Annotated in this window: 46 protein-coding genes and 1 pseudogene (2 of these 47 running past the window's edge); 32 read left to right on the top strand and 15 right to left on the bottom strand. The window is 71.0% G+C overall.

The genetic code is table 11. The features are described 5' to 3' along the window. The 3 genes in view from P1V51_17925 to P1V51_17915 are tightly spaced (at most 22 nt apart) and all read left to right on the top strand, a layout consistent with a single transcriptional unit that may run on beyond the window. Window positions 1-1,015 carry the 3' portion of a type II secretion system F family protein gene (locus P1V51_17925; GenBank protein ID MDF1564926.1) on the top strand. The gene continues 215 nt to the left of window position 1, outside the view, so the window shows 1,015 of its 1,230 coding nt (coding positions 216-1,230); its start codon lies beyond the left edge, outside the window; the stop codon is at window positions 1,013-1,015. A gap of 20 nt (window positions 1,016-1,035) precedes the next feature. Continuing rightward, entirely contained in the window at window positions 1,036-2,652 is a 1,617-nt protein-coding gene (locus P1V51_17920) for an ATP-binding protein (protein MDF1564925.1), read from the top strand. Window positions 2,653-2,674: 22 nt separating this feature from the next. Then, window positions 2,675-4,051: a sigma-54 dependent transcriptional regulator gene (locus P1V51_17915; GenBank protein MDF1564924.1), complete on the top strand. Its 1,377-nt coding sequence runs from the start codon at window positions 2,675-2,677 to the stop codon at window positions 4,049-4,051. Window positions 4,052-4,141: 90 nt separating this feature from the next. On the opposite strand, the gene P1V51_17910 is transcribed toward P1V51_17915, so the two are convergent. The 8 genes from P1V51_17910 to P1V51_17875 all read right to left on the bottom strand — a co-directional run bounded on the left by P1V51_17910 (window position 4,142) and on the right by P1V51_17875 (window position 15,330). After that, complete coding sequence (locus tag P1V51_17910; protein ID MDF1564923.1) at window positions 4,142-4,918, bottom strand: ABC transporter permease subunit; 777 nt, start codon at window positions 4,916-4,918, stop codon at window positions 4,142-4,144. Then, window positions 4,915-5,889: an ABC transporter ATP-binding protein gene (locus P1V51_17905; GenBank protein MDF1564922.1), complete on the bottom strand. Its 975-nt coding sequence runs from the start codon at window positions 5,887-5,889 to the stop codon at window positions 4,915-4,917. Before P1V51_17905 ends, P1V51_17910 begins: the two co-directional genes overlap by 4 nt. A gap of 5 nt (window positions 5,890-5,894) precedes the next feature. Then, a complete protein-coding gene (locus P1V51_17900) occupies window positions 5,895-6,815 on the bottom strand; it encodes a hypothetical protein (GenBank protein ID MDF1564921.1) in 921 nt (306 codons plus the stop codon). Window positions 6,816-6,921: 106 nt separating this feature from the next. Further along, on the bottom strand, window positions 6,922-7,572 hold the full coding sequence (locus P1V51_17895) for a prepilin-type N-terminal cleavage/methylation domain-containing protein (protein MDF1564920.1): 651 nt from the start codon (window positions 7,570-7,572) through the stop codon (window positions 6,922-6,924). A 207-nt stretch (window positions 7,573-7,779) separates the two neighbouring features. Next, a complete protein-coding gene (locus P1V51_17890) occupies window positions 7,780-10,221 on the bottom strand; it encodes a YfhO family protein (GenBank protein ID MDF1564919.1) in 2,442 nt (813 codons plus the stop codon). 11 nt (window positions 10,222-10,232) lie between these two features. Beyond that, window positions 10,233-11,435, bottom strand: coding sequence for a hypothetical protein (locus P1V51_17885; protein ID MDF1564918.1), 1,203 nt, complete (start codon window positions 11,433-11,435; stop codon window positions 10,233-10,235). A 33-nt stretch (window positions 11,436-11,468) separates the two neighbouring features. After that, window positions 11,469-12,905: a glycosyltransferase gene (locus P1V51_17880; protein ID MDF1564917.1), complete on the bottom strand. Its 1,437-nt coding sequence runs from the start codon at window positions 12,903-12,905 to the stop codon at window positions 11,469-11,471. Window positions 12,906-12,912: 7 nt separating this feature from the next. After that, complete coding sequence (locus P1V51_17875) at window positions 12,913-15,330, bottom strand: hypothetical protein (protein MDF1564916.1); 2,418 nt, start codon at window positions 15,328-15,330, stop codon at window positions 12,913-12,915. A 102-nt stretch (window positions 15,331-15,432) separates the two neighbouring features. On the opposite strand from P1V51_17875, the gene P1V51_17870 reads away from it, so the two are divergent. The 19 genes and pseudogenes from P1V51_17870 (at window position 15,433) to P1V51_17780 (ending at window position 40,614) form a co-directional block, all read left to right on the top strand. Continuing rightward, entirely contained in the window at window positions 15,433-16,350 is a 918-nt protein-coding gene (locus P1V51_17870) for a prepilin peptidase (protein ID MDF1564915.1), read from the top strand. Window positions 16,351-16,559: 209 nt separating this feature from the next. Next, window positions 16,560-16,769, top strand: a pseudogene (locus tag P1V51_17865) (helix-turn-helix transcriptional regulator). A 378-nt stretch (window positions 16,770-17,147) separates the two neighbouring features. After that, on the top strand, window positions 17,148-18,215 hold the full coding sequence (pilM, locus tag P1V51_17860; protein ID MDF1564914.1) for a type IV pilus assembly protein PilM: 1,068 nt from the start codon (window positions 17,148-17,150) through the stop codon (window positions 18,213-18,215). Window positions 18,216-18,218: 3 nt separating this feature from the next. Further along, window positions 18,219-18,773 (top strand): PilN domain-containing protein, encoded by a 555-nt coding sequence (locus tag P1V51_17855; protein MDF1564913.1) that lies wholly within the window; start codon window positions 18,219-18,221, stop codon window positions 18,771-18,773. Between the two features lie 23 nt (window positions 18,774-18,796). Beyond that, window positions 18,797-19,402, top strand: a complete 606-nt coding sequence (pilO, locus tag P1V51_17850; GenBank protein ID MDF1564912.1) for a type 4a pilus biogenesis protein PilO — start codon at window positions 18,797-18,799, stop codon at window positions 19,400-19,402. Continuing rightward, a complete protein-coding gene (locus P1V51_17845; GenBank protein ID MDF1564911.1) occupies window positions 19,402-20,022 on the top strand; it encodes a pilus assembly protein PilP in 621 nt (206 codons plus the stop codon). The genes pilO and P1V51_17845 overlap by 1 nt, the downstream gene beginning before the upstream one ends. A 184-nt stretch (window positions 20,023-20,206) precedes the next feature. Next, window positions 20,207-22,999 carry a type IV pilus secretin PilQ gene (pilQ, locus tag P1V51_17840; protein MDF1564910.1) on the top strand — a complete coding sequence of 931 codons (2,793 nt, stop codon included), beginning with the start codon at window positions 20,207-20,209 and terminating at the stop codon, window positions 22,997-22,999. 64 nt (window positions 23,000-23,063) lie between these two features. Beyond that, window positions 23,064-24,647, top strand: coding sequence for a bifunctional shikimate kinase/3-dehydroquinate synthase (locus P1V51_17835; protein ID MDF1564909.1), 1,584 nt, complete (start codon window positions 23,064-23,066; stop codon window positions 24,645-24,647). Then, on the top strand, window positions 24,644-25,303 hold the full coding sequence (locus tag P1V51_17830) for a hypothetical protein (protein ID MDF1564908.1): 660 nt from the start codon (window positions 24,644-24,646) through the stop codon (window positions 25,301-25,303). The genes P1V51_17835 and P1V51_17830 overlap by 4 nt, the downstream gene beginning before the upstream one ends. A gap of 138 nt (window positions 25,304-25,441) precedes the next feature. Continuing rightward, a complete protein-coding gene (locus tag P1V51_17825) occupies window positions 25,442-25,813 on the top strand; it encodes a hypothetical protein (GenBank protein ID MDF1564907.1) in 372 nt (123 codons plus the stop codon). Window positions 25,814-25,849: 36 nt separating this feature from the next. Further along, window positions 25,850-26,320 (top strand): 3-dehydroquinate dehydratase, encoded by a 471-nt coding sequence (locus P1V51_17820; GenBank protein ID MDF1564906.1) that lies wholly within the window; start codon window positions 25,850-25,852, stop codon window positions 26,318-26,320. Between the two features lie 20 nt (window positions 26,321-26,340). Continuing rightward, the gene (gene efp / locus P1V51_17815) at window positions 26,341-26,901 is read left to right on the top strand and encodes an elongation factor P (protein ID MDF1564905.1); all 561 of its coding nucleotides are present in this window, start codon (window positions 26,341-26,343) and stop codon (window positions 26,899-26,901) included. 6 nt (window positions 26,902-26,907) lie between these two features. Continuing rightward, window positions 26,908-27,360: an acetyl-CoA carboxylase biotin carboxyl carrier protein gene (gene accB / locus P1V51_17810; GenBank protein MDF1564904.1), complete on the top strand. Its 453-nt coding sequence runs from the start codon at window positions 26,908-26,910 to the stop codon at window positions 27,358-27,360. Between the two features lie 13 nt (window positions 27,361-27,373). Further along, a complete protein-coding gene (gene accC / locus P1V51_17805) occupies window positions 27,374-28,714 on the top strand; it encodes an acetyl-CoA carboxylase biotin carboxylase subunit (protein ID MDF1564903.1) in 1,341 nt (446 codons plus the stop codon). A 399-nt stretch (window positions 28,715-29,113) separates the two neighbouring features. Beyond that, on the top strand, window positions 29,114-31,951 hold the full coding sequence (locus P1V51_17800; protein MDF1564902.1) for a tetratricopeptide repeat protein: 2,838 nt from the start codon (window positions 29,114-29,116) through the stop codon (window positions 31,949-31,951). Window positions 31,952-31,970: 19 nt separating this feature from the next. Then, a complete protein-coding gene (locus P1V51_17795) occupies window positions 31,971-32,930 on the top strand; it encodes an AAA family ATPase (protein MDF1564901.1) in 960 nt (319 codons plus the stop codon). Between the two features lie 8 nt (window positions 32,931-32,938). After that, the gene (locus P1V51_17790; protein MDF1564900.1) at window positions 32,939-36,871 is read left to right on the top strand and encodes a translocation/assembly module TamB domain-containing protein; all 3,933 of its coding nucleotides are present in this window, start codon (window positions 32,939-32,941) and stop codon (window positions 36,869-36,871) included. Further along, window positions 36,868-39,861 (top strand): POTRA domain-containing protein, encoded by a 2,994-nt coding sequence (locus tag P1V51_17785; protein ID MDF1564899.1) that lies wholly within the window; start codon window positions 36,868-36,870, stop codon window positions 39,859-39,861. Before P1V51_17790 ends, P1V51_17785 begins: the two co-directional genes overlap by 4 nt. A gap of 168 nt (window positions 39,862-40,029) precedes the next feature. Then, the gene (locus tag P1V51_17780) at window positions 40,030-40,614 is read left to right on the top strand and encodes a transposase (protein MDF1564898.1); all 585 of its coding nucleotides are present in this window, start codon (window positions 40,030-40,032) and stop codon (window positions 40,612-40,614) included. A 197-nt stretch (window positions 40,615-40,811) separates the two neighbouring features. On the opposite strand, the gene P1V51_17775 is transcribed toward P1V51_17780, so the two are convergent. Beyond that, window positions 40,812-42,260: a radical SAM protein gene (locus P1V51_17775; protein ID MDF1564897.1), complete on the bottom strand. Its 1,449-nt coding sequence runs from the start codon at window positions 42,258-42,260 to the stop codon at window positions 40,812-40,814. 211 nt (window positions 42,261-42,471) lie between these two features. On the opposite strand from P1V51_17775, the gene P1V51_17770 reads away from it, so the two are divergent. Both P1V51_17770 and P1V51_17765 read left to right on the top strand, forming a co-directional pair. Further along, a complete protein-coding gene (locus P1V51_17770) occupies window positions 42,472-42,810 on the top strand; it encodes a hypothetical protein (protein MDF1564896.1) in 339 nt (112 codons plus the stop codon). A gap of 2 nt (window positions 42,811-42,812) precedes the next feature. Next, window positions 42,813-43,025, top strand: a complete 213-nt coding sequence (locus P1V51_17765; GenBank protein MDF1564895.1) for a hypothetical protein — start codon at window positions 42,813-42,815, stop codon at window positions 43,023-43,025. Here the strand turns inward: P1V51_17765 and P1V51_17760 are convergent. The 3 genes from P1V51_17760 to P1V51_17750 all read right to left on the bottom strand — a co-directional run bounded on the left by P1V51_17760 (window position 43,019) and on the right by P1V51_17750 (window position 45,676). Then, window positions 43,019-44,071 (bottom strand): hypothetical protein, encoded by a 1,053-nt coding sequence (locus P1V51_17760; GenBank protein MDF1564894.1) that lies wholly within the window; start codon window positions 44,069-44,071, stop codon window positions 43,019-43,021. The two genes, P1V51_17765 and P1V51_17760, sit on opposite strands and share 7 nt — an antisense overlap. 73 nt (window positions 44,072-44,144) lie before the next feature. Further along, window positions 44,145-45,116 (bottom strand): nitronate monooxygenase family protein, encoded by a 972-nt coding sequence (locus tag P1V51_17755; protein ID MDF1564893.1) that lies wholly within the window; start codon window positions 45,114-45,116, stop codon window positions 44,145-44,147. Next, window positions 45,113-45,676 (bottom strand): hypothetical protein, encoded by a 564-nt coding sequence (locus P1V51_17750; GenBank protein ID MDF1564892.1) that lies wholly within the window; start codon window positions 45,674-45,676, stop codon window positions 45,113-45,115. The genes P1V51_17755 and P1V51_17750 overlap by 4 nt, the downstream gene beginning before the upstream one ends. Before the next feature lie 97 nt (window positions 45,677-45,773). Between P1V51_17750 and gatC the strand changes: the two genes are divergently transcribed. Genes gatC through P1V51_17725 form a run of 5 tightly spaced genes read left to right on the top strand, consistent with a single transcriptional unit; the run spans window position 45,774 to window position 51,095 of the window. Further along, window positions 45,774-46,052, top strand: a complete 279-nt coding sequence (gatC, locus tag P1V51_17745) for an Asp-tRNA(Asn)/Glu-tRNA(Gln) amidotransferase subunit GatC (GenBank protein MDF1564891.1) — start codon at window positions 45,774-45,776, stop codon at window positions 46,050-46,052. A gap of 4 nt (window positions 46,053-46,056) precedes the next feature. After that, the gene (gene gatA / locus P1V51_17740; protein ID MDF1564890.1) at window positions 46,057-47,532 is read left to right on the top strand and encodes an Asp-tRNA(Asn)/Glu-tRNA(Gln) amidotransferase subunit GatA; all 1,476 of its coding nucleotides are present in this window, start codon (window positions 46,057-46,059) and stop codon (window positions 47,530-47,532) included. Between the two features lie 14 nt (window positions 47,533-47,546). Further along, window positions 47,547-49,007 carry an Asp-tRNA(Asn)/Glu-tRNA(Gln) amidotransferase subunit GatB gene (gene gatB / locus P1V51_17735; protein MDF1564889.1) on the top strand — a complete coding sequence of 487 codons (1,461 nt, stop codon included), beginning with the start codon at window positions 47,547-47,549 and terminating at the stop codon, window positions 49,005-49,007. A 5-nt stretch (window positions 49,008-49,012) separates the two neighbouring features. Then, complete coding sequence (locus P1V51_17730; GenBank protein MDF1564888.1) at window positions 49,013-49,915, top strand: 5'-3' exonuclease H3TH domain-containing protein; 903 nt, start codon at window positions 49,013-49,015, stop codon at window positions 49,913-49,915. 7 nt (window positions 49,916-49,922) lie between these two features. Further along, the gene (locus tag P1V51_17725) at window positions 49,923-51,095 is read left to right on the top strand and encodes a pyridoxal phosphate-dependent aminotransferase (GenBank protein MDF1564887.1); all 1,173 of its coding nucleotides are present in this window, start codon (window positions 49,923-49,925) and stop codon (window positions 51,093-51,095) included. A 12-nt stretch (window positions 51,096-51,107) separates the two neighbouring features. Here P1V51_17725 and P1V51_17720 read toward each other — a convergent pair whose 3' ends face one another. Continuing rightward, window positions 51,108-51,539, bottom strand: a complete 432-nt coding sequence (locus P1V51_17720; GenBank protein MDF1564886.1) for a hypothetical protein — start codon at window positions 51,537-51,539, stop codon at window positions 51,108-51,110. Between the two features lie 58 nt (window positions 51,540-51,597). On the opposite strand from P1V51_17720, the gene P1V51_17715 reads away from it, so the two are divergent. Both P1V51_17715 and mtnA read left to right on the top strand, forming a co-directional pair. Further along, the gene (locus P1V51_17715) at window positions 51,598-51,957 is read left to right on the top strand and encodes a VOC family protein (GenBank protein ID MDF1564885.1); all 360 of its coding nucleotides are present in this window, start codon (window positions 51,598-51,600) and stop codon (window positions 51,955-51,957) included. A gap of 11 nt (window positions 51,958-51,968) precedes the next feature. Then, window positions 51,969-53,006 (top strand): S-methyl-5-thioribose-1-phosphate isomerase, encoded by a 1,038-nt coding sequence (gene mtnA / locus P1V51_17710; GenBank protein ID MDF1564884.1) that lies wholly within the window; start codon window positions 51,969-51,971, stop codon window positions 53,004-53,006. A 4-nt stretch (window positions 53,007-53,010) separates the two neighbouring features. On the opposite strand, the gene P1V51_17705 is transcribed toward mtnA, so the two are convergent. Beyond that, complete coding sequence (locus P1V51_17705) at window positions 53,011-53,706, bottom strand: hypothetical protein (protein ID MDF1564883.1); 696 nt, start codon at window positions 53,704-53,706, stop codon at window positions 53,011-53,013. Between the two features lie 104 nt (window positions 53,707-53,810). Continuing rightward, window positions 53,811-56,774 (bottom strand): DNA translocase FtsK 4TM domain-containing protein, encoded by a 2,964-nt coding sequence (locus tag P1V51_17700; GenBank protein MDF1564882.1) that lies wholly within the window; start codon window positions 56,772-56,774, stop codon window positions 53,811-53,813. Between the two features lie 176 nt (window positions 56,775-56,950). Between P1V51_17700 and P1V51_17695 the strand changes: the two genes are divergently transcribed. Then, window positions 56,951-57,366, top strand: partial view of an RDD family protein gene (locus P1V51_17695; GenBank protein MDF1564881.1) — the start only. It continues 1,093 nt past the right edge of the window; 416 of the gene's 1,509 nt are visible here — the first part of the coding sequence; the start codon lies at window positions 56,951-56,953; its stop codon lies beyond the right edge, outside the window.

The raw sequence follows: 57,366 nt of genomic DNA, 5'->3' as shown, positions 1-57,366 counted from the left end.
GGTGGTCTTCACCCGGCAGTTCGCCACGATGATCGACGCCGGTCTGCCCCTGGTGCAGTGCCTCGACATCCTCGGCAGCCAGTCGCCGAACATGCACTTCGCGAAGGTCATCAAGACGGTCAAGGAGAAGGTCGAGACCGGCGCCACCCTCGCGGACTCCCTGCAGGATCACCCCAAGGTCTTCGACGAGCTCTACAGCCAGCTGGTCCGGGCCGGTGAGATCGGCGGTATCCTCGACACCATCCTCAACCGCCTCGCGGCCTACATCGAGAAGAACGACAAGCTGGTCCGGCAGGTGAAGGGCGCCTTGACCTACCCGACCATCGTCTTGGTCGCCGGTATCGCGGTCACCGTCGTCCTGCTGATCTGGGTCGTCCCCGTCTTCGAGAAGATGTTCAAGGACTTCGGCTCGGCGCTCCCGGCGCCGACCCAGTTCTTCGTGGACGCCTCCCACTTCATGCAGGACTACGGGGTCTACGCTCTGATCGGCATCGCCTGCCTCGTGGTGGCCTTCAAGCTCTTCACCAACAACCCCCGCGGCCGGATCATCTGGGACGCCATCAAGCTGAAGATGCCCCTCTTCGGAGACCTCTTCCGGAAGATCGCCGTGGCCCGCTTCTCCCGGACCCTCGGCACCATGATCTCCTCCGGCGTGCCGGTGATGGACGCCCTGGAGGTCTGCGCCAAGTCCTCGGGCAACAAGATCGTCGAGTCCGGCCTCTACAAGGTGCGAGAGGGAATCTCCGAGGGCCGGACGATGGTCGCGCCCATGCAGGAGGTGAAGATCTTCCCGGCGATGGTCGTGCAGATGATGGGCGTCGGTGAGGCCACCGGCGCCATGGATCAGATGCTGGCGAAGATCGCCGACTTCTACGACGACGAGGTCGATCAGGCCGTGGCCGCGCTCACCTCGATGATCGAGCCGCTGCTGATGGTCTTCCTCGGCGGCGTGGTCGGCGGCTTCCTCATCGCGATGTACCTGCCGATCTTCGGGCTGGCCGGCGCGATCAAGTAGCCGCGGGAGGAGAGACCGTGGTGCCCGACTCCCGTGCGGCGGAGCTCCACCGTCGCCTGGTCTGGGTCACCGTCTTCCGGGCGGGCGTGGTCGCCGCCCTGCTCCTGGCCACCGCGGTCTACGCCTTCTCCAAGCAGGAGGTCGGCCTCGGCGACGTCCTGAAGTACCTCTTCGTGATCACGGGGGTCACCTTCGGGCAGACCCTGGCCTATGCGCTGATCATCCGGAACGGGAACCCGCGGCACTTCCTCGGGCTCGCCTACGCGCAGGTCGTCGGAGACATCACCCTCGCCGGCGCCTTGCTCTGGCTCACCGGGGGCTCGGACTCTCCCTTCGCCTTCCTCTTCACCTACGGCGTCTTCAACGCGGCGATCCTCCTCTACCGCCGGGGGGCGATGTTCGCCGCCGCGCTGGCGACCCTGGGCTACGCCTTCGTCACGCTCTCCATGCGCTGGGGCTGGGTGGCGCCGGCAGCGGACTACCTCACCCCCGACAACGTGCGCCTCGCGCGGCTGATCTTCTCGATGGGCGTGAACAGCGGCGCCTTCTTCCTGGTGGCGGTGCTCGGGGCCTACCTCGGGGAGCAGGTCCGGCAGGCCGGCGTCAGGGTGGTCGAGGCGGAGGCCGACCTGGCCGCCCTCTCCGAGCTCCACCAGCGGATCGTGCACTCGATCTCCTCCGGCATCCTCACCCTGGGGCCCGATCAGCGGATCACCTATCTCAACCGGGCGGGCGCGGAGATCCTGGAGATCGCGCCGGCGGCGGCCAGCGGCAAGCGGCTCTCGGAGCTGACGCCGGCCCTGGAGGTCGCCCTCCGGGACGTGCGGGTCGGTGGTATCCGCAGCGAGGTCGAGCTGGAGGGAGGCAAGGTGCTGGGCTTCGCCATCACCCCGATGGGCGAGAGCGGCGAGGAGGTGGTGGTCTTCCAGGACCTGACCTCCCTGCGGGTGATGGAGCGCAAGGTGCGGCGCAGCGAGCGCCTGGCGGCCCTCGGCTCCCTGGCCGCGGGGCTCGCCCACGAGCTGCGCAACCCGCTGGCCTCGATGAGCGGCTCGATCGAGCTGCTCCAGGCCGAGGCCCCCGCGGAGGGTGAGGAGGCCACCCTGATGGCCATCGTCCTGCGGGAGATCGAGCGCCTCGAGACCCTGGTGGCCGACTTCCTCTCCTTCGCCCGCCCCCGCCCGCCGGATCTGCGCGCGGTGGAGATCACCCCGCTGCTGGAGGAGGTCCTCCTGCTGATGCGCCACGACCCGCGGGTCGAGGAGGGGAAGCTGGAGCTCCAGGCCGAGGCGGGCCTCGGGGTGATGGCCGACCCGGAGCAGCTGCGGCAGGTGGTCGCAAACCTCGTCCTCAACGCCGTGCAGGCGAAGGTGGGCGGCGCCGTGGTGGTGCGCGCCCTGGCCAAGGAGGATCAGATCGTCCTGGAGGTCGTCGACGAGGGCCCCGGCATGGACGCCGAGACCCTGGATCACATCTTCGAGCCCTTCTTCACGACCAAGCAGGGAGGCACCGGCCTGGGGCTGGCCCTCGTGCACTCCATCGTCGAGGCCCACGGTGGTGAGATCGGGGTGGAGAGCAGCCCGGGAAAGGGTACGATCGTGCGGATGATCCTCCCGGGCGCCCGGAGAGAGGGCTGAGGCGAGGCGGCAGAGGGCAGACATGGCACGCATCCTGGTCGTAGATGACGAACGGTCGATGAGGGAGTTCCTCTCGATCCTGCTGCGCAAGTCGGGCCACGAGGTCGAGACCACCGGCGAGGGCAGCGAGGCGCTCCGCCGCGTCGCCGGTGAGGAGTTCGACCTGGTGGTGACGGACCTCCGCCTCGGGGACGTGACGGGGATCGAGGTCCTCGAGGCCACCAAGCGCTACCACCCCCAGACCGAGGTCATCCTGGTCACGGCCTTCGCGACGACCGAGAACGCCATCCAGGCGATGAAGGCCGGCGCCTACGACTACCTCACCAAGCCCTTCAAGGTGGACGAGGTCAGCCTGGTCGTCCAGAACGCCCTCGAGCGGCGGGCGCTGGTCCGGGAGAACACCGAGCTGAAGGCGAAGCTCGCCACCGCCGGCGGCGGGCGCGATCGCCTGGCGGAGCTCGTGGGCCACAGCCCGGCGATGCAGCCCATCTACTCCTTCATCGAGAAGGTCGCGCCGACGCGCTCGACCATCCTGATCACCGGCGAGAGCGGCACGGGCAAGGAGCTGGTGGCGCGGGCGATCCACGCGCGCAGCTCACGGGCGGGCGCCCCCTTCGTGGCCATCAACTGCGGCGCGATCCCCGAGGGGCTCATCGAGAGCGAGCTCTTCGGTCACGTGAAGGGGGCCTTCACGGGCGCCCACCAGGACAAGCAGGGGATCTTCGAGGCCGGCTCGGGGGGGACGCTCTTCCTCGACGAGATCGGTGACCTCGCGCTGGCGATGCAGGTGAAGCTGCTGCGCGTGCTGCAGGAGCACAAGATCAAGCGGGTGGGGGACGCCCGCGAGATCGAGGTCGACGTCCGGCTGGTGGCGGCCACCAACCGGGAGCTCTCCGAGGACGTCGAGGCCGGGACCTTCCGGGAGGACATCTACTACCGCCTCAACGTCCTGCACGTGGAGGTGCCCCCCCTGCGCGAGCGCCGCGAGGACATCCCGGTCCTGGCGGAGCTCTTCCTGGCCCGCCACACCGGCGCCGATCGCAAGCTCACCCTCTCCCGGCCCCTCCTCGCCCGCCTCCTCGACTACCGCTTCCCCGGCAACGTGCGCGAGCTCGAGAACCTGATGGAGCGCGCGGCGACCCTCGCCGACGGCGACGAGGTCACCCCCGACACCCTGCCGGCCCAGGTCCTCCAGGCCGCCGGGCGCGCCCTGGGCGCCGTCGACAAGCTCCCCGAGGAGGGCATGGACCTGCAGGCCCACCTCGACGCGATCGAGCTGCGCCTCCTCCAGGAGGCCCTCGAGCGCTGCGGCGGCAAGAAGAAGGCCGCGGCCGCCCTCCTCGGCCTCACCTTCCGCTCCTTCCGCTACCGCCTCAAGAAGCTCACCGGCGAAGACTGACCTCCGCGCTGAGCTTGGAGCTCCCATCGCTGCGCCTCGGGCCGAGGGAGGGTCCTTCCCCGGGGCCCGAAGGCGCCGCGATGGAAGTGATCAGCGCAGTTCGCGGCGGGCGAAGATCACGGAGGCGAGGATCAGCAGGGCCAGGGAGTAGGCGGCCGAGTAGAGCATCGCGGTGATGGCGGGGCCGGCCTCGACGGCGACGCCGTAGGCGACCTCGTAGGAGCGGCCGAAGCGGCTGAAGTTGGGCAGCAGGAGGTAGAAGGCCTCGGCGAACCACTGGGTGAGGGCGCTCTCGGCGAAGCGGGAGGTGCGGACGAACTCCTCGGAGAGGTGGCCGGCGACCAGGAGGGAGAGGGTGCCGAAGGCGGCGACCGCGGTGCCGGAGAAGGTCGAGAAGAGGACCGCGATGGCCACGACCAGGGAGAGGGCCGAGAGGCGCAGGGCGAAGTACCAGAAGAGCGTGCCGTAGGGGGGCGGGTCGTCGGACCAGAGGGCGGCGATCGCCAGGAAGAGCGCGAACATCGCGCCCAGCGCGACCAGCAGCACCGCCTGCAGGCCGATGAACTTGCCGACCACGAACTGCCAGCGGTGGATGGGCTTGGCCACCACCGAGTAGGCCGTCCGGCGGTCGATGTCCCGGCTCACCAGGCCCACGCCCAGGAAGACCGCGAGGAGGGCGCCGAAGAAGTCGATGGCGCCGGTGCCGGCGTCGCGCAGCACGCGGTCGAAGGTCGCGATGGTGAACTCGCTGGAGAAGGAGGAGGCGAAGATCATCACCAGGGCGAAGACCAGCGCCGAGTAGAAGATGCGGCTGCGCCGCGCCTCCCGGAAGGTGTTCACGGCGATGGCCACGGTGGAGTTGATCATGCTGCGGCCTCCTCGCTCGAGGGGCTCGTGACCCCCGCGTCGTTCACCTGCTCGAAGAAGACGTCCTCGAGCCCGGCGCGGACCGGCTGGACGCTCTCGATGCTGGCGCCGGCCTGGAGGAGCTTGCCGAGGAGCTCGTCCACCGCCTGGTCGGCGGGCACCGTGAGCACCACCCGCTCGGTGACGCTGCGGCGCTGGATCTCGGGGGAGAGGTCGGCGGGCAGCGAGGCCTCGTCGAGGCCACGCACGACCACCACGGTCTCCCGGAGGCGATCGCCGATCAGCTCGGGCACCGCGCCCTGGGCGACGATCTTTCCGTCGAGGATGATCCCGACGCGATCACAGACCAGCTCGACGTCCGGGATGATGTGGGTCGAGAAGAAGACGGTCTTGCCCTGGTCGCGCAGCTCGAACATCAGGTCGCGGATGTCCCGGCGGCCCACCGGGTCCAGGCCCGAGACCGGCTCGTCGAGGATGACGAGGTCGGGGTCGCCCATCAGGGACTGGGCCAGGCCGATGCGCTGGGTCATGCCCTTGGAGTAGCGGCGCAGCTGGAGGTTCCTCGCCTTCTCGGGCAGGCCGAGGCGGTCGAAGAGGGCGTCCGCGCGCTTCTGGGCCTCGTGCCGGTCGAGCCCCAGGAGGGCCCCGTAGTAGCGCAGGAGCTCGGGGCCGGTGAGGTAGTCGTAGAGGCTGGGGGACTCGGGCAGGTAGCCGAGGCGCTGGCGCGCCGTGCGGTGGGTGGGATCCTCCCCGAGGATCTTCACGGTGCCCGCGCTGGGGCGCAGCAGGGTGGTGAGGATCTTGATGGTGGTGCTCTTGCCAGCGCCGTTCGGGCCGAGGAAGCCGAAGACCTCGCCGGCGTTCACCGTGAGGTCGAGGCCGCGCAGCACCTCGACGCTGCGGCCCAGCTTCTTGGGCATCCGGAAGCTCTTGCGGAGCCCGGCGATCTCGATGACGGGGGAGTTGGACATGGAGCTCACTTCCAGGGTGCGGACCGCTGGTCCTGGTCGAAGATCTGTAGCTTGCCCTTGTGGAGGGAGGAGGCGACCGCCTGGCCCTTCTCGTCGATCTCGAAGGTGCCGCCCAGGGGATCGTGGGGGATGCCCGGCAGATCCCCCGCCTCGACCAGGGCCTCGATGGTCGCGGGCGCCCGCTGCTCGCGCTGGATGAAGCGGGAGATGGCCTCGTCGATCTCCCGGCGGATGCGCTCGGTCTCCAGCTCGACGAGCCGGCGCTCGAGGGCCTCTCGCTCCTGCTGGTTCTCGGTGTTCTCCAGCATCAGCCGGGCGAACTCGGTGGCCTTGTCCAGCTGGCCGGCGGTGGAGAAGAAGCGGGTGGTGAGGAGAGTCACCCAGTGCGGGGAGTCGGGGATCCGGGAGGCGATGGCGGCGGCCTCGGCGGCCTTCTCCGGCTCGTCCCCGATGATGCCGAGGATGAAGGTGTACTGGAGCCAGAGCCGCCAGTCGTCGGGGAAGCGCTCCACGCCCCGCTCGGCGATGGCCCGGGCCGCGTCGCGGTTGGCCCAGTACCAGTTGCCCCGGTGGTAGGGGACGGAGGTGGCGCCGAAGCGGTAGGCCTCCTGGAAGTCGGGATCGACCTCGTTGATGCGGTCGATGTAGCGGTGGAGATCCCGGTAGTCGAGCTTCCGGTTGCTCCAGCTGCCGTAGTACTGCAGCGCGCCGAGCCAGATGTAGTCGGCGGCGAGCTGGGGGTGACCGAAGGACCCGGCGCGCAGCGCCCAGGCCGGGGGGAGGTAGACGATGCGATCCGGCGGATCCTCGCCGTCCTCTTCGCCCTGCATCCGATCGGCGAGCCACGCCGAGGTGCCGACCAGGGCCGCGGCGCAGAGCAGCGGTAGCACGGTGGACGCGATCGTGCTGGTGGCAGGCGCCTTCAAGGGGATCCTCCGGGGGCCTCAAGCAGACATCGCCCCGGACTCACGAGGAGTCCGGAGCGATGGTGCTCCGTCCTGTGGGCGACGGAAGAGACGCTAGTGCCCGGTCTTAGGGGCAGTTCACGTCGTTGTAGGTGTTGAAGGGCTCGCCGCCGGGGGCAGCCGCGTCGTCACCGGCGAGGCCCGAGGGGCAGGTGCCGCCCGAGGTGCCGTCCTCGGTGGAGACGAACCAGGTGTCCAGGTTCGAGTCGTTGTCGATGTTGCCGGCCGCGGCGCCGAAGAAGCCACAGGTCGGGCAGTTCGCGCCGTCCTGCACACCGGGGACGGTGGTCATGGTGGCGACGGGGCTCTGCCAGGTCACGCCGGCCAGGCTGGCGTAGCCGGGGTTGGCGGTCGCGGTGGCGTACTTGAAGGTATCGACGGAGACGTACTCGGCGTTCGAGGCGGAGACCTCGGTGCCGCTCGGATCGCTGCGGTTCACGGAGTTGGCGGCCGCGCCACTGTAGTAGGCGTAACGGTTACCACGCTCGGGGGAGAAGCCGACGATGAGGAGCAGGTTCGTGTACTTGTCCTTCTCGTTGTAATAGGCCTTCTCGGCCGTATACATGGACTTCAGGTTGCTCTTCGCCTCGGACTGCTTGGACCGCGCCTGGAACTTGATGAAGTTCGGGATGGCGATGGCGGCGAGGATGCCGATGATCGCGACGACGATCATCAGCTCGATCAGGGTAAAGCCCTTGGACTTGATCAGACGCTTCATTGAATGGCCTTTCGGGGGTTGTTTGGCTTCTCGAGTCATCCCTGGCTTGAGTTCGCGGGATGCCCATCGACTCCGCGGAAGCACTGTGCAGGAACGATGCCGACCGGAGTGCCCCCGGCCGGATCGACCAACCGTTTGATATCAGTTGCGTTTCCCTCCCGCAACCAATTCAGTCCATCCCGAAATCGAGACGAGTGACGATCTTCGTCACCCGCCGGTGACGGGATGGGGCACCCCCTCCCGGCGCCCCCGGAGGGCCCCGAGGAGGGTCCAGAGCGCCAGGATCGCCAGCGCGAGGCCGCTCACCGAGGCCCCCAGGATCAGGCCGGGGGTGCGGTAGCGCAGCTCGACCCGGTGCTCACCGGCGGGGAGCCGCAGGACCCTCACGAGCTGGTTGGCGCGGTGGATCGGGACCTCCTCGCCGTCCACCGTGGCCGTCCAGCCCGGGTAGTGGGCGTCGTTGATCACCAGCCCGGCGGCCACCGGGGTCTCGACCTCCAGCCGGAGGTGCTCGGGCTGCCAGTCCACGATCCTCAGGTCGGCGCCGCCGACCGGGACCCCCTCCGGGGCGGGGGGGAGGCTGTCCCCGGGCGGGCACTCGGCGAAGACCACCTCGCCGCGCTCGGCCCGGCTCCAGCCCAGGGAGAGGGCCTTCTTCACCTCGTCGAGGGAGGGCAGGCAGAGCAGCGGCGCGAGGAAGGCCCGGGGCAGGGCCTTCTCGTTGTAGAGCACCACCTGGTCGAAGGCGGCGACGTCGTAGAGGACCCGATCCGTCCGGCCACCCTGGTCGGCGTACCAGCGGGCATCCACGATGGCGAAGCGAACCGAGAAGAGGCCCGAGTAGCGCAGGAAGTGGGCCCGGCCCTGCTTGAGGATGCTGCCGGCGGTGGTCGAGGCGCCCGGCAGGTAGCTCTCCGCCGACTCGATGCCCCAGAGGGCGTTGGTGCCCGAGGCCAGGCAGGAGGAGAGGGCGGTCATCACCCCGTTGGCGTCGTCGAGGTCGGAGCTGCGCCAGTGAAAGAGGTCGATCGGGCAGAAGACCCGGAAGCCCGCCATCCGGGGACCGTCCGGCCGGCGCCGGAGGAGCTGGACCGTCGCGGGCGCCTCGAGGAGATAGCGGGCCTCGACGGTGCGGTAGGCCTCCTGGCCGGAGTCCAGGAGCGCCAGGGCGAGGCTGGCGACCAGCAGCGCTCCGGCGAGGGTCTCGCGCCGGACCAGGAGGAGCGCCGCGCCGCCCACGGCGGTGAAGGCCGCGGCGGTGAGCAGGCCCTTGGCGAGGCGCGCGCTCACGAAGTGCAGCAGCGTCTCGTCGCCGGTCTGCAGCTGAGCCAGGGCCTGGAGGGTTGCGGTGCCGGCGTGGGCTGCGAGCTCCAGTCCTCCGAGGAGGGCGAGGAGCGCGCCACCCCCGGCGAGGATCCAGCCAGCCCGCCGGCGGGCACGCGCGTCGGCGAGGTGGTCGGCCAGCGCGAAGGCCACGCCGAAGGCCAGGAGGAAGCTCAGCGCGCCGCCGAGCTTCTCCGGGTAGCGGAAGGCGTTCCAGAAGGGGAGGTGGGCGTGGAGGAAGCCATAGAGGAGGGCGTGGCGCCCCAGCATGAGCGTGAAGAGGAGCAGGGAGATCAGGGCGAGCACCTGCACCCGCCGCTGCTGGCGCCGGCGCCAGGCCGCCACGAGGAGGAGGAGCATCGCCGCGGCGCCGAGGTGGAGGGAGTAGGCCCACCACGACTCGTGGTCGGGGGCCATCACCTCCGCGAGGTGGCGCAGGACCTGGCTGGACTCGTTGGGGGAGAAGACCGGCCCCAGGAAGAGATCGAGGGCGCGCGCCGGCAGGGTCGACCACTGGGTCGCCGTCCCGAGGGGCATCGCCTCCGCGTGGAGCCCGGCGCGCAGGGAGAGGACCGGCACCAGCTGGACGGCGGCGAGGGCCGTGCCGCCGGCCAGGACGGCGAGCGCCCTCGGAACGTCGCTGCGCCAGCCCGCCGGCCCGAAGAGGAGGGTGTAGACGACGACCATCCCGGAGGCGATGACGAAGGCCTGGGGGTCACCGCAGAGGAGGATCGACGCGAGGGCCGCGCTCGCCAGGAGCAGGCGACCGGGGGCGGGGCGCCGGAGGTGGGAGAGGAGGGCCCAGAGGAGCCAGGGCAGGGTCGCCGTGGCCATCAGGTAGAGCAGGTTGTTGTGGATGGAGACCAGGTAGCCGGAGAGGCCGAAGGTCACCGCGCCGGCGGCCGCCGGGATCCGGCCGAGGGCGTGCCCCCGCCGCAGCCAGGCGTACATGCCGGTGAAGGCCGCCAGGTAGGAGAGGAGGAGGTTCAGCTCGAAGGCGGTGGGCAGCGAGGCGAGCAGGTAGAGGAAGTTCGAGGGGTGGAAGGCGCCGGTGACCAGCGCGCCGGGGAAGCTCTGGCCCAGGCTGTCGTGGGGAAACCAGTCGGGGAAGTGACCCGCGGCGATCCGGTCCGCCCAGTACTGGCGGGCGGGCAGGTAGACCCGGAAGAGGTCCCGCTCGGCGAGGGTCTGGCCGGCGAGGAAGGCCACCCGCCAGAAGACGGCGAGGGTGCACAGGGCTCCGAGCGCCAGGCCCTCGAGGAGGGTCCGGCCGAGGGTCGCCGGCCCGGAAGAGCCCCCCGGTGCTCGCTCGCCCATCGCCGCCATCGCCCCCGCTCCTAGGGAGCGGTGAAGAGCCCGCGAGGCCAGTCGAAGCGAACGAAGAGGCCGAAGTCGCCGTACTGATCCACCCACTCCTGCACCCGGTAGATGTCGGTGCAGGCCGAACCGTCCGGCTCGCAGCGGACGATGCTCCGGCCGCCGACGTCCAGGGTCCCACCCAGGTAGAGGGTGCCGGTCGCGGTGATCTTGCGCATGTGGTCGGCGTGCTCGGGGACGAAGGTCGCCGGGAGCGCCCCGTAGTCACCGAGCTTGGTGGCGGTGCCGTCCGTGCGCAGGCGCCACAGCTCCGTGGGTGCCTTGATCGTGGCGGCGTCGTCCAGGGTGGCGATGAGGAAGCCCGTGGCCTCGTGACGGATCGACCCGGCGGACATCCCGGTGAACTGGGTGAAGCTCACCTCGGCGGCCCCGTCCGGCGTGATGACGAACTCGCTGCTGCGATCGTCGAAGGTCATGTTCAGACCGTAGGCCGTGTGGGGCGTGATCTCGTTGCCGTCGGCGTCGTACCAGAGGTTGACGGTGTTGTCGCAGAGGTGGACCGTGGTCCAGGTCGTCGGGTCCAGCTTGTAGCGCACCAGGGAGGTGGTATCGCAGGGCGGGAAGGAGAGGGGGACGTCGTTCGCGAAGGCGTCCTCGACGAAGTAGTAGTACTCGTCGTTCGACGTGATCCGGTCCTGGTGGAACTCGTAGATCTTGGCGAGGTCCGTGCCGAGGGTCCGGTAGATCAGGCGGCCGTCCGAGCCCCGGATGTAGGCGTCGGTCGTGTTGCCGAGGAAGGAGTAGCAGTAGGACCTCGGGTCGCCCTCGACCGGCATGAAGGCCGGCCCGTGACCGGGGACCGAGCCGAAGGCGTAGACGGTGTCCGGATCGAGGCCGTTGCAGTAGCCGGGATCGACCGGCCCGCCGCCCCCGCCCCCGCCGTCCGTTCCGCCGCCACCGTCGGTACCGCCGCCGCCGTCGGCGCCGTCCGGGAGGCGCAGCTCACAGGTGCCGCCGGAGCAGATCTCGTCCGTGGCGCAGTCGGAGTCGACGCTGCACAGCCCGGTCGCCTGCCGGTGCTCGTCGTAGGTGGCGCAGAAGCCGCCCGAGCAGACCTCGGCCGCCGGGCAGTCGGTGTCGAACTGGCACCAGTTGCCGCAACCAGGAGCCAGGAGCAGCAGCGGGGCGAGGACGACGAGCACGAGCTTCGCGAGGCGCACCATGGCGCCCATCTTCTCCCCCCGTGAGCGGGGAGGTCAATCTCGGCCCTGCCAGGCCTTGCGCGCGACCGTGAGGAGCGAGAGCCCCCAGGGGAGGTGCAGGCGCCGCTCGGCCTCGAGGTAGGGGACGAGGCGGTCGATGAGGCGCGCCTGGTTGCGGGGGATGAGGCGCCGGCCGAGCACCTTGCCGTTCACGAACCAGCCGGCCAGCCCGAGGAGGTTGAGGCTGACGGTGGAGTCGATCTCGTAGCCGACCTCCCGCAGCAGCGCCTCGAGGCCGCCCCGGTCGTAGCGGCGGTGATGGTCGAGGGCCTCGTCGAGCCCGCCGTAGGCGAAGCCGTGCGCGGGGACGAGGAGGAGCAGCTTCCCCCCGGGGACCAGCGCCTCGTGGATGCGCTCGAGGGCGGCCCGATCGTCGAGGACGTGCTCGAGGACGTTGCAGCAGACCACGGTGTCGGGCCGGGCGTCCCGCACCTCGGCCGGGATCTCGGCGCCCAGATCGAAGTAGCAGACGTCGACCTGCTCGAAGTCCCCGAACTCGACCCGGAGGACCTCCAGGCTCTCCTCGTCGATGTCGGTGACCACCAGGCGATCGCGGTCGAGCATCTTGCGGGAGATGTTGCCGATGCCCGAGCCCACCTCCACGACGCGCAGGCCGAGGTGGGGCCGGAGCTGCTCGAAGAGCCAGTCGTTGTAGCGGCCGGTCCGCCGCATGATCTCCAGGGTCCGGCGGCCGACCTGCGAGTCGCTCACCTCGTCCTTGAGCCAGTGGTGCAGCATCACCCGGCCGGCCTCGACGCCGTCGCGCCAGTCGATCTTCTTGCCCTCGGAGTAGGTGCGGCCGTGGTAGCTGATGGGCACCTCGAAGATGCGCAGGCCGAGGCGGGCGATCTTGGCGGTGATCTCCGGCTCGAAGCCGAAGCGGTCCTCGCGCAGCGGGATCTCCTGGAGCACCGAGGTGCGGAAGGCCTTGTAGCAGGTCTCCATGTCGGTGAGGTTCAGGTCGGTGAGCATGTTGCTCATCGTCGTGAGGGCGCGGTTGCCCAGGGAGTGCCAGTAGTAGAGCACCCGCCGGGACTCGCCGGCGAAGCGCGAGCCGTAGACCACGTCGGCGCGCCCCTCGAGGATCGGCCGGATCAGGGTCTCGTACTCCCGGGGGTCGTACTCGAGATCGGCGTCCTGGATCAGGGTGATCTCGCCCCGGGCATGGGGGATCGCCGTGCGGATGGCGGCGCCCTTGCCCCGGTTCTCCTCGTGGGTGAAGAGCTCGAGGGTCGTCAGCTCGTCGGGGTCCTCCTCCCAGCTCTTCTTCACCTGCCTCAGGCGCCGGTCCGAGCCGTCGGTGGAGCCGTCGTCCACGACGAGGATCTGCTTGCGCAGGGGGACGCGGCGGACCCGGGCGAGGAGCTCGGCGACCGTGAGCACCTCGTCGTAGACCGGGACGATGACCGTGAGCTGAGGGCGTTGCTCCATGCGCCGACTACTCTAATGCCGGCGCCGCGCCAGATCGAAGATCCCGGCCTCGCCAGCGGCTCCAGCCGGCCCACGCGAGGAGGAGCAGCCAGGTCAGGAGGGAGAGCAGCCCGCCGCCGAGGAGGCCCGGTGGCTGGTAGCGCAGCTCCACCTTCTTCGCCCCGCCCTCGACCGCCACGCCCCGGAGCATTCCGTCGACCCGCAGCACCGGGGTCTCCGCGCCGTCGACGCGGGCGCGCCAGCCCGGGGCCCAGCCCTCGTTGAGCACGAGGATGCGCCCGGCGCCGCCCGGCGCCCCGCCCTCGAGGGCGATCTCGAGGTGGCCGGGCCACCAGCGCTCGACCCGCAGGCCCTCGGGCGCGCCCGCGTCGTGCTGCACCCGCGGGGAGTGCTCCTCCTCCAGGAGGGCGACGGCGCCGCGGCTCACCTCGAAGAGATCGAGGGCCTCTCGCAGGGTGGCGAGCTCGGTGAGGTCGCCGGCGACGGTCGCGGGGCGGGCGAGGTAGACCCGCGGGCGCACCCACTCCTCGGGCAGCTCCACCAGGAGGAGGCCGGCCTTCCTCGAGTAGGAGCGCACCCGCTCCCGGCCCAGGCCGAGGGCCTCGAGGGTGGGCGGGTCGGTGACGAGGAAGCGCACGCCGAAGAAGGCCGCGCGGCGCGCCGCCTCGGCGGGCGGCACCGAGAGGAGCAGGTCGTTGATGCGGGCGTCGGTGCCCGGCAGGTAGGGGGCCGCTGCCTCCAGGCCGGAGAGGGCGGCGAAGTCGGGCTTGAGGGCCAGCCGCTCGAAGGTCGAGAGGGTGAGGGTGTTGAGGGGGTGCCCCTTCACCGGGAGCCCCTTGGCCTGGGCGAGGAGGGTGAAGACCCTCGGGCCCTGACCCTCGGGGGCGCCTCGCGCCGCGTGCTCGGCGAGGAGCGCTCCGGCGAAGCCGGCCCCGCGCTCCAGGGGCGGGGCGCTGCCGGCGTAGAGCCACACCGCGTGGTGGGTCACCGCGGAGAGCTCCAGGCAGGCCAGGGCGAGGAGCGCGTGGGCGCCGAGGCGCTCCCGCTGCCGGCGCCAGGCGAGGTGGAGGAGGCCGCCCGCCACCGCGAGCACCGCGCCGGCGCGCAGGAGCGCCGGGCCGAAGCGCGCCCACCAGCGGGTGGCGGCGTCCGCCTCGGTGGCAGGATCGAGGAGGCTCCCGCCGGTGAGCTGGAGCCCCAGGACCAGCAGCAGCAAGACGGCGCCCGCCAGGGGGATGGCCCGCCGGCGGTCGAGCGCCGGGCGCAGGCCATCCAGGCCGAAGGCGGCGAGGAGCGCGAGCAGGAGGGCGGCGTAGGGCAGGAGCTTGGCCGGATAGCGGAAGCCGCCCCAGAGGGGGAGGTAGGCGTGGAGCCAGCCGTAGAGGGGGGTGTGCTTGCCGAGGGCCGCGAGGATCAGGAGGAGGAGGGTGACCCCCAGGCCGATCCGCAGGCGCCGGGGCTGCGCGGAGCCGGCGAGGCCGAGGCCCGCGAGGGCGAGGACGAGGACCCCGGTGTACGCCACCGCGATCCAGGGGGTGCGCTCCGAGAGATCGTAGAGGGGCGCGAGGCCCGGCTGGTGGGCGGGCTCGAAGCGCAGCAGATCGCCGAGGGCGAGGTCGACCAGGGTGCGGGGGTGGAGCGACCAGCGGCTGGCCATCTCCCAGGGCAGCCCGCCGAGGCGCCCGGCGTGACGGAAGGTCTCGAGGCTGGGCAGCAGCTGGATCGCGCCGGCCGCGAGGGAGAGCGAGAGGAGCAGGCCGAGCGCCGGCAAGCTCCGGAGCCCCTCGCGGGGCCCGGCGCGCAACAGCACCAGCAGGAGGCCGAGGCCCCAGCCGAGGTAGGCGGCCTGGAAGCTGCCGGCGGTGAGCATCAGGAAGGTCGCCGCGGTCGCCGCCAGCGCGGGGCCGGCCGCGCGCGCTCGCGGGAAGCGCAGCAGGCCGAAGAGGAGGAGGGGGAGGCAGGAGAGGCCGGCGAAGAACTGGTAGTTCTGCAGGTTCGAGACGTAGGGGCCGCCGAGGACGTAGGCGGCGGCGGCGAGGAGCGCGCCGACCTCGCTGGCGCCGAGCTCGCGGGCGAGGGCGCGCGTCCCGAAGAAGGCGAGGACCACCATGAGGAGGCTGGCGAGCCAGAAGGCCCGCGCGGCGCCCAGGGGCCAGCCGAGGTAGCTGGGTGGATGGAGGAGGGCGGGCACCGCGGCGCCGATCAGCGGGACGCCGAGGCCGTCTCCACCGAACCAGAGGGGCAGGCCGCGCCCGGCCGCGACCTCGCCCTGGACGAAGTCGCGGACCGGCACGTGCATCTGGGCGACGTCGCCGCCGACGAAGAGGCCCCCGCCCAGGGTCAACCCGCGGTAGCCGACGAGGAGCACCAGCCCGCAGAGCAGGGCTGCGAGCAGGAGGTCCCGCCGCTCTTCCACCTTCGCCACCGGCTCTTCGCTATCACAGGACGCCACCGGTCCGAGACTCCCGCGCTCCCCCCGGCGAGGGATCGCTTGTCCTCCTCCCCACCTTCGGGAGACAACGGGCCCATGGATGCCGCCGAGACCGTCGCCCGGATGCCGATCTGGTTCGTGCTCTCGGTGGTGATCATCCTCGCGGCCTCCATCGGCTCCTTCCTCAACGTGGTGATCTGGCGCCTGCCCCGGGGGGGCTCGCTCCTGCACCCGGGCTCCCACTGCCCGGGCTGCGAGCAGCCCATCGCCTGGTACGACAACGTCCCGATCCTCTCCTGGCTGCTCCTGCGAGGGCGCTGCCGCCGCTGCGGCACGGGGATCGACGCCCGCTACGTCATGGTCGAGGTGCTGACGACCTGCCTGGCCGTCGCCTGCTGGGCGGTCTTCGGCCCGACCTTCGAGGCCCTGCGCGCCTTCGTCCTCTGCGCGCTCCTCGTGCCCCTCACCTACATCGACCTCGAGCACTGGCTCCTGCCCCACGCCCTGACCTGGCCGGGGATCGGCTTCGGTCTCGCGACCGCGGGCCTGGGCGAGGCCGGGCCGGGCTGGGGCGCGGCGGCGATCGGCGCCGCCGCCGGCTTCCTCGGCTTCTGGCTGGTGCGGGTCGTGGGGACCCTGGCCTTCAAGCGCGAGGCCATGGGCTTCGGGGACCTCTTCCTCCTGGCCCTGCTGGGCGCCTTCCTGGGCTGGAGGCCCCTGGCGCCCCTCGTCTTCCTGGCCTCCCTCCAGGGGGCGATAGTAGGGGTTTCCCTGATGGTCCTGACCCGTCGCACCCCGGAAGATCCGGAAACATTGAAAAATACTGATGATTCTGAGGTCGTTCCGGACGAGGAGCCGGCCGAGAGGGGCGAAGAGACCCCGGAGGAGGAAGAGGACTGGGTGCCCCCGCCCGGGTCCATGCCCTTCGGGCCATTTTTGGCGCTAGCGGGCCTGGAGATGCTGTTTTTTGGACCTGAGGTCCTCGCCTGGGTCCTGGGACTCATGGGTCTCTAGGGACCGGAGCCCGAAGGCACCCCCCCCGCGGGGGGCGGAGGCGGCCGCCAGGCGGCCTTCTGGGCCTTTTGGCGGGGTCGTCTCCCTAAGTGGCGTGAATTACACATATTTTTCATCACAATTAACTATAATTAGACCCCTTTTGGCCTTGACAGTCGAAGGACAGGACTCCTATGCTTCGAGACGGATCACACCCCCGAGGGGCCCTGATGGCCGCCAAGAAAGAGCATCCCAACAACGTGCGTCACCTTCGCGAGGCGCAGCTGATCAGCAAGGCCGAGCTCGCCCGCAAGGCGGGGCTCTCGCCGCTGACCATCGATCGCGTCGAGTCGGGCAAGCCCTGCCGGATGGACACCAAGCGCAAGATCGTCCTCGCGCTGGGCTTCAAGATCGGTGAGCGCGAGAAGGTCTTCCCCGAGGGGCGCAACGACGAGCGGGCTCCCGAGCCCAGGCCCGAGCCCAGGCCGGAGCCCAGGCCCGAGCCGAAGAGCGACGTCGTCGGCGAGACCTCCTAAGGAAGGTCTCTCCGCTCGAGCCCACGGCTCTCGATCGAGCGAAGGTCCACCCTTCGAAAAGGGTGAGCTGCGCCGATCCATCGAAGTCCGTTTGCGAGTACGATGAAAAGCCGTGCCGGGGACCAAGCTTGTCAGGGTGCTTCAGCAACCCCACACAAGCCCCCGGAGTTGCAGGAGAAAGTCGATTCGTCGTTTTTTTGCCGACCTTAAGGGCGGTGGTATACTTCGCGCGGAATAGCGAGTGTTAAAGCCCTCTTACGGAGCGTACGGAGACAACCCCAAATGGCGCGGAGCAAACCAGTGGTGGGACTCGACATCGGTTCGAGCTCCATCAAGATGATCCAGCTCAAGGAGACGAAGCACGGCTACGCTCTCCACAATCTCGGTGTCGCGCCGCTGCCCCCGGAGGCCATCGTCGACGGCGCGCTCATGAACAGCACGGCGATCGTCGATGCGGTCCAGGAGCTGATGGCAGCCCAGGGCGTGAAGCGGGGCAAGGAGGTGGCGCTGGCCATCTCTGGCCACTCCGTGATCATCAAGAAGATCGCCATGCCGGTCATGACCCGGGAGGAGCTCGAGGAGTCGATCCAGTGGGAGGCCGAGCAGTACATCCCCTTCGACATCTCCGAGGTGAACCTCGACGTCGAGATCCTCCGCCCCGAGGGCAACGAGGCGGGCCAGATGGACGTGCTCCTGGTGGCCGCCAAGAAGGACATGATCTCCGACTACACCTCGGTGGTCTCCGAGGCCGGGCTGCAGCCGGTGGTCGTCGACATCGACGCCTTCGCGGTCCAGAACGCCTTCGAGGCCTCCTACGGGATGCCGGCCGGCGAGACCTTCGTCCTGGTCAACGTCGGCGCCTCGGTGGTGAACATCAACGTCGTCTCCGACGGGATGAGCGTCTTCACCCGCGACATCTCGATGGGCGGCAACCAGTTCACCGAGGACATCCAGAAGCAGCTCAACGTCTCCTATGACGAGGCCGAGGCCCTGAAGCTCGGCGGGGAGATGGGCTCGGACGTCGACGCGGTGGTCCCGCAGGAGGTCGAGCGGGTCATCCAGCAGGTCTCCGAGCAGATGGCCGGCGAGATCCAGCGGTCGCTGGACTTCTTCGCCGCGACGAGCGCCGACTCGGGCTTCTCCCGCATCTACCTGGCGGGCGGCTCGGCGAAGATCCCGGCGCTCTTCAAGTCCATCGAGAGCCGGGCCGGCGTGCCGGTCGAGATCCTCAACCCCTTCCGCGGGGTGGAGATCGACGACCGCCGCTTCGACCCGAACTACATCAACGAGGTCGCGCCCATGTCCGCGGTGGTCGTGGGGCTGGGCCTTCGCAAGACGGCGGAGCGCTAGGGTATGATCAGGATCAACCTACTTCCGGTTCGAGCGACCCGCAGAGCGGAGCAGGGCAAGCTCCAGCTCATCCTCGGCGTCGTGCTCATCGCCGGTGTCTTCGTCGGCAACTACTTCTGGTACTCGGCCGCCGATGACGCCAAGCGGCAGGTCGAGAGCCAGGTCGCCGCGCTCGATCAGAAGATCAAGGACATCGAGCGGATCATCGGCGAGGTGAAGGACATCGAGAAGCGCCAGAAGGAGCTCGAGAAGAAGCTCGAGGTCATCGAGGACCTGCGCAAGAAGCGCACCGGTCCGGTGAAGATGATGGGCAGCCTCGCCACCCTGATCCCGAAGGAGGTCTGGCTCACGACGATGGCCGAGAAGGGCGGCGGGATGACGATGGAGGGGCAGGCCATGTCCCACGAGCATCTCGCGATCTTCATCTCGGCGCTCCAGGCCTCGCCCTCCTTCAAGGGAGTGCGGCTGGTCGACGCGACCCTCGTGGCCTCGCCTGCGGGCGAGGGCGAGGTGGTCAACTTCAAGCTGACGGGACAGGCGGACTACTCGGCCATCTAGGGCGAGAAACTCGGGAAGGCACGATGGAAGAGCTCATTTCTAAACTCGTAAAGATCCCGCTGGGCACCAAGCTCGGGGCTCTCGCCGGGGTGGTGGTGCTGGTGACCGCTGCCAACTACTTCCTCTTCCCCGGCATCGCCGAGATCGAGGAGAAGACCGTGCGGCTGGAGCGGACTCGCGCCGAGAGAGAGGCGGAGTTCACCAAGAAGCAGCAGGTCGCCAACAACCTCGATCAGTACAAGCGGCAGCTCGAGGTGGTCGAGCAGCGCCTGAAGGAGGCGCTGACCGAGATGCCCGAGGACATCCGGATCGACGACCTGCTCACCCAGCTCTCGGAGCTGGCGAAGAAGGCCGGCCTCTCGATGCGGACCCTCAAGCCGATGGCCGAGGCTCGCGACGGGGAGTTCTACTTCAAGATCCCCATCAAGATGTCGGTCGAGGGCGGCTACCACGAGATCGCCGTCTTCCTCGACAGCGTGAGCAAGCTCAAGCGAATCGTGAACGTGAACAACATCGAGTTCGGCTCGCCCAAGGTCCTGGCGGACAAGGTGGTGCTCTCGGCCAGATACATGGCCACCACCTTCCGCTTCGCGGGTGACTCCGCAGCGAGAGTGGAGGGGGCACAGTGATGATGCATCTACGACGCCACGGACTGCTCGTCCTCGTTCCGGCGCTCCTGCTCGTCGCCGCCTGCGGTGACGACGCGCCTCCGCCGGCCGCCGCGCCGCCGCCCACGCCGGCCGCCGCGCTGCCGCCGACCGCGACCGGTACGACCGCCGCCGAGGCCGAGGCCGAGCTCGAGGCCGAGACCACGACCACGGAGACCGCCGAGGCGGCCACCGAGGCCGAGTACGTCTACAACCCCATCGGCAAGCGGGATCCCTTCCGCTCTCCCTACGTGGACATCCGGATCGTGAAGGGTCCGGACGAGGACGGGCGCCCCGAGCGCGAGCGCGGACCGCTGCAGCGCTGGGGGGTCGAGCAGCTCCAGCTGCGTGCGACCATCACCGGGACCGGCTCGCCGATGGCGATGCTCGTCGATCCCGAGAACGTCGGGCACGTCGTCCGGCGAGGCGCCCTGGTCGGGAAGAACTGGGGCAAGGTGACGGCCATCCGAGGGGATTGCATCGTCATCACCGAGCAGCTCCGGGATGCCTCGGGCGCGGTCACCGCGGTGAAGAGCCAGCGGTGCCTCCCGAAGACGGACCGTGAGATCAAGATGGAGAAGCAGCTCGCCAAGGGCGGGTAGGGGAAGGTCGTTTTTTTCACAGACGACCGAAACCGGGCGAGAGTGAAGCGAAGGTAGAAGAACAGTGGCCACGCGCGACAGACCATTGGGTACCGCAAGGAGAACGTGGATGAGGCACGCCATCAGCCAGGATCGAAAGCTCGGCATCGAGCACGGACAGCGGGAGAGCTGGAATGCTGTTCGGATGCTTCTCGCATGCCTTCTGGTCACGGGCCTGACGGCCGTGAGCCAGGTCGCCTTTGCGGCGAGTCTCAACGAGGTCCGGGCCGTCGAGGTCAACGAGCGCGGATCGGTGACCGAGGTGCGCATCCTCGGCTCCCAGCGTCCGACCTACACGGTCTTCAAGCTGGCCGAGCCGACCCGGATCGTCGTCGATCTCTCGACCACCGACATCTCGAAGGTCGAGCGGCTGGTCGACGTCGACACCCCGGCGGTGAAGGCGATCATGACGACCCAGTTCGACGACGCCGAGGCGAAGGTCGGGCGGGTGATGGTCGTCCTCGTCGACGGGGCCGACTACGACGTCAAGGCCTCGGGCAACGACGTGCTGGTGACGGTGCGCAGCGACGAGGGCTCGGCCACGGCCCCGACCGCCACCGAGACCGCCGCTGCATCGGCCGAGTCCTCCGAGGTGACGGTGCCGGAGCAGGACGCGCTGGCCAGCCAGACCGAGGAGACCGTCTCCGAGGAGCCGGCGGTGAGCGCGGCGAGCGCCGACGAGCCCGCCGAGGTCGCGAAGGTCGAGCTGGTGGACGAGTCCCCGGCCGAGCCGAGCAGCGAGCTCCCCGAGAACGCGTTGGCGCAGGACGAGGACGTCCTCCCGGCCGGCCGCCGCACGGGCAGCAAGCTCCTGGCCATCCGGACCGGCGTCGACGGCGCCCTCACCACCGTGGCGATGGACACCGACGGTCAGCCCTCCAAGGTGGAGTGGATCGAGCTGGTGAACCCCTCTCGCCTGGCGCTCGACCTGGTCGGCATCACCCAGGCGCCGAAGCGGGCCCAGACCCAGGCCCTGCGCCGCTCCGACACCGTGAAGAACGTCCGCATCGGCAAGCACGCCGATCGGGTCCGGGTGGTCGTGGACGGCCGCGCCGACACCATGGGCGACTACGACGTCGTCCGCACCCGGAAGGGCGTCGCCCTCCGCGTGCGCAAGGCCCCCGACGCCGCCGCGATCCTCGCCGAGAGCGAGCCGGCGGACGACGCCACCGAGGCCGACACCCCGAAGCGGGGGATGGTGCAGGCCCTGACCTACGCTCGCAGCGAGCAGACCGGCCGGGTCGTGGTCGGCATGCAGGAGGCCGGGCGCGTGCGCTACCGCGTCTCGCAGCCCGACCCCCGCACGGCGGTCCTCACCCTCGCGGGCACCGGCCTCGAGAAGAGCCTCGAGCAGACCTTCGACGCCTCCTCCTACGGTGGCGCCGTCAAGGCGGTCACCGCCTTCACCGATCCCACCGAGCCCGATCGGGTGAAGGTGGTCGCCACCCTCGCCGAGCCCGTGCGCTCCCGGATCGTCCCCATGCGGGGCGGCCTCTCCTGGGAGTTCGACTTCGGCGCTGCCGGCGTGGTGCAGAACGGTGACAAGGACACCGAGGGGACCCTCGGCCCGGCCGCCATCGAGACCGCCGGCCTGACCTCCGAGGGCGCCATGAGCGTCGCCAGCAGCGGTGAGCGCGCCCGGAAGGGCTACCACGGCCGCCGGGTCAACCTGGAGTTCAAGGAGATCGACATCCACAACGTGCTGCGCCTCATCGCCGAGGTCAGCAAGCGGAACATCGTGGTCTCCGACGACGTGTCGGGCAAGATCACCCTGCGCCTGCGCAACGTGCCCTGGGATCAGGCCCTCGATCTCATCCTCAAGTCCAAGGGCCTGGGCCGCGAGACCTTCGGCAACATCATCCGCATCGCCCCGGCCGAGCAGCTCGCCAAGGAGCGTGAGCTGCAGGTGAAGGAGCGCGAGTCCCGCAAGAAGCTCGAGCCCCTCAAGGTGCGGCTGGTGGGCGTGAACTTCGCCAAGGCCGACGAGATGGCCAAGCGGGTCCAGGAGATCCTCACCGAGCGCGGCGTGGTCACCGTCGACAAGCGGACCAACTTCCTCATCATCAAGGACGTCTCCGCGGCGCTGACGAAGGCCGAGCAGCTGGTCCAGAAGCTCGACTCCGAGACCCCGCAGGTCCAGATCGAGTCGCGGATCGTCGAGGCCAACGTGAACTTCACCCGCGAGATCGGCGTGCAGTGGGGTGGCAACATCACCATGTCGCCCACCCACGGCAACCCGACCGGCCTGGTCTTCCCGAACATCGTCTCGGTGGCCGGCTCCGCGGCCGACGGCCAGACCCCGGTCAGCGGCACCTCCGACACGCCGAACTTCATGGTCAACATGCCGGCGCCCATCGGCACCAACTCCGGTGGTGGCCTCGGCTTCATCTTCGGCTCCGCCGGCGGCGCCGCCAACCTCAACCTGCGTCTCTCCGCGATGGAGAACGACGGTGTGGTGAAGACCATCTCCGCGCCGAAGGTCGTGACCCTCGACAACCAGAAGGCGACGATCTCCCAGGGTCTGTCGATTCCCTTCTCGCAGGTGTCGGCCGCGGGCGTGAACACCACCTTCATCCAGGCCAAGCTGCAGCTGGACGTGACCCCTCACGTCACCACCAACGGCTCGATCCTGATGGACGTGAACGTCACCAACAACCAGCCGAACCCGCAGCTCACCGGCGCCAACGGTCAGCCCTCCATCTCGCAGAAGGAGGCCAAGACCACGGTGATGGTGAAGGACGGCGACACCACCGTCATCGGCGGCGTCTACACCCGGCAGAACTCCGAGGCGAACAACCGCGTCCCGGGCTTCTCCCGGATCCCGATCCTCGGCTGGCTCTTCCGCAAGAAGAACGTGCAGGATCAGCGCACCGAGCTGCTGGTCTTCATCACGCCGCGCATCGTCAACCGCAGCGCCTCGACGGTGGGTGCGCTCTAGAGCGTCCCACAGCGGGCTCGAGATGTGGCATCGGCCCGATCGGAGCATCCTCCTGATCGGGCCGATGTGCGTCGGAAAGAGCACCCTCGCGGGCCCCCTCGGCTCGGCGCTGGCGCTCCCGGCCCACGATCTCGATGCCCGCATCGAGGAGAGCGCGGGGCGTTCGATCCCCGCGATCTTCTCGGAGGAGGGCGAGGCGGCCTTCCGGAGCCTCGAGCGCGAGGCGCTCCGGGAGCTCCTGGCCGGCCCGCCGGCGGTCATCGCCTGCGGCGGCGGCGCGCTCCTGGAGGCCGGCGCCTGGGCGCTGGCCCGGGAGGCCGGGGCGGTGGTGGTCTCCCTCGAGGCGCCCCCCGAGGTCCTGGCCCTGCGGGCGAGCGCCGAGGGGCGCCCCCTCCTGGAGGGCGCCGACACCCCCGCGGCCCGGGCCGAGCGCCTCTCGCGACTCCAGGCCGAGCGCGGGCCGGTCTACGCGCGCGCCGATCTACGCCTCGACACCAGCGACGGCTCGCCCGATGAGCTCGCTGCCCTGCTCCTGCAGGAGGTCCTCGCGCACCTCGGGCGCTCGGTGCCCTTCCGGGTGCCCGGGGCCGGTCATCAGCTGATCATCACGGAGGGCGGGCTGGCGGCCGCGGCCGACTGGATCCAGCAGACCCTCCCGCCGGGAGAGGGCCGGGAGCAGCTGGGGCTGGTCGCCGACGAGGTCGTCCTCGGCCTTCACGGGGCGCCCCTGCGCGAGGCCCTCGAGGCCCGCGGCTACCGGGTCGCCGTGATCCCGGTGCCGGCCGGAGAGGACTGCAAGCGCTGGGCGGTGCTGGAGGGGGTCCTCGACGGGCTCCTCTCCGCGGGCCTGCAGCGGGGCTCGACGGTCCTCGGCCTCGGCGGCGGCAGCGCCACCGATCTCGCCGGCCTGGCCGCGGCGCTCCTGAAGCGGGGCTGCCACCTGATCCAGCTCCCCACGACCCTCCTGGGCATGATCGACGCGGCCCTGGGGGGGAAGACGGCGGTGAACCACCGCCTCGGCAAGAACCTGGTGGGCGCCTTCCACCAGCCCGACCTGGTGGTCGCCTCCCTGAAGACCCTGGAGACGCTCCCGGGGGAGGAGCGGCGCTCGGCCTTCGGAGAGGTCGCCAAGTACGCCCTCCTCCAGGGGGACGCCGGCCTGGCGTGGGCCGAGGGCCTGCGGATGCCGCGGGACCTCTCCGAGGTGGTGCTGCGCTGCGCCGGGCAGAAGGCCCGCTGCGTGGAGGCCGACCCCCGGGAGGGGGGCGCGCGGATCCACCTGAACCTGGGCCACACCCTCGGTCACGCCCTGGAGCCCGGGGATCCGGGGGACGCCGAGCGGCCCCCGCTGCGCCACGGCGAGGCCGTGGGCCTCGGCCTCCTGGCCGCCCTGCGCCTCGCGGCCGCCCTGGAATTGGGGCCCCCGGAGCGCGAGGACCGGGTGAAGGCCCTCCTCGCCGGCTGGGGCCTGCCGGTGGATCTGGATCGCCGCCTCTCTCCCCTCGTGTGGGAGCGCCTGGAGGCGGACAAGAAGCGCCGGGGCGAGGCCCTGGATTTCGTCCTCCCGACCCCCGAAGGGGTGGAGGTCATTTCTCTGACAAGCGACGGAGCCCGGGGTATTCTGGACCCCACAAGGAGATGGCAATGAAGCGTTTCTTTCCGATGAGCGTGGCCCTGGCCGCTTCCCTGACCCTCACCGCCTGCGTCCCGAACGAGATGAGCGTGCAGCTGGTGCACGCCACCGTGCCCGACGTCGATGGGGATACGGGATCCTGCCTCGCCGATCCCAGCGGTACCCCGGTCGCAGCCGGCTTCTTCGACGTGGGCGCGACGAACGCCTTCCTCTGGCAGTCCTTCACCGCGAAGAACAACATGGAGGTGAACACCGACGAGGGCTCCGAGCGCCTCAACAGCCGGGACTTCATCATCGAGCGGGCGGTGGTCTCCTACGGCGCGGTCGAGCAGGACCTCCAGGGCCTGATGGAGAGCCTGGGGGAGCGCGAGACGCCGATGTCCGGCACCATCGAGGCCGGCGGCGATGCCGGCATCTGGGTCAACATCGTCCCCCGCGACGTCTCGGCGGTGCTGGCCAGCGAGGGCTCCCTCTCCGATCCGAGCGCCCGGGCCACGATCATCGTGAACACGCAGATCGAGGGCCACATGCAGAACGGTCAGGGGCTCTTCAGCTCGACGGTCTCGTTCCCGGTCGAGATCTGCAACCGCTGCATGTTCTGTGCGGGCGGCGTCGAGCCGGCCGCCTGGAGCTGCGGCTCTCCGGGGCGCTACCCCGGCCTCTGCCTCTAGCGTCCGCTCCCCGACCTTCGGGGAGGGCATCTCCACCAAGAGCGCCCGCCCGTCCCGCAAGCGCGGGGCCGGCGGGCGCCTTGACTTTCGGGAGGGCGCTGACTACTTCCCTGATCTTCGATAGATAGAGGGCCAAAGATGGGATTCAGGGAGCAACTCGAAGGACTCGTCAACTCGGTGGACGGCGCTGTCGCCGCCAGCGTGATGGGCATGGATGGTATCGCGATCGACACCGTCGAGGCGTCAGCCAGTGACGACCTCCTGGAGATCGACATCCAGACCCTCCTGGTCGAGTACACCGCCATCCTCTCCCAGCTCGTGCAGGCGGGCGAGGTGCTCGAGACCGGCGGGCTGAAGCAGCTCGCGGTCGAGACCGAGCGGCTGCTGACCCTGAGCCGTCGGCTCACCGACGAGTACTACGCCGTGCTGGCGGTCCTCCCGGACGCCAACTACGGCAAGGCGCGCTACAAGCTCCGGATCGCCTCCTCGATGCTCGCCGCCGAGCTCTAGGCCCGCGATCTCAGGCGACCGAGGGCCCGACAGGCCGTGAAGCTGCTGGTCATACATGGGCCCAACCTCGATTTGTTGGGGCATCGGGATCCCGCGCAGTACGGGAGCGAGACCCTCGCCGCGCTCGACGCGCGGCTCGTGGAGGCCGGGCAGGCCCGGGGGGTCGAGGTCGCGTGCCGGCAGAGCAACCTGGAGGGGGCGCTGGTGGAGTGGCTCCACGAGGCCCTGCCGGCGAGCCACGGCGGGGAGGGGGCCTTCGACGCCGTCGTCGTGAACCCCGGCGGCTACGCGCACACCTCGGTCGCCCTGCGGGACGCCTTCAGCGTCGCGGTCGAGGCCGGGCTGCCGGTCGTCGAGGTGCACCTCTCCAACGTGCACGGCCGGGAAGACTTTCGTCAGCGGCTGCTCACCGGTGCGGTGGCCAGCGGCGTGATTACTGGAATGGGAAGTGCGAGCTACCTCCTCGGCATCGAGGCGGCGCTTCGGCTCGCTGAACACACGGACTGAAGAGAAGAGAGGGCAGGCAGATGCTTTCCACCACGGACTTTCGCAAGGGCCTCAAGCTGATGATCGAGGGCCAGCCCTGCATCATCGTCGACTTCCAGCACGTCAAGCCGGGCAAGGGCGGCGCCTTCGTCCGGACGAAGTGGCGCAACCTCCTCACGGGCAACGTGAACGAGCGCAACTTCCGCTCGGGCGACAAGTTCGAGAAGCCCGACATGGAAGAGAAGAACATGCAGTACCTCTACGCCGAGGGCGAGAACTACTACTTCATGGACACCTCGAGCTACGAGCAGACCTTCGTCACGAAGGAGACCCTCGGCGACGCGGTGAACTTCCTCAAGGAGAACATCGAGTGCTCGATGCTCTTCTTCGAGGGCCGGGTGATCGGCGTCGACCTGCCGAACACCGTCGAGCTGAAGATCGTGCAGTGCGATCCGGGCGTGAAGGGCGACACCGTCTCCGGCGCGAGCAAGCCCGCGACCCTCGAGAGCGGCCACATCGTTCACGTTCCGCTCTTCATCAACGAGGGCGAGGTCGTGAAGGTCGACACGCGCAGCGGCGAGTACCTCGAGAGAGCGAACTAGCAGATCATGGATACCGACAAGCTGCGGGAGATCGTCACCATCCTGGAGGGGACCGAGGTCTCCCTGGTCGAGTGGCGCAACGGGGAAGAGCGCTGGACGATCCGCCGGGGGCCCGAGGGGGCGACCACGGTGATGGGGATGCCCACGCAGATGATGGCGCCGCCGGCCCCGGCGGCCGCGGCGCCGGTGGCGGGCGCCCCGGTGGCGGCGATCGTTGAGGGCCACGTCATCACCTCCCCCTTCGTCGGGACCTTCTACCGGGCGCCCTCGCCCGAGTCGTCGCCCTTCTGCGGGGTGGGGGAGAAGGTCTCCAAGGGCCAGACCCTCTGCATCGTCGAGGCGATGAAGCTCATGAACGAGATCGAGTGCGACGTCTCCGGCAAGGTGCTCGAGATCCTCGTAGAGAACGGGCAGCCGGTCGAGTTCGGAGAGGCTCTCTTCGTCATCGATCCGGCCTAAGGGGGCGACGTCGATGTTCGATCGGATCCTGATCGCCAACCGCGGTGAGATCGCCCTCCGGGTGGTCCGGGCGGCCCGGGAGCTGGGCATGACCACGGTGGCGGTCCACTCGACCGCCGACGCCGAGTCGCCCCACGTTCGCTTCGCCGACGACTCGGTCTGCATAGGGCCGCCGGCGGCGCGGGACAGCTACCTCAACGTCCCGGCCCTCATCGCGGCGGCCGAGATCAGCGGCGCGCAGGCCGTCCATCCGGGCTACGGCTTCCTCTCGGAGAACGCGGAGTTCGCCGAGGTCTGCGGCTCCTGCGGCCTGACCTGGATCGGCCCCTCGCCGGAGATGATCCGGCTGATGGGCAACAAGGTGGAGGCCCGGCGGGCGATGGCCGAGGCGGGCCTGCCGCTGCTGCCTGGCTCGCCCGGGCCGGTGGCGGACGCCAAGGAGGCGGAGGCCCTCGCCCGGGAGCTGGGGCTGCCGGTGATCCTCAAGGCCTCGGCCGGCGGGGGCGGGCGGGGGATGAAGATCGTCCGCGACCTCGACCACGTCGCCCAGGCCTTCGAGATGGCGAGCGCCGAGGCCGAGGCGGCCTTCAGCAACGGTGAGATGTTCCTCGAGCGCTACGTCGAGGCGCCCCGCCACATCGAGATCCAGATCATCGCCGACGCCTACGGCAACATCATCCACCTCGGGGAGCGCGAGTGCTCGGTCCAGCGACGGCACCAGAAGCTCCTGGAGGAGTCTCCCTCGCCCGCGGTGAGCAAGGCCCTGCGCGACGAGATGGGGAACGCGGCGGTCGAGGCCCTGCGAAAGGTCGGCTACACCTCCGTGGGGACCGTCGAGTTCCTCCTCGACGAGCAGAACCGCTACTACTTCATGGAGACCAACACCCGGATCCAGGTCGAGCATCCGGTCACCGAGCTGGTGACGGGCTTCGATCTCGTGCGCGAGCAGATCCGGCTGGCGGCGGGGGAGAAGCTCGGGCGTAGCCAGGAGGACATCATCTTCCGGGGGCACGCCATCGAGGCGCGGATCAACGCCGAGGATCCGGTGACCTTCGCTCCCTCCCCGGGGTTGATCACCGGCTACCACGCCCCCGGGGGCTTCGGGGTGCGGGTGGACTCGACCATCTACGAGCAGTACCGGGTGCTGCCCTACTACGACAGCCTCCTGGCCAAGCTGATCGTCTACGCCGAGAACCGCAAGACGGCGCTCGCGCGCCTCGACCGCGCCCTGGGCGAGATGGTGATCGAGGGGATCTCCACCAACATCCCCTTCCATCGGCGGCTCCTCAAGAACGAGTCCTTCCGGGCCGGAAACTACGACACCCGGATCGTCCCGCAGATCCTCGAGGACTGAAGCGGCGCGTGACGGCCCTCCCGGGCCGGGCCGCCCCCCGGCTCGGGGGTGAAAAGTTGAGGGATCTCCGGGGCTTGTCTACTCTGGGACGGGAAAGGTGCGGCCTTGACTGCCCTCACCATCCTCCGATACCGTCACAGCTTGCGGCTCTTGCGCCGGAAACCTCGGAGCGCAGCCTAAATCATCGAAATTCCAAAAGAACTCGGCACCTCGGTCGCGGGCTCGGGCGCGGGCGAACCGGAGGCGTTCGTGTGCGCCATCGTGCGCCACGCCCGACTCCCGGGGCCGATCCATCAACAAGAACCCACGGGGAAGACGGCAGCGCGACAGCAGTTCGCCGGATAGCGAGGCACACGGGAGCGAGGCATCGGACGATCCTCGCGACGTGAAACGACATCGATGGACAAGAACAAGGTCATCCAGAACGCCCAGAAGTTCATCCAGAAGGGGCAGCTGGACAAGGCCATCAAGGAGTACGAGAAGGTACTCCAGGCCGATCCATCCGACGTCCGCTCGCGGCTGAAGATCGGTGACCTGCAGGCGAAGAAGGGTGACAACCGGGGCGCCGCGGAGACCTACATCCTGGTCGCGGAGTCCTACGGTCAGCAGGGCTTCTTCCTCAAGGCCGTCGCCGTCTACAAGCAGATCCTCAAGCTGGATCCCGACCGGGTCGAGGTGAACCTCAAGCTCGCCGAGCTCTACCACCAGCTCGGCCTCATGTCGGACGCCATGGCGCAGTACCAGTCCGTGGCGGCCTACTACGAGCGCACCGGGAACAACCGCGCCAGCTTCGACACCCTGCGGCGGATGCTGGATCTCGATCCGGACAACGTCGCCTCCCGGATCAAGCTGGCCGAGATGTACTCCAAGGAGGGGATGGTCGCCGAGGCGGTCCAGGAGTTCCGCAACGCCGCGACCTACCTCAAGGAGCGCAACCGCATCGACGACTACATCAAGGTCTGCGAGCGGTTGATCTACCACCAGCCCGACGACATCCCGCTGACCCGGGAGCTGGCCAACATCTACCTGACCAAGGGCGACACGAAGCGCTCCCTGGCCAAGCTGCAGGTCTGCTTCAAGTCCGATCCGCAGGACGTGGAGACCCTCCACCTGCTGGCGCGCGCCTTCCTCGACCTGGGGCAGGCCAACAAGACCATCTCCGTCTACAAGGAGCTGGCCAAGATCTACGCGGACAACGGCCAGATCGACGAGCAGCGTGACGCCTGGAACAAGGTGCTCTCGCTCGCCCCCGACGATCCCGAGGCCCTCGCGGCCACCGGCCGGGCTCCGGCGCCCGCGGCGGCCGTCCCCGCAGCCGGACCGCCCCCGGGCGCGATGGCGCCTCCGGCCGGGCGCCCCCCCGGCGCGGGTGGGGCGGCGGCGGCGCCCCCGCAGCAGGATCCGGCCGACGTGACCCGGCTCCTGACCGAGACCGACGTCTACGTGAAGTACGGTCTCAAGGACAAGGCGCTCGAGCACCTGAAGAAGGTCTTCGGGGTCGATCCGAACAGCATCCCCGGGCACGAGAAGGCCAAGGATCTCTACAAGGACTCGGGGGACATGCAGTCCGCCGGCGCCGAGCTGGTCACCCTCATCGCGCTGACCAAGGACACCCGGCCGGATCAGGCCCGCGAGTACCTCTCGGAGATCATGAACATCGCGCCCCACCTCCCCGAGGTGCAGGGCTTCATCGCTCAGCTCGGGCAGCCCGAGGTCGAGTCGATCTCCTTCCTCGATCAGGGCACGGCGGTGGTCGAGGACGAGGTCATCCTCGCCGGAGACGACGAGGACGAGTTCCTCGTCGCCGAGGACGAGGACTTCGGCGCGGACGACGACGACGACTTCGGTGACGACGGCCTCCCCGTCGACGTGGGCTCCCACGACGAGGGCGACACCTTCCAGGTCGCCGCCGACGACGAGTTCGCGGTCGAGGACGACGAAGGCCACTTCGCGGTCGCGGACGACGACGAAGACTTCGGGGTCGACGAGGACGCGGACTTCTCGGTCGATCACGGGGTCGAGGTCGAGGAGGAGGACTTCCTCGAGGACGACTTCGCGGCGCCCTCCGCTGCCGACGAGTTCGACGACGATCTCGACGGCGACCTCGACGACGACCTCGACAGCGGGGTGGATCTCGACTCGGCCCCCGGCGACTTCGACTTCGAGGACGAGACCCAGACCACCGAGATGCTCTCGGTCAAGGACCTCCCCGAGCTGGAGGACGTCCGGAAGGGCTACGCCGGCGGCGACTTCGAGCTCGACGACGAGCCCGAGCTGACCGCTCCCGGCGACGATCCCTTCGCCATCCCCGACGACGACGGCGGCTTCGAGCCCGTCGTCGAGCCCCAGGGGACCGAGATCGCGCGAGGCGGTCCGAGGAAGACCCCCGAGGAGATCGCCGACGAGCTGGAGGAGGCGGAGTTCTTCATCCAGCAGGGGCTCCCCGACGAGGCCGCCGAGGTGCTGGCGAACATCCTCGCCGCGGATCCGGGCAACGCCGAGGCCCTGCGGCTGCAGTCCCAGCTCGAGGCCGACGAGGACGAGGAGGCGGACGACTTCTCGGCGCCCTCCCTCGACCACCCGGGCGAGACCGACGGCCTCGGAGGCGAGGCCTTCGACGACTTCGATCTGGCCGGGGAGCTGGCCGACGAGCTGGCCGACCTCGACGACAACTCGGCGGCCGCGCCCATCGACGACCTGCAGGTCTCGGCGGACGACGTCTTCTCCGAGTTCAAGAAGGGCGTCGCGGAGGCCGTGAGCAAGGACGACGCGGACACCCACTACGACCTGGGCATCGCCTACCGGGAGATGGGCCTGGTCGCGGACGCCATCGGTGAGTTCGAGCTCGCCGCCAACTCGCCGGCGAAGCGGATCGACGCCCTCACCAACATCGGCACCTGCCAGAAGGAGCTGGGGCAGTTCGAGGCCGCCATCGAGGCATTCAAGCAGGCCCTGATGGACGAGAAGGCCACGGCGGAGACCGAGAAGGCGATCTACTACGAGCTCGGAGAGCTCGGCGTGGCCATGGACGACGCCGAGGAGGCGCGCTTCTACTTCAAGAAGGTCGCCGAGATGGATCCGAAGTACCGGGACGTCAAGGAGCGGTTGGCCGGTCTCGGAGGTGGGGGCAAATCGCGCAACGGCGTCGCCGGGGACGACGATGACGGGTCGGATGGCGGTGGGGGCTCGGGCGCGGCGCGCTCGACGCGGAAGCCGGGGAAGGTCGACTATGTCTAGCGCAGGAGCCCGGCCCTAAATGAGCTACCTGGATTTCTACGGCCTGGCCGAGGAGCCCTTCTCCAACGCGCCGGTCAGCCGTTTCTACTACAACAGCCCGCAGCACTCCGAGGCGCTGCTGCGGCTGATGCACGCCGCCGGCACCATGCGTGGCCTGGCGATCTGCGTGGGGGACATCGGGCACGGCAAGACGACCCTGGCCCGGCGGATGCTCGACAACCTGCCGGAGGAAGAGTACGAGGCCGCGCTCCTGGTCATCATCCACGCCGGGATCACCGCCTCCTGGCTGCTCAAGCGCATCGCGCTCCAGCTGGGCGTGGAGAGCCCGGCGCAGGAGAAGCTGGCGCTCCTCTCCCAGCTCTACCAGCGGCTGGTGCAGATCTACGAGGAGGGGCGCAAGGCCGTCGTCCTCATCGACGAGGCCCAGATGCTCGCCTCCCGCGAGCTGATGGAAGAGTTCCGAGGCCTGCTCAACCTCGAGGTCCCCGAGCGGAAGCTCCTCTCCTTCGTCTTCTTCGGGCTGCCGGAGATCGAGGAGAACCTGAAGCTCGATCCCCCGCTGGCCCAGCGGGTGGCGCTGAAGTACCGCCTCAACCCCTTCGACATCGAGTCGACCCGCTCCTACGTGAAGCACCGCCTGCGCCTCGCCGGCGCCAGCCGGGTGCCCTTCGCGAAGGAGGCGGTGGAGGTGGTCCACACCTACTCGACCGGCACGCCCCGCGTGATCAACACCCTCTGCGACAACGCCCTCTTCGAGGGCTATGTGTCCCGGGCCCAGGTGATCGACGCCGCGCTGATGGAGCGCATCGCCCGGGACCTCGGCCTCGACGAGGCGCTGGAGGTGCAGCGGCGGCAGACCGCACAGCGCCAGGCCGGCCTGGTCCCCGAGGTCGAGGACGGCAAGCCGGCGCGCAAGGCCTCCGGCCGGGTCGACCTGGCCGAGATCGACGCGTACCTGGAGTCCCTGAAGACGGGGTGAGCGCCTGAATGAGGCGTCCACTTGCAGCGCTCTTCCTCCTGATCTTCGCCCTCCTGGTGGTGGGCTCCTTTGCCTTCCTGCGCTCGCAGGCCGCCGCCGATCTCCTCTGCGCCCAGATCGAGGCTCGCGGCGCGAAGTGGGTGGACGGAACGGTGCTGGTGGGCCGCTGTGAGCTGGATCCCCTCTCGGTCGCGCTGGCCTTCCACGACGTCGCCATCCGCTCTCCCCGGCGGGGGATCGAGCTGGACGTCGATCGCCTCGAGCTGAAGCTGCGGGAGGTCCAGGCCCCCTCGGAGCAGGTGCTGGTCGACTCCCTGGTCGTGCGGGGTCCGCGCCTGCGCGTGGACCTCGCCCGGCTCGAGGCAGCCCGCGATCCGGCGGCGGCGACCTGGGACGGCTGCGGGCTGCCCGAGCTGCCGCTGAGGGTCCTCTCCGGCGAGGTCGAGGAGGCCGAGCTCACCTTGCGGCGGGGCGACGCGCCCTTCCTCGAGGTCGCGGACCTGAGTGTCTCCACCCGGGGCTGGGGACAGTCCCTGAGCGCCCGCATCGCCTCCGCCAGCGGCACGCTGCACGTCGGCGCGGCCGAGCCGCTCTCCTTCTCCGGGGTCGCCGCGGAGGGCGAGGTGCAGACCGAGGGCATGATCATCACCACCGGCGGCATCTCGGCGGAGGTCGGCGGGCTCGCGACCCACCTCCGGGAGGGCCGGGTCTCGCTCTGTGAGCTGAGCGCCGCCTGGAGCGCCGAGGTGGAGGGGGAGCTCGAGCGCTGGCTGACCCTCGCCGGCGCCTCGCCCGAGCTGCGCGAGACCGCCCGGGGCCAGCTCGCCCTGAAGGTGAACGGCAGCGGCTCGATCCTCGATCCGGGCCTGGGGGGAGCGCTCCACTTCCGGGAGGCCAGCCTGGATCACTTCTGGATCGGCAACAGCTCGATCGAGGCCACGCTGGAGGGCGAGGAGGTGCAGCTCACCCGCCTCGTCACCGACGCCATGAAGGGTGAGCTCGAGGTGAAGGGGACCATCGGGCTGGCCGAGCCCTATCCGGCGCGCCTGGCGGTGAAGGTGAAGGAGGGCTCCCTCGAGGCCCTGGTCGGCTCCCTGGGGTTGCCGGGCGCCTGGGTGGACGCCCGGATCTCCGGCGGCGGCAGCCTGGAGGGCAGCCTGCACCCCCTCGATCTCCGGGGACCCGCGGATCTCCAGGTCGTCGACTTCGTCACCCTCGACCGCCCGGTGCGCGAGGGCCCGGGCCGCCCCGACGAGACCTTCCTCACCCTCCCGCCGGCCACGGTGAAGACGCCGGTGCGGGTGACTGCCGACACCATCTCGGTGACGGGCGGCGAGGTCGCCCTGGCGAACTCCCGGGTGAACGTTCAGGGCGACTTCCCGCTCTCCGGCAACGCCCCGGTGGCGCTCACGGGCCTGGCCGACTCGATCGATCTGGGCCAGGACATCCCCCGGATCGCCGACATGCCCTACAGCGGCGTGGTGAAGGGGCCCTTCTCCCTCACCGGCCCCTACTCCGATCTGCGCATCGAGGGGCGCCTCGGGGGCCGCGCCTTCTCGGTCGACGGCATCGAGGCCGGGGTCGTGACCGGGCAGCTCGTCTTCGAGGACATGGTCATCTCGGTGGCCGGCGCGGCCGGGCAGCGCGGGCGCACCCAGTACGTGCTGAACGAGGCCGGGATCCGGGTGGGGGAGGACCCCAAGGACTTCACCTTCGACATCGCCGTGGCCGAGGGGCGGCTGGAGGATCTGATCCCGGCGCTGGAGAACTGGCACCCCCTCGCCCGGCGCTTCTCGGGCACCACCGGCGAGGCCAGCGGCAGCATCCACGTCGAGGGTCCCCTGGAGAAGGTGAGCTTCCAGCTCGAGGCGCGGGCGGCCAAGGGCGTGCTCGAGGGTCAGCCCTACGAGTCCCTCTCGCTGCGCGGCGGCCTCATCGATCGCGAGCGCTTCCAGATCGACGAGGCGCGGATCCGCGTCGGCGCGGACGACCTCACCACGGTGCGGGGCTTCGCGGTCATCGACGGCGAGCTCGGGCTTTCCATCGCCACCCGGGAGCTGCCCCTGGAGCGCCTCCACTGGCTGGAGGGGGAGGGCCTGGAGGGCCGCGTGTCGGGCGACCTGGTGACCTCCGGGACCTGGATGGTGCCGAAGGTCACCGGCGCGCTGGCCCTGGAGGGGCTGCGGACCCGGGGCATCGATCAGGGGCAGGGGAAGGTGCAGGTCTCCCTGGAGGGGGACGCCCTGACCCTGCGCGGCGGCCTCGACGGGGAGCGCCTCGGCGGTACGGTGAAGGTCGATCTCGACGGCGGAGGGCTGGAGCTGGAGCTGGCCTGGAAGGAGCAAGAGCTCGCCCGCTGGATCCCGGTCCTCGACACCCGGGGCCGCCTCGCGCCCGGCTGGGACGGCGCCAGCGAGGGCTCCCTGCGCCTCACCGGCCACCCCGAGCGGCTCTCGAGCTGGCGGGGGGCCTTCTCGCTCACCCGCCTGCGCGTGAAGCGGGAGAAGCTGGAGCTGGCCCTCGCCGGGGGCGCCGAGCTGCAGGTGCGCGACGGCACCCTCGCCACCCGGGGGCTGACGGTGATCTCCGAGGCCTCCAGCATCCACCTGCGCGGGAGCGCGGGTCAGAGCGAGGGGCTCGACCTGACCCTCTCGGGGACCCTGGGGCTCGCCGCTCTCGCCTCCCTCCTGCCCGAGCTGGACGCGGCCTCGGGCACCCTCGAGCTCCAGGCCAGCGTCGGCGGCGCCTGGGAGCGGCCCACCCTGGTCGGCTCGGGCCGGGTGGTGAACGCCGGGCTCGCCACCTCCTTCCTGCCCTTCGAGATCGAGGCGCTCGGCGGCGAGGTGACCTTCTCCCAGCGGGCGGTCGTCTTCGACGGCTTCACCGGCATCGCGGGGCGCGGGCGGATCGATCTCTCCGGTGAGCTGCACCTCGAGCGGCTGATGCCCAAGCGCATCCACCTCGTCACCCGCCTGGACGAGGTGCGCATCGCCCCCACCGACGAGCTCCAGCTCACCCTCGCCGGGGCGCTCTTCCTCGATGGGCCGGCGGGGGACCTCTTCCTCTCGGGGAACCTCCAGGCCGTCCGCGGTCGCTACGAGGCCGAGCTGGGCGTCGAGGGTCTGCTGCCCTGGGCGCAGTCCCGCAAGGCCTCCCTCTCCGAGAGCTCCGAGGACGCGCTCCCCCTGCGCCTCGACGTCACCCTGCAGGTGCCCGGCACGATGGTGGTCGCCACCCCCGAGCTCGACATGCGCCTGCAGGGCGATCTGCGCCTGCTGGGCACCCTGGCCTCGCCGGGACTGCTGGGAACGGTCGACGCGCTCGAGGGCGAGGCGAAATTCCGGGGCAACCGCTTCCGGGTCAGCCACGCGGTCGTCGACTTCCAGTCGCCGGATCGGATCGATCCCACCTTCGACGTGAACGCCGAGGCGGAGGTGCGCGACTACCGGGTGCACGTGCACGCCTTCGGCAGCCCGGAGGAGCCGCGGGTGATCCTCACCTCGGAGCCGGAGCTGGCCGAGGCGGACCTGCTCACCCTGCTGACCCTGGGCCTGACCGCCCGGGACGCCGAGGGGCTCGACGGCGGAGAGGCGGCCTTCGCCGTGATGGACGCCCTCTTCTCGGCCACCGGCCTCGACCGGCAGGTGAAGCGCTTCCTGCCCGACAACGAGATCCTGCGCGCGCCGCGCCTGCGCCTGACCAGCGGCTACTCGGCCGGCACCGGCCAGGTCGAGCCGCGGGTCGCCTTCGAGTCGCGCCTCTTCACCGACGCCCTGCGCCTGCGCTACTCCGCGCCCATCGGGGCGCCCGGCCAGCGGGCCACCGCCGAGGTGCGGATCACCGACACCATCTCGGCTCAGGCCGAGTGGGACACCGAGAACCGCGAGTCGGAGGTGGGCAACCTCGGGGTCGATCTGAAGCTGCGCTGGGAGCTGGAGTGAGGCGGCTCCTCTGCGTGCTGCTCCTGGCCTGGGCCTCGCCGGCCCTGGCCTCCCTGCCGCGCTGGTACGAGGAGCCCCCGCGCATCGCCAGCGTCGAGCTGCGCCTCTCCCGGATGGAGGACGCCGAGCTGGCCGCCGAGCTGGTGCCGCTGCGCTCGGGGCAGTACTTCAGCCGCCAGGCGCTGCGGCGGACGGTGCGGCTGCTCTACGAGACCGGGCGCTTCGAGCAGATCGAGGCCTACCTGCGGCAGACCCCCGAGGGGGTGGTGGTGAGCCTGGTGGGCAAGCCGCGCCTGCGCCTGGCCGAGGTGGTCTTCAGCGGCAACGAGAGCCTCTCCGAGCAGGAGCTGATGCGCGCCTCGGGCCTCGTCCGTGGCAAGCCCTACCGCCCGGGGAAGGTGGAGGCCGCCCGCGGCCTCATCTCGGAACTCTACGGCCGCCACGGCTTCGACAGCCCGGAGGTGACGGTGGAGACCCGCACCTCCGAGGGAGGGCTGGTCGCCTGCGCCATCCGGATCCGGGAGGGGCCGCGCAGCCGCCTCGGGAGGATCGACTTCGTCGGGCGCCTCGGGCTGCCCCCGCCGCTGCTCACCTCGGCGATGGAGCTGGAGCGGGGCGCCTTTCTGGTGCGCGATCAGATCGATCAGGGGCTCGATCGCGTCGAGACCCTCCTGCGCCAGGCCGGCTACCTGCGGACCCGGGTGGGGCCGATCTCGGTGCGACCGGACCCCGGCGAGGCGGGCCCCTTCAAGGCCCTCGAGGTGCGGGTGGACGCCGGGCCCCGCACCCGGATCGAGGTGCGGGGGGCCGCCCGCTTCACCGCCGCGGAGCTCGAGGAGCTCGCGGGGCTGGCCGGGGGGCGCCCCCTCGACCCCGCGTCCCTCGCCGAGGGGGTCGCCCGGATCGAGGCGCGCTACCGCCGGCTGGGGTACGCGGAGGTCCGGGTCGGTGCCACCGAGGAGCCGGTGGGCCGGGGGCGGACCCTGCTGGTGATCGAGGTGGAGGAGGGCGAGCGACTGGTGGTGGAGGGGATCGACTTCCCCGGCGCGCACGCCCGCGATCCCCAGCAGCTCTCGAAGGCCGTCTGCGCGGCCGTCGCCGAGGTGCTGGAGGTCGAGCCCCAGGTGGTCCAGGAGCCGGTGGTCGATGCGCTGGTCGCCGGACCCCGGGATCGGTCCGCCGGGGAGGCGCGGCCGCAGCGGCGCCGCCCGGACCCCTGCACCGTCTGGGAGCCGGAGGTCTACACCCGCGCCCTCGCCCAGATCCGCGACGCCTACCGCCGGGATGGTTTCCTCGGGGCCCAGGTCTCCGAGCCCGAGCTGGTGCGCGACGGGGACGGGCGGCACGCCCGGGTGGTGGTGCAGGTGGCCGAGGGGCCGCGCACCCGGATCGCCGAGCTGCGCCTCGTCGGGGTGGACGAGGATGATCTAGAGGCCATCCGGGAGGTCGTGACCGTCGAGCAGGGCGCGCCGCTCTCCCTGCTCGCCATCGAGGCCAGCCGGGAGGGGATGGAGGCCCGCTACCGCGAGCTGGGGCACCCCTTCGTGCGCGTGCGTCAGGAGGTCGCCCTGGACACCACCCGCCTGATGGCCCGCGTCGTCTTCGAGGCCGAGCCGGGGCCGCAGGTGCGGGTGGGGAGGGTGATCGTCCGGGGCCACCGCCACACCTCGACCGGGCTCATCCGCTCCCGCCTCACCTTCGGGCAGGGTGACCTCTGGTCCTCGGCCTCGGTGCGCCGCTCGCAGCAGCAGCTGATGGAGCTGGGCAACTACCGCTCGGCCGCCATCCGCCTGCTCGAGCCCGAGGCCCCGGCCGAGGAGATGGACGTGGTGGTCGTGGTCTCGGAGAAGCGGCCCCGCTCGGTGGAGCTGGGCCTGGGGGTCTCCACCGAGGACGGCCCCCGCGCCTTCGCCGACTACGACGACCTCTCCTTCCTGGGCGGCTCGGCCCTCGAGGTCCGCACCAAGGCCAACTACCCCGTCTTCCAGAGCGCCAACCGCATCTTCGCCCCCGGCCCGGAGTGGGAGGCCCGCTTCGGGCTGCGCTTCCCCCGCCTCTCGGGACTGCGGACCGACGCGGCCTTCGAGCACGACGTCCGCCCCACCTACACCCTCACCCGGATGGGCACCTCGGTGGGGGCGGGCACCCGGGTCTTCGAGAACTGGACCCCCTCGATCCGGGCGGAGCTGGAGTTCGACGATCTCGACAAGGGCCGCCTGGTCACCGCCGAGGACGTGATCCTCACCCAGGAGGATCGCGAGCGCCTGCGGCTGGAGCAGGGGCAGACCCTGCTGGTGAGCGTGCGGCCGGGGCTGACGGTCGACCTGCGGGACGACCCCTTCACGCCGACCCGCGGGGCGCTGATCAGCGCCAACCTCGACTGGTCCCACGACCTCGGGGTGGGGGTGCCGATCCACTTCCTGCGCACCTCCGCCGCGGCCAGCTGGTACCTGCCGGCGGGGGAGGGGATCACCCTGGCCCTCTCCGGGCGCGCCGGGCGGGTCTTCCCCCTCTCGCGGGACAACAACACCATCGGCCCCAAGCGCTTCTTCCTGGGCGGCGCCGACAACCTCCGCGGCTTCCCGGTGGATTCGGTCTTCCCGGAGGACGCCCGCTCCGAGCTGCGAGATCAGGTCGCCGACTGCCAGAGCCTCCTGGGCCAGCCCACCCTCTGCACCGACGACGCCCTGGCGATCGTGCAGGGCAAGCGCCCCACCAGCACCGGGGGCGAGGCCTTCGTGCTGCTCAAGACCGAGCTGCGCTTCCCCATCGCCGGCGCCCTGCGGGGCGGGGTCTTCGTCGACCTCGGCAACATCTGGCAGGACCCGCGGGCCCTCGACCTGCGGCGCCTGCGGCCGAGCGCGGGGGCGGGCCTGCGCTACGACACCCCGGTCGGGCCGATGGCCCTCGATCTGGGCGTGAACCTCCTGCCCGATCCCGTCCTCCGGGAGGAGGCCCTGGCGCTCCACTTCGCCATCGGCCTCTTCTGAGGAGCCCGTCCACGTACACGTACACGTCGACGTACACGGCCTCTCCTGTGGACTCGGTCCCGGACCACGGTCCATTTGCCGGACCGGCGGCTTTGGCGATTCCCTTCGAACCCCGCGAAAGGACGAGGCTCATCGAAGCGGCACGCGCCATGAAGCGCCCGCCGCCCCTTGCCCGGCGTTCTCTCCACCGCACCGGAGCGCCCCTATCGCCCCCGCGCCCCGGCCCTCGGCCTCCTCCTCGATCCTCTGGAGCTGATGGGCCGCCTGGCCAACCTGGTCCCCCCGAAGGGCCAGAACCTGGTGCGCTACCACGGCGTCTTCGCCCCGAACTCGAAGCACCGGCCAGCCCTCGCCCTCCTGGCGGCGAAGGCCACGGCCGAGCTTCCCTACCGGGCCCCCTCGCCTCCCGGGTACCCGCCGCTCCCCTTGAAGGCGCTGCCCGAGGGTGGTGGGGCCCACTGGAAGGGGATCGAGACTAACGTCGAGGTCCGCCCCCGCCGGATCCCCTGGGCCGAGTTGCTGAAGCGCGTCTTCCAGGCGGACGTCACGACCTGCGAGAAGTGCGGTGGCAAGGTGGAGGTGCTCGCGGTGATCACCGACCCGAAGGTGATCCACCGGATCCTGAAGCACCTCCACCTCGCGACGACCCCGCCAGCCCGCGGCAGCGTCACCCTCGGCGCGAGGGGCCCACCCGGCGGTGCCCTCGACGAGGGCCCCACCATCGACGACCTCTTGATGGACGAGCAGCCCTGAAGGCCCCGGAAGCGGTGGCCCGCAGGGCCGCGGTGCGTCCGCGACCGGCCGGATTCGCAGCGAGGAACCACTCAGGCCCCATGGCGAGGCCCCGAGCCCCCCTTGTAGGGTAGACTCTACCCTCGAACGCCCCACCGGCTGCGTCTGATAATGCGATTTCCGTCAACCGGTCTTCGCGAAAAGGGCGGTTGTCCTTCCTACACCTCGGCGAGGACCTCGGCGGGCTCCGCGACACCGGCCGCGACGTCCTCCTCGGCGCGGACCCGATCCAGGGAGAATTGGAAGGCGCTCGCGTAGCGGCTGCCGAAGGCCCAGTCGGTGCCCAGGAGCAGCGCGGTCTCCACCGGGGGGCGGTGCAGGGGTCGCAGGCTCCGCAGGCGCTGGAGGCGGCCCCGCCAGCCATAGAACTCGCGGGTGAGGCGCAGCATCCCCTCGGCCAGCTGCAAGCGGCTCATGCGCTTCGGCTCGAAGAGGGGGGTGGCCTCGCCGGGGAGGCGGTCCGGGTTTCGCCACCAGTGCGGATCCAGCAGCCGCCCCTCCCGCAGCAGGCGGGCGTGGAAGGGGGTGCCGGGGTAGGGCACCAGCGCGCGGAACTGCGCCAGCTCGAGCTCGCTGCGGAAGGCGAAGTCGAGGGTGAGATCGAAGACCTCGGGCGTCTCGTGGTCGAAGCCGAAGACGAAGTTGCCCATGACCGGGATGTCCGAGTCGTGGAAGCGCCGGACGATCTCCACCGGGGTGAGGTGCATGCGGCTGAGCTTCTTCATGCCGACCATCGTCTCCGGCTGCACCGACTCGAAGCCGATCATCAGACCCCGGCAGCCGCTCTGGCGCATGAGCTCGAGCAGGTCGAGGTCATCGGCCAGGCCCACCGAGGCCTCGGCCACCCACTGCTTGCCCATCCCGATCATGCCGCGGAAGAGCTCCTTGGCCCGCTTGCGGTCCAGGGCGACGTTGTCGTCCACGAAGATCAGGTTCGCCGCGTCGATGGCGTCGATCTCCGCGAGGATCTCCTCCACCGGCCGGTGCCGGTAGCGGTGCCCGCGCACCTCGAGCACCGAGCAGAACTCGCAGTCGTAGGGGCAGCCGCGGCTGGCCTCGATCCCGACGCCGGCGGGCACGGGGTTCAGGCCCTGGAGTCTGGGGTAGAGGTCCCGGCGGGGCAGCGGCAACGCCCCGAGGTGCTCCGGGATCCGGTCGCGGTAGTCGTAGCGGGGCTGGAGGTTTCCAGCCTCGAGGTCCGCGAGGAGCGCCGGCCAGGCCAGGTCGCCCTCGCCGATCACGAGCGCGTCGCAGTGCGCCTGCACCTCGTCCGGGCACATGGTGGGGTGGATGCCCCCCATCACCACGGTCACGCCCCGCTTCCGGTAGTGATCCGCGATGGCGTAGGCGCGCATCGCGAGATCGGTCCAGACGCTGATGCCCACCACGTCCACCGGCTCGTAGCGCCGGTCGGGCGCGAAGCTCTCGTCGACCAGCGTCACCTCGTGGGGCTCGGGTGTCAGCGCGGCCAGCATGGGCAGCGCCGCGTCCATGAAGCGCGTCGTGCGGTTGAGCAGCACCCCGGGGCGCGGGCGCTCCGCCGGCTTGATCAGCTTGATCCGCAGCCCTCGTCGCTTCGGTCCCCGCAGCTCGTCTCGACTCTCCATCGCCCTTCCTCCTCTGTTGGGGTTCGAGGTCGGGCGCGGCATCGTCGCCCCCGGGCCCTGGCCGGAGGCGGTTGCATTGGTCATACCAATCCGGGAGGGACCCGGATCCGGGCTCTCACAGCGGATCAGGTCCCTTCAGGCGCCGGGGGGTGCGAGGGATCCCTCGCACCCGGGTAGCCGGCGACGCGCTCCTCTCGACTAGGATGAGCGGATGAAGACACCGATCGCGGCCCTGGGCCTGTCCGCGCTCCTCTCGGGCGAGGTCCAGATCGAGCTCTCCCTCAAGGGCGACCCCTCGAGCCTGGTGGTCCGCTCCCCGGCCGGCGGCCTGCCCCTGACGCTCCAGACCGAGCGCTACGGTCCCTCGCACATCCGGGTGCGGATCACGCGCGCCCCGGGGGACGTCCCCGCCGGCTCCACCACCCTCGGCACGCTGGAGATCGACGCCGGCACCTGGTCCGGATTCCACGTGAGCGGGGCGAAGGTCATCGAGGGCGAGGCGCAGACCCCGGTGGAGCTGCAGCTGGTCCCCCCGGGCGAGCTGGAGTGACCATGCCTGAGGGCGTGACCGGGATCGCCGCCATCGTGCTCCTGGCGCTCGGTGGCCTGGGCTGCCTCGGGCTGGCGAGCTCCTGGGTCGTGGGGCTGGTCACCCTCCTCCTGCTCGTCCCCGCCTCGGGCTTCTTCGCCCAGCTGCTGGCGGCGCTGGCGCGAGGCCGCACCACGAAGGGCTCCGGCGCCGCGAGCGGGCGGCGGGATCAGTAGGCGTAGTCGATGGCCGAGAGGGCGACCTCGGAGACCTGATCGAAGGGGACCCAGCCGGTGGCGGGGTGGACGACCAGGTGGACGCCGTTGGGATCCTCCGGGCTCTCCTCGACCATCAGCGTGAGGCCGTCGTCTCTCACCGGGCCGCCGGTGGTGGGCAGGGCCAGGGCGGGCACCGGTGCGTCGGGGAGGAGGTCCTCCATCCGCCCGTCGGCGAGGTGGACGAAGGCGCCCTCGGCGACCTCTCCGGGCTCGCCCGGACCGTCGAGGACGAAGAAGCCGCTGCCGTCCTTCGCCCAGAGGAGCTGGCTCGAGCGCTGGAGGGAGCCGAGGGTGGGGAGGGCCGGCGGCTCGGGCGGGACGTCGCCGGTGTCGGGCACCGGCGGATCGAGCTTGAGGGGCTCCTGGGTGCCGGCCCAGCGCTCGAGGCGGCTCGCCCAGAGGAAGCGCGCGCCGTCCTCGAGATCGAAGCAGGAGACCACGTGGACGAAGTGGATCTGCTCGATGCCACCGGGCGTGGCGGGCGGCTCGGTGTAGGCCAGGGCGTGGAAGAGGGCCAGGCGGCTTCCGTCGGGGGAGGGCACCAGATCGAGGAGCAGCCCCTCCTCGCTCTCGACCTCGGGGGCGAAGAGGGTGGGCACCTCCGCGCCCGGCAGGCGGGGGACGAGCTCGCGGCCCTCGGCCAGGGAGATCACCGTCGGGATCCCGTACTCCTCGAGGACGATCAGGCCCCGGGAGCGCAGCCACCACACGCGCCCGGCCAGGCCGCCGCCGCCCGGCTGGGAGGGATCCGGCCGCACCAGCAGCTCGGCCCCTGGCGCCAGGGAGGCGTCGCTCTCCACGAAGGCCACCTCCCAGTCGCTGGCCTCGCCGTCGGCGAAGTAGGGGGCCGCGGGATCGGGGGTGGTGTAGCGGCCCTCCATCAGCAAGAGGGCGCCGCCGTCGTCGGCCCAGACGCCGTTGCGCTGGATCGCCTGGCGGGCGGGCTCTTCCCCGCAGCCCGTGAGGGTGAGCGTCAGGAGACAGAGCGTGGCGGGGAGGCGCATGCCGCCACCCTATCCCGGGGGCGGAGGATGCACATCAGGAGGCCACCGACGATCGGGAATCGTGATCTCTGGTCTAGAGCATCCCGGCGAGGCGCTCGTTGATGAGGGTCTCGGCCTCCTTCATGATGCCGTCGATCAGCTCCTGGCAGGTGGGGACGTCGTGGATGAGGCCCGCGACCATGCCGCAGGACCAGGCGCCGGCGTCCATGGTGCCCTCGAGCATCACCTTCGGGTAGACGCCCACGACCTTCTCCATGATGTCCTCGAAGGTCAGGCTGTCGCCCTTCGCCTGCTCCTTCGCGATGAGCTCCTCGACCGCCGGGTTGTTCATCACCCGCTCGGTGTTGCGCAGGGAGCGCATGATCAGGCGAGTGTCGAGCTCGCTGGCGTCGACGATGGCCTGCTTCACGTTCTCGTGGACCGGCGCCTCCTTCGTGGCGATGAAGCGGGTGCCCATGTTGATGCCGTCGGCGCCCAGGGCCAGGGCGGCCACCAGCGAGCGGCCGTCGGCCATGCCGCCGGAGGCGACGAAGGGGATCTTCAGCTCCTCGGCGGCACGGGGCAGCAGGATCATGTTGGGGATGTCGTCCTCGCCCGGGTGGCCGCCGCACTCGAAGCCGTCCACCGAGACGGCGTCGCAGCCGATCTTCTCGGCCTTCAGCGCGTGGCGCACCGAGGTGCACTTGTGGACGACCTTGATGCCGGCCTGCTTCAGGTAGGGCATCACCTCGGAGGGGTTGCGCCCGGCGGTCTCGACCACCTTCACGCCGCCCTCGATGATCGCCTTCACGTAGCCCGGGTAGTCGGGGGCGGTGACGGTGGGCAGGAAGGTGAGGTTCACGCCGAAGGGCTTGTCGGTCAGCTCCCGGGTGCGGGCGATCTCCTTCGCGAGATCCTCGGGGGTCTTCTGGGTCAGGGCGGTGATGATCCCCAGGCCGCCGGCGTTGGAGACCGCCGCGGCCAGCTCGGCGAAGGCGACGTAGTGCATGCCGCCCTGGATGATGGGGTGCTCGATGCCCAGCAGCTCGGTGATGCGTGTCTTCATTCCGTGATCTCCTCTTCCTGATCCTCGGGGGTGTCGGTGACCGGCTCCGTGTTCGGCCGGGCGGCCTCCATCAGGCCGCCGAGGGCGTCGATCACCTCGCCCTTCTTCTCCTTCAGGACGCCGATGATGGCGCTGAGGGGCTTGGGCTTCAGGGGCGCCACCTCGATCTGGCCGGCCTGCTCGAAGTCGCCCAGCGTCAGGGTGTAGCTCCAGGTGCCGGGGGCGTCGGCCTTGGTGCGGCCGTAGCAGCTGTAGGTGAACCAGGTCGCGGCGCTCGCCGTGACCTCCTGCTCGCCCACGTAGAGCACCTGGCCGCCGCCGTCCTTCAGCTCGTAGCGGTAGCCGAGGGTGGTGTGGGGCAGGTCGAACCAGCGGCCCGAGAGGCAGAGGCGGTCCTGGTGCTCGGCCAGGGCCGTGATCTCGTCGACCGGCTGGTCCTCCTCGATGGCGGTGGTGAAGACGATCCGCGGGGGGTGCTTCTCGGCCACCTTCTTGACCGAGAGGGTGGCGCAGCCGCCGAGCGCCAGGGCGAGGAGAGCGGGGAGGAGCTTGCGTCTCATGGGGGGAGAGGCTCGCATGGGGGGAGCGGAGCGGGAAGAGGCGCTGGGGGCTCGCGGCCCTTGTCCGCCTCCCCCGCTGGGTGCAAAGTCCAGAGCCGTGGACGAAGCCCAGATCAGGAAGATCGCGAAGCTCGCCCGGCTGGAGGTCGCGGAGGAGGACCTCCCCCGCCTCGCCGGCGACCTGCGACGGATCCTGGGCTACGTCGAGCGCCTGCAGCAGGCGGACCTCTCGGAGCTGCCTTCACCCGGCGCGCCCCCCGAGACGGGCGCCAAGCGGGAGGACGAGGTCCGGCCCTCCTTCACGCCGGAGGAGGCGACCGCGAACGCCCCGGCCGCCGAGGACGGCGCCTTCCTGGTCCCCCGGGTGATCGGCTGAAGAGATGCGTGCCCCCCTGCCGGCGCCGACCCTGGCCGAGCTCTCCACCGCTCTCGAGGAGGGGAGGCACAGCGCGGCCGGCCTGAAGCAGGCGGCCCTGGACCGGATCGCCGCCCTCGACGGCGAGCTCAACGCCGTGATCCGCACGACCCCGGAGCGCGCCGCCGCCGCGGCCGCCGCCTCCGACGCCCGCCGCGAGCGGGGGGAGCGCCTCGGCCCCCTCGACGGAGTCCCGGTCCTGGTGAAGGGGCTCATCGGGATGGCGGGCGTCGAGACCGACGGCGCCTCGAAGATCCTGGCGGGCTACCGGCCCCCCTACGACGCCACCGCCGTGGCCCGGCTGGAGGCCGCCGGGGCAGTGATCGTCGGGCAGACCAACCTCGACGAGCTCGGCATGGGCTCGGCCACCGTCTTCTCCGCCCACGGCGCCTGCGCCAACCCCTGGGATCCCGAGCGCACGCCCGGCGGCTCCTCGGGGGGCTCGGCGGCGGCGGTGGCCGCGGGCTACGCGCCCCTGGCCCTGGGCACCGACACCGGCGGCTCGATCCGCCAGCCGGCGGCCCTCTGCGGGGTGGCGGGCCTCAAGCCCTCCTACGGCCGGGTCTCCCGCCGGGGGCTCTTCGCCTTCGCGTCCTCCCTGGATCAGATCGGCCCGATGGCGCCCCGGGTGGCGGACCTCGTCCCCCTCTTCCGGAGCATCGCCGGGGGCGATCCCCTCGACGCCACCTGCCGGGAGCTGCCCGTGCCCGAGGCCGCGGACTGCGCGCCCTCGGAGCTCGCGGGCCTCACGATCGGCCTGCCCGCCGCGGCCCGCGGGGAGGGCGTGGACTCCGAGGTCATCGCGCGCCTCGACGCGGCGGTGGCCTTCTTCGAGGGGACGGGCGCGAGGGTCCGCGAGGTGGAGCTGCCCCACGCCGAGCTGGGGGTCGCCTGCTACTACGTGCTCGCGCCCGCCGAGGCCTCCTCGAACCTCTCGCGCTACGACGGGGTCCGCTTCGGCCGCCGGGCGCAGGGGGTGACGAGCCTGGGTGAGCTCTACGCCCGCAGCCGCTCGGAGGGCTTCGGCCCCGAGGTGCAGCGGCGGATCCTCCTGGGCACCTTCGTCCTCTCCAGCGGCTACTACGAGGCCTACTACGGGACCGCCCAGCGGGTGCGGGGCCTCATCGCCCGGGACTTCGAGGCGGCCTTCGCGCAGGTCGACCTGATCCTCACCCCCACTTCGCCGACCCCGGCCTGGCGGCGCGACGAGAAGCAGGACGATCCCCTGGCGATGTACCTGGCGGACGTCTTCACGATCCCGGCCTCCCTCGCCGGGCTCCCGGCCCTCTCGCTGCCCGCGGGCTTCACCGCGGCGGGGCTCCCGGTGGGGCTGCAGCTCGTCGCGCCGGCCTTCCAGGAGGCGCGCCTGCTCTCGGTGGGCAGCGCCTTCGAGGACGCCCATGACTTCGCCGGCCTGGCGCCGGTGGGGGAGGAAGCGTGAGCCGCCTCTCCGAGATCCTCGAGCGCTGGGAGCCGGTGATCGGCCTCGAGGTGCACGTCCAGCTCTCGACCCGCAGCAAGATCTTCTGCGGCTGCAGCACCGCCTTCGGCGCGCCGGCCAACAGCCACACCTGCCCCACCTGCCTCGGGCTCCCCGGCGCCCTGCCGGTCTTCAACCTCCGGGTCGCCGAGATGGCCGCGGCCCTCGGCCTGGCCCTGGGCTGCGAGGTACGCGAGCGCAGCGTCTGGGCCCGCAAGAACTACTTCTACGCCGACCTGCCCAAGGGCTATCAGATCAGCCAGTTCGCCGAGCCGATCTGCGAGCACGGCGCCCTGCGCTTCTTCGTCGACGGCGACGAGGGGGAGGAGGTGCGGGTCGCCGAGGCCTCCATCGTCCGCATCCACATGGAGGAGGACGCCGGCAAGTCGGTCCACGACGGCGGCGGCGGCCACTCCCGGGTGGATCTCAACCGCGCCGGGGTGCCGCTGCTGGAGGTGGTCTCGGCGCCCGATCTGCGCTCACCCGAGGAGGCCGCCGGCTACCTCAAGGCCCTGCGCTCGATCGTGCGCTACCTCGGCATCTCGGACGGGAACATGCAGGAGGGCTCCCTGCGCTGCGACGCCAACGTCTCCCTGCGACCCCGCGGCGAGCGCGCCCTGGGCACCCGCGCCGAGGTGAAGAACCTCAACTCCTTCCGCTTCGTGGCGAAGGCCATCACCCACGAGATCCTGCGCCAGGCCGAGCTCCTCGAGGAGGGGGGCGTGGTGGAGCAGGAGACCCGCCTCTACGACAGCGAGCGGGACGAGACCCGCACGATGCGCAGCAAGGAGGAGGCCGAGGACTACCGCTACTTCCCCGACCCCGACCTGCCGCCCCTCCACCTCGACGCCGCCCTGCTCGAGCGCGCCCGCGCCCGCCTGACCGAGCTGCCGGTCCAGCGGGCCGAGCGCTGGGTCGCCGAGCACGGCCTCTCGGTGGAGGACGCCCGCACCCTCTCGAACGAGCGCGGCGTGGCCGAGTACTTCGAGGCGGCGGTCCAGGCCTTCGACGGTCCCGGGGCGGTGCCGGCGAAGTGGATCGTGGGGGAGGTGCTGCGCGAGCTCGGGGAGCGCAACGCGAGCATCGAGGCGCTCGGCCTCGCACCGGATCGCCTGGCCGAGCTGATGGCCCTGGTCGAGGCGGACACGATCAGCTCCTCGGCGGGCAAGCAGGTCTTCGCCGCTCTCCTCGGCAACGAGAAGCGGCCGCGGGAGCTGGTCGCCGAGCTGGGCCTCGAGCAGGTCTCGGACAGCGGCGCCCTCGAGGCCGTGGTCGCGCAGGTGATCCGGGACTTCCCGGATCAGGCCGCGACCTACCGCGGCGGCAAGAAGGGCATCCTCGCCTTCCTGATGGGACAGGTGATGAAGGCGAGCGGGGGCAAGGCGAACCCCAAGCTCGCCAGTGAGGCCCTGCGCCAGAAGCTGGAAGAGGAGTAGCGCGCATGGCTGCGAAGAAGGTCGACCGCCTCCACGTCGTGGACGGCACCTACGAGCTCTTCCGGGCCTTCTACGGCCGGGGGCCGGACCGCACGACCGCCGAAGGAAGACCCTTCAAGGCCGTGGCCGGGGTGGTCGGCAGCGTGCTCGCGCTCCTGCGCGACGAGGCCGAGGCGGTCACCCACCTGGCGGTGGCCTTCGACCGGCCGATCGAGTCCTTCAGGAACGAGCTCTTCGAGGGCTACAAGACCGGCGAGGGGATGGACCCCGAGCTGGTGGAGCAGATGGAGCCCGCCGAGGAGGCCCTCGCGGCCCTCGGCGTCACCGTCTGGCCGATGGACGAGTGGGAGGCCGACGACGCCCTGGCCACCGCCGCCGCGCGCTTCGCCGGGGAGGTCGGCGAGGTGCGGCTGATGACCCCGGACAAGGACCTGGGGCAGTGCCTGGTGGAGGGCAGGGTCGTCCAGGTCGATCGGATGCGAGAGAAGGTGATCGACGTGGCTGCTCTGCGCGAGCGCAGGGGCATCGCGCCGGCCAGCCTGCCCGACTGGCTCGCCCTGGTGGGGGACTCCGCCGACGGCATCCCGGGCCTGCCCGGCTTCGGCGAGAAGACCGTGAGCAGGCTCCTCGCCCGCTTCGAGACGCTCGAGGCGATCCCCGACGATCCCGCCGCCTGGCCCGAGGGCCTCCGGGGGGCGCCCCGCCTCGCCGGGGTGCTCGCCCGGCAGCGCGAGGAGGCCCTGCTCTACCGCCGCCTCGCCACCCTCGCGACCGACGTGCCCCTGCGCGAGACCCTGGACGACCTTCGCTGGCGCGGGGCGCCCCGCCAGCGCTGGGAGGCCTACTGCGAGTCGGTGGGGATGCCCCGCTGGAAGACCCGCCCGCCCCGCTTCGACGACGAGGACTGAAGAGACCATGCCCCGCTTTCCCGACTTCGCTTCCACCGCCGGCTCCCTCTCCGACTCGGTCTACTCCCGCCTGGCCGCCCGGGCCCGGGAGCTCGACCGGCCGATCTACCCCCTGCAGGTGGGTGACACCTGGATGGAGCCGCACCCCGCCATCCGGGCCGAGGCCCAGCGCACCGAGGACGAGGCGATGCTCCACACCTACGCCCCGGTGCAGGGGACGCCGATGCTCTGCAAGGCCATCCTGGCCAAGCTGGAGCGCCAGGGCGGGCGGCCCCTCGACCCGGCGGACCTGCAGGTGATGAGCGGCGCCACCGTCGGCCTCTCGGTGATCTGTCAGACCCTGCTGGATCCGGGTGACGAGGTGCTCCTGCCCGCCCCCTACTGGCCGCTCATCCGCGGCATCATTGCCTCCCGCGGTGGCGTGCCGGTGGAGATCCCCTTCTGGGATCGCCTGGGGGAGGAGGGCTTCGACGCCGAGGCGGCGATCCGCGCGGCCATCACCGAGCGCACGGTGGCGCTCTACCTCAACAGCCCCAACAACCCGACCGGCCGCCTCCTGCCGGAGCCCATCGCCGCCGCGCTGGCGAGGGTGGCCGCCGAGCACGACCTCTGGATCTGGAGCGACGAGGCCTACGAGGATCTGATCTACGTCGATGATCCGCCGCCGCCCCTCTGGACCCGGGAGGATTTTCGCGAGCGCTGCATCACCAGCCACACCTTCTCGAAGTCCTACGGCATCGCCGGGGCGAGGGTGGGCTACACCCACGGGCCCCACGAGGTGATGAAGGCCATCCGGGGCGTGCAGACCTTCCAGAGCTACAACGCCCCCAAGCCCATGCAGCGGGCCGCGGCGCGGGCGCTCGGCGAGGCGGGCGAGTGGCTGGCCGAGGCGCGGGCGGCCTACGCCCGGGCAGGCCGGCTCTGCGCCGAGGCCCTCGGCCTGCCCCCACCCGAGGGCAGCACCTTCTTCTTCTTCGACGTCGCGCCCTTCTTCCGCGAGGGCGAGGACCTCCTGGCCTTCCTCGGCCGGGTGCTCGAGGAGACCGGCGTGCTGCTGACCCCCGGGAGCGCCAGCGGCAAGGACTACCCGACCCACGTGCGGATGTGCTTCACCTCGGTGCCGCCCGAGAAGCTCGAGGAGGCCCTCGGCCTGCTCGCGCCCCTGCTGCGCGCGCCCTGAGGCTGGCCGGGATCAGCGGGGGTGGCAGTGCTCCTGCAGCTTCGCCAGCAGGCGGCTGCAGCGCTCGGGGTCGGGATCGGAGCCCTGCTGACAGCGCGCGAGGCGCCACTTCACGGTGGTCAGGATCTGGTTCATCGACGGGACGCCCTCGCAGAGGCCCTCGGTGGGCCGGGCGCCGCGGAGGCAGGCCGCCAGGAAGACGTGGGTCCGCACCTCGTCCAGGATGTTTCCGTCACCGAGGTTCCGGCGCGTGGCCTCGTCCAGACAGCCCGCGGCGTCGGTGGTCTCCGCGAAGGCTTCTGCCTCCCGCCGCATCTCGTCCCCTTGCGCCTTCATGGACTCGGCCTTGGTGGAGAGCCACCAGAGCCCGCCGCCGACGCAGGTGGTCGAGAGGAGCAGGAGCACGCCGAGGACGATCAGGACGATCTTCACGGTCTTCGACATGAGCTCCAGGGTAACAAGGCTCTTCCCTGGAGGGGGGGATTCGTAAGAGGGTGGGGTGATGGGAGCACCTTCGATCCACCACCTGGCCCTGCGGACCCGGAACATGGAGCGCCTGGCGGGGTTCTACGAGCACGTCTTCGGCCTGCCCCGGCTGCGGGAGACCCCGGGCCACTCGATCTGGCTGGGGCTGAACGGGGGGGTGCTGATGGTGGAGCAGGCGGACGGGGACGAGCCGGAGATCCCCCGCGAGAGCTTCGAGCTCTTCGCCTTCGCCTGCACCGCCGAGGAGCGCGCGGCCCTCAAGGCCCGGCTGCCGGATCTGGGCCTGCGCACCGACGGTGAGACCGAGCACACCCTCTACCTGCGCGATCCGGACGGCCGGCGGGTGGGGCTGTCCTCCTATCCCCTATCGAGATAGCTTCGCCGGCCATGAGCCGCCGACACATCGAGTGGGACGAGAGCGAGCTGCGCTTGCTCGATCAGCGCCTCCTCCCCCGGGAGGAGACCTACGTCGCCTGCGCCGACGCCGACAGCGCGGCGAGGGCCATCACCGACATGGTGGTGCGCGGGGCGCCGGCCATCGGGGTGACCGCGGCCTACGGCCTCGCCCTGGAGGCGGCCCGCACCCTGGGCGAGGGGGGCTCCGGCGAGGAGGCCTTCCGCGCCGCCGCGGCCCGGATGCGCGAGGCCCGCCCCACGGCGGTGAACCTGATGTGGGCCGTGGACCGTATGCTCCGCGTGCTGGAGCGCGGGGGCGGGGACGTGGTCGCCGCTCTGCGCGCCGAGGCCGAGGCCATCGACGCCGAGGATCTGCAGATGTGCAAGGACATCGGCCGCCACGGCGGTGCCCTGCTGCCCGAGGAGGGCACGGTGCTGACCCACTGCAACGCCGGTGGCCTGGCCACCGCCGGCTACGGGACGGCGCTGGGGGTGATCCGGGGCGGCCTCGAGCAGGGCAAGCGGCTGAAGGTCTTCGCCGACGAGACCCGGCCCTACCTCCAGGGCGCGCGGCTGACCGCCTACGAGCTCCACCAGGACGGAATCGACGTGACGGTGATCCCCGACGTCGCCGCCGGCCACCTCATGAGCAAGGGGCTCGTGCAGGCGGTGGTCGTCGGCTCGGATCGCATCGCCGCCAACGGCGACGTGGCGAACAAGATCGGCACCTATCAGGTGGCGGTGCTGGCCCACCGGCACGGCATCCCCTTCTACGTGGCGGCGCCGACCTCCACCGTGGACCTCGAGACGGCGACCGGGGAGGGCATCCCCATCGAGGAGCGCTCCGAGGAAGAGGTGACCCACCTCGTCGGGGTGCAGCTCGCCCCGACCGGGGTGAAGGCCCGCAACCCGGCCTTCGACGTGACCCCCGCCGAGCTGGTCACCGCCATCATCACCGAGCAGGGGGTCGCGCGGGCCCCCTACGGCCCGGCGCTGGCCGGGATGGTCGCCGCGGCCAGCGCCGACTGACGCCCTAGTTGCCGTTGTTGCAAACCGGGTCGCTCGGGTAGCCGCAGTCGCCGCTCGTGTTGCAGCCGCAGACCCCGCCGACGCAGACCTCGCCCGAGCAGTCGGAGTCGTCGACGCAGTCGTAGTAGGTGCAGAAGAGCGCGCCGTCGTCCGCCCGGGCCGTGCAGGCCTGGCCGAAGTCGCACTCGCTGCCGCCGGGGGTGCAGGGGGTCTGGCAGGCCATGCGCCCGTTCACCAGGAGGCAGTCCTGGTTGGGGTACTGGGTGCAGTCCGCGGCGCTGGTGCACTCGGCGCGGTAGCAGATCCCGTTCACGCACTCGGACTGGGCGTACATGCAGTCGCCCACGACGGTGCAGCCGTGGGTGCAGGTGGGCGGCTGGTCCGTGCCGACGCAGTCCAGGGCGCAGGTGGCCACGGTCTCGGTCGTCCCGCAGACGCCGTCCCCGCAGGTGTCTCCGCCCCCGTCGGGCACCCCGGTGTCGGGGCTGCCGCCGTCCGAGCCCCCGGCGTCGCCGGCGTCGCTCCCGCCTCCGTCGTCGCAGAGCGAGATGTCGCTGCAGGAGCCGGCGTCGCCGGGGTCCTGGTCGGTGGGCTCGCCGCAGGCGCCGGACGAGGAGATCAGGAAGAGGCCGAAGGCGGCCAGGAGGACGAAGACGAGCTGGTCGAGACCCAGCTCGCGCTCGGAAGGCTGATCACGCATCTGTGCTCCCCATGAGTCGAGCGGCCGGATCTTTCGGGAGGGGCTCCAGCAACCCCCCTCGACGCCGGCCGGACGAGGAAGAGCATAGCACGGGCGAGGGCCCGCTAGGCCGGCGGAGGGGTGACCGGCGGCGGCGCGGAGATGAGCACGTCGCGGGGCTTGGCGCCGTCGGCCGGGCCGACGATGCCCTCGCGCTCCATCTGCTCGACCATCCGCGCGGCGCGGTTGTAGCCGATCTTCATCTTGCGCTGGAGCATCGAGACCGAGATCTTCTCCATCTCCGAGACGACCATCACCGCCTCGTCCCACTTGGGATCGTAGTCCTCCTCCTCGCCCTCTTCGCCCTTCTCCTCGTCCCGGGCCTTGAGGATCGACTCGTCGTAGATGGGCTCGCCCTGCCTCGTCAGGTGATCGACGAGGCGCTTCACCTCGTCGTCGGAGACGAAGGCGCCGTGGACGCGGGTGGGGTCGGCCTGGCCGGGGGGGATGATCAGCATGTCGCCCATGCCCAGCAGCTTCTCCGAGCCCGGCTGGTTGATGATGGTCTGGGAGTCGTGGCGGGAGGCGACCCGGAAGCCGATCCGCGCCGGGAAGTTCACCTTGATGAGGCCGGTGAGGACGTCGGTGGAGGGGCGCTGGGTGGCGACCAGGAGGTGGAGGCCGGCGGCGCGGGCCTTCTGGGCGATCCGGGCGATGTAGGTCTCGACGTCGCGGGAGGCCACCATCATCAGGTCGGCCAGCTCGTCGATGATGATGACGATCAGCGGCAGGTGATCCGGTGGCTTCGGATCGTCGACCAGACGCTGCTTGAACTCCTCCTCGACCTCGGGGCGGCGCGGGTCGAGCATGGACATCGTCTCGAGATCGGGGAGCTTCGGCAGGGCCTGCTGGCGCTCCTCCCACTCGCTCTTGGCCTTCTTCACCTCACGGTTGAAGCCGGCCAGGCCTCGCACGCCCCAGTCGGCGAGGAGCTGGTAGCGGCGGTCCATCTCCTCGACCGCCCAGCGCAGGGCCAGGGCGGCCTTGGCCGGATCCTTCACGACCGGCAGGAGCAGGTGGGGGATGCCCTCGTAGAGGGAGAGCTCGGTCCACTTCGGATCGACCATGATGAAGCGGACGTCGTCGGGGGTGGCCCGCATCAAGATGGACGAGATCATCGCGTTCACGGCGACGGACTTGCCCGAGCCGGTGGTGCCGGCGACCAGGAGGTGGGGCATCTTCGCGAGGTCGGCGACGAAGGGCATGCCCTCGACGTCCTTGCCCACGCCCATGGTGAGCTTGCCCTTGGCCTCCTGGAAGGCGGGCTGCTCCAGGATCTCCCGCAGCTGCACGGTCTGCCGCACCTTGTTGGGCACCTCGATGCCCACCGCGCCCTTGCCGGGCAGGGGCGCGACGATGCGGACCCGCAGCGCCTCCATGGCCATGGCCAGGTCGTCGGAGAGGCTGGCGATCTTCGAGATCTTCACTCCGGGGCCGGGCACGAACTCGTACATGGTGACGACGGGTCCGAGGCGGATCTTGGTGACCTCGCCGCTGATGCCGAAGTCGGCCAGCTTCTGGCAGAGCTTGCGGGCCGTCTCGTGCAGGCCGTCCCGGTCGAGGGTGGACTTCCGGTCCTCGACCACCTCGTCGAGCAGATCGAGATCGGGCAGCTCGAAGCGCTCCCCGTGGGTGGTGAAGGCGAAGGCCCCCTGCTGCTTCTTGCGCTTCTTCGGGGTCTCGGGCTGGACGGCCTCGACGATGGTGGGGCCCTCGGAGGCCTGCTTCGGCGTGGGCCTCGCGGGCGGAGGGGGAGCCACCACGAGCTCGACGGGAGGGGTCTCGGGCTCTGCCTCGACTTCGGGCTCGAGCTCCAGCTCGGGCTCGAGCTCGGCCACCGCCTCCGGGGCCAGGATCGGCTGGGGGTCCGAGGGGGTGAGGCCCTCGATCACCGGCCCCGGCGAGCGCACGTGGAGCTGGGGCCGGGGGAGGGCGACCGGGGCGGGCTCACCCAGGGAGTCGATCCAGGCGGGATCGGAGTGGTTGGGATCGCAGAGCGGATCGCGCTCCTCGGCGGGGAGCTCCTCGATCGGGGCGATGCCGGCGAGCTGCGGGCTGGCCGGGGGCGGGGGCGGGGGCGCCGCCTCGACCTTCACCTTGCCGCGGGTCTTCTTGCCGTTGGCGAGCTCGCTGTCGCTGCGCGGGACCTCCACCACGGCGGCGAGGGGATCCTCCGGCGCGGCGGCCGCGCGGGCCTCCGCGGCGGCCACGGCCTCCGCGGTCCGCTCCATCCGCTCGAGGCGAGCCCGGGCCCGGGCCCGGGCCTCGCGGCGCTCGGCGCGGGTCTCGAGGTGGTGCTCCCAGAGGCGCTCGCCGAAGGTGCGGGTGGCCACGAGGACACCGTCGCCCAGGCGGCGCAGGGTGCGCACCGCCGGGCCGGCCATGGCGTGCACCCGCAGGTCGGCGGCCAGGACCAGCGCCAGGATCATCAGGGCGATGGCGACGATCACCGCGCCCACGGTGTTGAGCTGGCCGCGGAGCAGCTCACCGCCGAAGAGGCCGACCAGGCCGCCCGGGACGTGGTGGAAGGGGCGGGTCTCCGGGATGAGCAGGTGGGCGAGCACCGCCCCGGCGAGGACGACGGTGGTCCAGCCCATGGCCTCGAGGACCGTGATCCGCAGGCGCAGGCGGGAGAAGAGGAGGGCGGCGATGCCCACGCAGACCAGGGCGAGGACGAAGGCGCCGACGCCGAGGGTGGAGAGGAGGAGGTCGGCGAGCTGGTGGCCGAAGCTCCCGATGAGGTTGGCGGCCGGCGGCAGGCCCCGCCCGACGAGGCTGTCGTCCGAGGGGTCGAAGCTCCACACCGCCAGGCCGAGGGTGAGGCCGATGGCCACGAGGACGACGCCGACGAGCTCCCGGCGGTGGCCGGGAGAGGCGGGCTTCTTCGGGCTGGCCGCGGCGGAGGGCGCCGGGGTGCGGGCCTTCGCCGCGCTGCGGGACTTGCCTCCGGCCTTCCCCGCGCTCGCCTTGCGGGCGGGGGTCTTCCGGGTGCTCTTGCCTTCGTCCTTCTTCGTGCTCGTGCGTGCCATCCGCGGGGGTCGCTCCTCTTCTGACTGCGGGTCGAATGGGCGCAGCTCTCGCCGCCTTCCCAAGCTACTGCGAGGTACCTTCCGGTCAACTTTTTGACGCCGGGGGAGGGCCGGTGGGCAGGTGGCCGCCAGGGTGGTTTTCTTGACCACCTCGATCGTGGCGGCATCCTGCGCTCATGCAGAGCGCCAGCTGGTTCGTCTCCCCCGATGACAAGTCCCAGGACGAGGCCCGCAAGCACGTGCCCAAGGGGCACCGCCGGGTTCTCAGCCGCCGGCCGCCGAGGGCTCCGCAGCTCGACGACGAGCTGATCGCCGCCGCCCTCGAGGAGATGAGCGCCGGAGAGGCCCTCGGCGCCTCGCTGCCCGAGCGCCCCGCCCGCCAGGCGCCGGCCTCGGCCCCGCTCGATCCCGGCCACTTCTCCCGGGAGGCCGTGACCCTGCCGCCCCATCCGGCCAGCGCGCTCGCCCTCGCGCCCCTCCCCGAGGCCCTGCGGGACGACGTCCCCGAGGCCGAGGCGCCCGCGGAGGCCCTGCGGGACGACGTCCCCGAGGCCGAGGCGCCCGCGGAGGCCCTGCAGCCCGCGGAGTCCGA

The sequence above is a fragment of the Deltaproteobacteria bacterium genome (genome assembly GCA_029210625.1).
In the GTDB taxonomy this organism is placed as follows: Bacteria; Myxococcota; Myxococcia; order SLRQ01; family SLRQ01; genus JARGFU01.
The sequence above is the reverse complement of the archived record's forward strand: the minus strand, read 5'-3'. Positions and strand labels throughout refer to the sequence as shown.

Excerpts from the sequence above, each read along its gene's own strand:
- P1V51_17915 (MDF1564924.1), top strand. The coding sequence starts at position 2,675 with ATGGCACGCATCCTGGTCGTAGATGACGAACGGTCGATGAGGGAGTTC.
- P1V51_17910 (MDF1564923.1), bottom strand. The coding sequence starts at position 4,918 with ATGATCAACTCCACCGTGGCCATCGCCGTGAACACCTTCCGGGAGGCG.
- P1V51_17905 (MDF1564922.1), bottom strand. The coding sequence starts at position 5,889 with ATGTCCAACTCCCCCGTCATCGAGATCGCCGGGCTCCGCAAGAGCTTC.
- P1V51_17895 (MDF1564920.1), bottom strand. The coding sequence starts at position 7,572 with ATGAAGCGTCTGATCAAGTCCAAGGGCTTTACCCTGATCGAGCTGATG.
- P1V51_17890 (MDF1564919.1), bottom strand. The coding sequence starts at position 10,221 with ATGGCGGCGATGGGCGAGCGAGCACCGGGGGGCTCTTCCGGGCCGGCG.
- P1V51_17885 (MDF1564918.1), bottom strand. The coding sequence starts at position 11,435 with ATGGTGCGCCTCGCGAAGCTCGTGCTCGTCGTCCTCGCCCCGCTGCTG.
- P1V51_17880 (MDF1564917.1), bottom strand. The coding sequence starts at position 12,905 with ATGGAGCAACGCCCTCAGCTCACGGTCATCGTCCCGGTCTACGACGAG.
- P1V51_17870 (MDF1564915.1), top strand. The coding sequence starts at position 15,433 with ATGGATGCCGCCGAGACCGTCGCCCGGATGCCGATCTGGTTCGTGCTC.
- pilM (MDF1564914.1), top strand. The coding sequence starts at position 17,148 with ATGGCGCGGAGCAAACCAGTGGTGGGACTCGACATCGGTTCGAGCTCC.
- P1V51_17855 (MDF1564913.1), top strand. The coding sequence starts at position 18,219 with ATGATCAGGATCAACCTACTTCCGGTTCGAGCGACCCGCAGAGCGGAG.
- pilO (MDF1564912.1), top strand. The coding sequence starts at position 18,797 with ATGGAAGAGCTCATTTCTAAACTCGTAAAGATCCCGCTGGGCACCAAG.
- P1V51_17845 (MDF1564911.1), top strand. The coding sequence starts at position 19,402 with ATGATGCATCTACGACGCCACGGACTGCTCGTCCTCGTTCCGGCGCTC.
- pilQ (MDF1564910.1), top strand. The coding sequence starts at position 20,207 with ATGCTTCTCGCATGCCTTCTGGTCACGGGCCTGACGGCCGTGAGCCAG.
- P1V51_17835 (MDF1564909.1), top strand. The coding sequence starts at position 23,064 with ATGTGCGTCGGAAAGAGCACCCTCGCGGGCCCCCTCGGCTCGGCGCTG.
- P1V51_17830 (MDF1564908.1), top strand. The coding sequence starts at position 24,644 with ATGAAGCGTTTCTTTCCGATGAGCGTGGCCCTGGCCGCTTCCCTGACC.
- P1V51_17825 (MDF1564907.1), top strand. The coding sequence starts at position 25,442 with ATGGGATTCAGGGAGCAACTCGAAGGACTCGTCAACTCGGTGGACGGC.
- efp (MDF1564905.1), top strand. The coding sequence starts at position 26,341 with ATGCTTTCCACCACGGACTTTCGCAAGGGCCTCAAGCTGATGATCGAG.
- accB (MDF1564904.1), top strand. The coding sequence starts at position 26,908 with ATGGATACCGACAAGCTGCGGGAGATCGTCACCATCCTGGAGGGGACC.
- accC (MDF1564903.1), top strand. The coding sequence starts at position 27,374 with ATGTTCGATCGGATCCTGATCGCCAACCGCGGTGAGATCGCCCTCCGG.
- P1V51_17800 (MDF1564902.1), top strand. The coding sequence starts at position 29,114 with ATGGACAAGAACAAGGTCATCCAGAACGCCCAGAAGTTCATCCAGAAG.
- P1V51_17795 (MDF1564901.1), top strand. The coding sequence starts at position 31,971 with ATGAGCTACCTGGATTTCTACGGCCTGGCCGAGGAGCCCTTCTCCAAC.
- P1V51_17790 (MDF1564900.1), top strand. The coding sequence starts at position 32,939 with ATGAGGCGTCCACTTGCAGCGCTCTTCCTCCTGATCTTCGCCCTCCTG.
- P1V51_17775 (MDF1564897.1), bottom strand. The coding sequence starts at position 42,260 with ATGGAGAGTCGAGACGAGCTGCGGGGACCGAAGCGACGAGGGCTGCGG.
- P1V51_17770 (MDF1564896.1), top strand. The coding sequence starts at position 42,472 with ATGAAGACACCGATCGCGGCCCTGGGCCTGTCCGCGCTCCTCTCGGGC.
- P1V51_17765 (MDF1564895.1), top strand. The coding sequence starts at position 42,813 with ATGCCTGAGGGCGTGACCGGGATCGCCGCCATCGTGCTCCTGGCGCTC.
- P1V51_17760 (MDF1564894.1), bottom strand. The coding sequence starts at position 44,071 with ATGCGCCTCCCCGCCACGCTCTGTCTCCTGACGCTCACCCTCACGGGC.
- P1V51_17755 (MDF1564893.1), bottom strand. The coding sequence starts at position 45,116 with ATGAAGACACGCATCACCGAGCTGCTGGGCATCGAGCACCCCATCATC.
- P1V51_17750 (MDF1564892.1), bottom strand. The coding sequence starts at position 45,676 with ATGAGACGCAAGCTCCTCCCCGCTCTCCTCGCCCTGGCGCTCGGCGGC.
- gatA (MDF1564890.1), top strand. The coding sequence starts at position 46,057 with ATGCGTGCCCCCCTGCCGGCGCCGACCCTGGCCGAGCTCTCCACCGCT.
- P1V51_17730 (MDF1564888.1), top strand. The coding sequence starts at position 49,013 with ATGGCTGCGAAGAAGGTCGACCGCCTCCACGTCGTGGACGGCACCTAC.
- P1V51_17725 (MDF1564887.1), top strand. The coding sequence starts at position 49,923 with ATGCCCCGCTTTCCCGACTTCGCTTCCACCGCCGGCTCCCTCTCCGAC.
- P1V51_17720 (MDF1564886.1), bottom strand. The coding sequence starts at position 51,539 with ATGTCGAAGACCGTGAAGATCGTCCTGATCGTCCTCGGCGTGCTCCTG.
- P1V51_17715 (MDF1564885.1), top strand. The coding sequence starts at position 51,598 with ATGGGAGCACCTTCGATCCACCACCTGGCCCTGCGGACCCGGAACATG.
- mtnA (MDF1564884.1), top strand. The coding sequence starts at position 51,969 with ATGAGCCGCCGACACATCGAGTGGGACGAGAGCGAGCTGCGCTTGCTC.
- P1V51_17705 (MDF1564883.1), bottom strand. The coding sequence starts at position 53,706 with ATGCGTGATCAGCCTTCCGAGCGCGAGCTGGGTCTCGACCAGCTCGTC.
- P1V51_17700 (MDF1564882.1), bottom strand. The coding sequence starts at position 56,774 with ATGGCACGCACGAGCACGAAGAAGGACGAAGGCAAGAGCACCCGGAAG.